This window comes from Streptomyces sp. NPDC019224 (assembly GCF_040632605.1).
Taxonomy (GTDB): Bacteria; Actinomycetota; Actinomycetes; order Streptomycetales; family Streptomycetaceae; genus Streptomyces.
Window position 1 is genome coordinate 1 of sequence record NZ_JBEYCF010000037.1, and the last position, 57,671, is coordinate 57,671.

The window sequence follows — 57,671 nt, forward strand, 5'->3', positions numbered from 1 at the left end:
TCCACAAAAATCCCCACCCGCCGGGGGGCCCCCCCCCCCGTGGGGGCCCCCCCCCCCCTCGCTGCGTGTAATACCGCCGCCGACCTAGTCGAGGTAGTCCCGCAGGACCTGCGAACGCGACGGGTGGCGCAGCTTCGACATGGTCTTGGACTCGATCTGACGGATGCGCTCGCGCGTCACGCCGTAGACCTTGCCGATCTCGTCCAGCGTCTTCGGCTGCCCGTCGGTGAGACCGAAGCGCATGGAGACCACGCCGGCCTCGCGCTCGGACAGCGTGTCCAGGACCGAGTGCAGCTGCTCCTGGAGGAGCGTGAAGCTCACCGCGTCGGCCGGGACGACCGCCTCGGAGTCCTCGATCAGGTCACCGAACTCGCTGTCCCCGTCCTCACCCAGCGGGGTGTGAAGGGAGATCGGCTCGCGGCCGTACTTCTGGACCTCGATGACCTTCTCGGGGGTCATGTCGAGCTCCTTGGCCAGCTCCTCCGGGGTGGGCTCACGGCCCAGGTCCTGGAGCATCTGGCGCTGGACGCGCGCGAGCTTGTTGATGACCTCGACCATGTGCACCGGGATACGGATGGTGCGGGCCTGGTCGGCCATGGCGCGGGTGATCGCCTGACGAATCCACCAGGTGGCGTACGTGGAGAACTTGTAGCCCTTGGTGTAGTCGAACTTCTCCACCGCGCGGATCAGACCGAGGTTGCCCTCCTGGATCAGGTCCAGGAAGAGCATGCCGCGCCCGGTGTAGCGCTTGGCCAGCGAGACCACGAGCCGGAGGTTGGCCTCCAGCAGGTGGTTCTTGGCGCGACGGCCGTCCTCGGCGATGATCTCCAGCTCGCGCTTGAGCTTGGGGGCGAGCTTGTCGGAATTCGCCAGCTTGTCCTCGGCGAACAGGCCCGCCTCGATGCGCTTGGCGAGCTCGACCTCCTGCTCGGCGTTGAGGAGCGGGACCTTGCCGATCTGCTTCAGGTAGTCCTTGACCGGGTCGGCCGTGGCACCGGCGACGGCGACCTGCTGCGCGGGCGCGTCGTCCTCGTCGTCGTCGGAGAGGACGAAGCCCTTGTTCTCGCCCTCGCCCTCCTCCTCCTCGCCCTTGCCGACCTTGACCTCCTCGACGACGTCGTCGCCGTCGAGGAGGTCGTCGTCCTGCTTGCCGGCCTTCTTCGAGGCCGTCTTCTTGGCAGCCGTCTTCTTCGCTGCGGTCTTCTTGGCGGCCGACTTCTTGACTGCGGCCTTCTTGGCGGGCGCGGCCTCGGAGGCACCCTCGACCGCCGGGTCCCCGGAGTCGGTGGACGACGGGGCGGCGGGCGCCGCGACAGTCCGCGTCACCGTCGTCTTGGCCGCGACGGTCTTGGTGGCGGTGCGCTTGGCCGGGCTCTTCGCTGCAACGCTCTTGCGGGCGCGTTTCGACGGCTCCGCGGCACTGACCATCAGCGTCACACCCTCTTCCTCGAGGATCTGGTTGAGGCTGCGCAGAACGTTCTTCCACTGGGTTGGCGGAATCTGGTCAGCCTCGAAGGCCCGACGCACGTCATCGCCGGCGATCTGCCCATCAGCCTTTCCCCGCTCAATGAGCGCCATCACAGATTCGGACTCGGCGATCTCCGGCGGGAGCGTACGGGATGTGCTGGCCGACACGAACAACCTCTCGGAACGATGGAAACGGCTTCCGGCCCGGCCCTGAGAGGGCTGGAACCGACGACCGCCGGGCGGGGAATGCACCGACGGCGCGGGCTAGGCCTCAGAACTGCACAGCGTCCTGAACGACTGCTGTATTCCTTCTGTGACGGTCACCTCTTAAGTCATCGCGCTGTTTCGAGGAGTGTTACGCCAGATCCGCGTGGCCCGAGTCACACCCCATTTTGCGATGAACACGACCAAGGCGACATCTCCCCGCCCCTGTGCCGCCGGACCGCCGGGTCCGACGACACATGGCGCGTGCACCCTGCCCGTGCCGGGTCAGTGTTCGCGCGGCGCCGGCACCACTCGTTCCGCCTCGTGGTGGCCCACCAGCAACTGGCGCATGGCCGCCTCGGCGCCCGCGGAGTCACCGGAGGCGAGGGCGTCGACGATGCGCGCATGCAGAGCGAGGGATGCCTCGCTGGGGCGGTCGCAGGCGGTGGCCGGGCCGCCGGAGACCTGCAGCGCGGCGGAGACGATTCCGGAAAGGTGCTCCAGCATCCGGTTGCCCGCGGCCTGGATGAGCAGGGAGTGGAACTCCGAGTCGGCACGGGCGCACGTGATCATGTCGCCTTGCCCAAGCGCGTGTCGCATGATCTCGACCATGTCGGCAAGGCGCTGCTGAAGGTCCTCGCGCCCGTGTCCCGCGGCGAGGCGGGCGGCGAGCGGCTCGATCGTCCACCTGAGATCACCCAGTTCACGGCGCTGGTCATCACGCTGCGGACCGAAGGCGCGCCATTCAATGATGTCCGGATCGAGCAGATTCCAGTCACTGACCGGCCGCACCCGCGTCCCGACATTGGGGCGGGCACTGACCAGCCCCTTCGCCTCCAGTACACGCAGCGATTCCCGCACTACGGTCCTGGAAACCTCGAAACGCTGGCCGATCTCTTCCGGCACCAGGGGGCGATCCGCGCCGAGGTCGCCGGAGACGATCATCTGCCCCAACTGCTGAACAAGTTGGCCGTGCAGCCCACGGCCACGGCTGGCCGATCCCCGTCGGCCCACACGGCCGAGCTCGGCATCGGAACCACCCCAGGGACGCGTGGCGGCGCGCTCGCCGGCCGGCGCCTCCGCATAGGGGTAACGGTCGAGTTCGCCCGGACCGGCGAGGCCGGAATCGGCGGAGCGGGCGGTGGTCATCATGGTGTGCGCAAGGGTACTCACGCATCCTTTGTCGGCGGCTCCCAGCCGCCCCTTGAGGTCTTTGCTGAAAAGCACACGAAAGGGTGATCGGCACTTGCCCCTCAATTGACGGCTTAATGGTATAAACCGGACGTTTCAAAGAGGTTGTGAGAGCCCGCCTCCCCAGCCCTGCCTCGCGATCACCAACGGACCCTGCCCCGAAGGCTGGTGAACAGAAACGCGCAGACGAGGGCCGACAGCGACAAGGTCAGGGCCGCACCCACGGGCTGCGCCACGATCCGTACCGCGGCCAGCAGCCACCGGTCCGCCTCCCCCGGCCACTGGAGCCAGGCCAGTTCCCGCAGCCGGCCGGGAAGCCCTGTCATCGAACGGGTGGTCGACGCCTTTGGCATCCGCTCGACGAGCGGCACCACCACTACGGGTACGGCGAGCACGGCAGCAATGCCCGCGGCCGTCACCCGGAAGACACCGGCGGCCAGCAGCCCGGCCCAGGCACAGCCGACGGTCAGGCCGGACCAGCTCACCGCCAGGGAGACCGCATTCGAGGGGACGTGGAGCAAGTCCCCTCCGTACACGATGCGAAGGGTCTCCGCCGAGGCCAGCGCGACCAGCAGTGCCAACAGGAGCGAGACACCCCCGGACACCACCAGCTTGGCGAGGAGCAGGCCCAGTCGGCGGGGCACCGTTCCCCGGCCGGCGGCGAGTGCCGGATAGCGGAACTCGTCGCCGAAGGAGAGCGCTCCGAGCAGCCCGGCCCCGAGCGCGGTGGGCGGGAGCGGCAACAACGAGGGCCAAGCAGCGATCACATGCACCAGCGGGGCGTCGCTGCCACGGGCCAGCAGCACGGACAGGCTGACGGAAGCAATCAGGACCACAGCCATGATCACGGTCGTGGACCTCACCCCGAACAAGCGACGCAGTTCGTAACGCACCGGCCACAGTGGCCCCCGCGCCGGGCGCCGCCTGATCGGCGGCGGGACCGCACCCCGCGCGACCGGGCGGGGAGCGGCGCCGGGGCTGTCGGCCGCGGCTTTGCGCAATGGTGTGTCGGAACCGGCGGTCCCGACTGGACGCGCCACCGTCCCGTGGGTCCCGCTTGCGGGGACGGCGGCATCGACCGTGCCCTCAGCACCGTGAACGGCCGGCGCCCCGGCAGCGCCGACGGGGCCCATGTCGCCCAGCTCGTCGGCGAGCTGGTGAACGGGGAGCCCATGCCGGAACGCCGCGTCACCGACTTCCGCACAGCTGCTGCCGTACACGGCGAGCCGGTTGCTGGCCGCCTCCGCGACGACCTCGACGGACCGCTGAGCGACTCGCGCTTCCCGGCTGATGATCGCGGCGAGGCGAGCGGCGTACGGGGAGCGGACGGCCACGCGGGGTCGTAGGCGGGTACGGGAGAAAGCCGCCCCGTCCTGATCGGCGACCAGGCGCCCGCCGTCGATGGTCACCACATGGCCGGCCGAGCGCGCGGCCTCCTTGGGGTCACTGGTGGCGAACAGGACGGTCCCGCCCCCCTCGGCGTGGGAGCGCAGCATGCCGTGCAACCAGGCAGCCTCCCTCGGGGACAGATCCTCCGCCGGGTCGTCCAGGATGAGCGTGTGCGGGTCGCCGAGCAACGCGCAGGCGAGCGCCAGCCGCCGGTCCATGCCACGGGAGAGCCGGCCGATGCGCTGGTCCCCCAGGCCGGCGAGGCCCACGAGGTCGAGCAGTTCGTCCGCCCTGGACGCGGGGACGCCCGCGACGGCGCAAAGCATGCGCAGTTGCCCGCGCACTGTGCGCGCGGGGTGCCCCGGCACGTCCCCCAGCACCACTCCCACCTCACCGGCCGGGCGCGGCACGCGGTGCAGCGGCCTGCCCCGGAAGTAGGTGATACCCCGGCCCGGCTCCAGCTCGAGCATCAACCTGAGGGCCGTGGTCTTACCGGAACCCGCCGCCCCCAGCAGCGCGGTGACACAGCCCGGTTCGGCATCGAAGGTGAGGTCGTCCACGGCGGGGGGCTGTCCACGGGAGCGGGTGCTGGTTAATCCGATGGCCTGGAGCATCGCTTCTCTCGCAGGAAAATGGGACGGCACAAGCGGGGCCGCCCGGCGGCGAGTGAGTACCGCAGCACGATAACCCGACATATCTGACTTTTTGCGCAAGTCGGAGCGCTCGGCGCTTTGAAGGCCCCTTCACGCCCGGCGGCCGGCCGACTTCGACCGAACCGCGAGGCTCCCGGCCCCGCTCCTCGCCGGCCACGACCGTCGGACAGGCGCGTCCCCAACCTCACAGGGCAGTACAGCCAGTGCTGCCGCAGCCAGGGTTCACCCGGAAGGAGCGGCGTCGGGTACATCCCCAAGTTCTCGGCTCCGCTCGAACAGGGGAGACCCCACTCCAAGTTCTCGGCTCCGCTCGAACAGGGGAGACCCCACTCCAAGTTCTCGGCTCCGCTCGAACAGGGGAGACCCCACTCCCCGGTGTGCCGGCCGGAAGCCCTCGTACTGGATGTACTCGGGGTTTCGGCCGGGGCGGCGAGAGTGCGTGCATGGCATCGCGACAGGGTGAACCCCGGCCACCGCAGTACTAGACCTCGGGGCGCAGCATCGGCGGGTTGAGCACCGTCGCCGTCCCCGAGCGGAACAGCTGGGCGGGCCTGCCTCCCTGGCGGGTGGTTGTTCCGCCGGTAGGCACCAGGAAGCCCGGCGTACCCGTCACCTTGCGGTGGAAGTTCCTCGGATCGAGCACCACGCCCCACACCGCCTCGTACACCCGGCGCAGCTCACCGACCGTGAAGGCGGGTGGGCAGAAGGCAGTGGCCAGCGAGGAGTATTCGATCTTGGAACGGGCTCGCTCGACTCCGTCGGCGAGGATCTTCGCATGGTCGAAGGCCAGCGGCGCCTGGCGCTCCCCGTCCGGGGCGTAGCCGCCCTCCGGGCCGAGCAGATCCTCGACAGGCGCCCATCGCGCGCTGTTAGCGTCACCACCCGCCCGGGGAGCGGGTAGATCGGGCGCCAGCGCGAGATGGGCGACGCTGACGACCCTCATCCTCGGATCGCGCGCCGGGTCCCCGTACGTGGCGAGCTGTTCCAGATGAGCGCCGTTACCAACGGCCGGGGCCGCCGGGTCCTGTGCGCACAGGCCGGTCTCCTCGACGAGCTCCCGCGCCGCCGCGGCCCCGAGATCCTCGTCGGCTTTGACGAAGCCGCCCGGCAGCGCCCACCTGCCTTGGAACGGAGCCTCCCCCCGGCGTACCACCAGCGCACACAGCGCATGCCGACGTACCGTGAGCACGACCAGGTCGACGGTGACGGCGAACGGCGGAAAGGTCGACGGGTCGTAGGGCGGCATGCCGCGATCATAGTCGTCTTCCTGACGATAAGCACACCCTTCCCCACTACTCTTCGCAATCTTCCGGAACCGGCTCCCAGGCGCCCCGAAAAGGCATGCGGTCCAGTCCCGCGTGCGGCGCCGGACCCCGGCGCCGCACGCGGCTCAACGGCTGGTTCCCGTCCGCCGGCGCCCCTGCGCCCCGGGACGGGCGGTTCGGCGCTTGCCCGCCGCAGCCGGCCCGGGCCGGGTGGAGCCGGAACGTGTCCTGGCACGCCCGGCCGGTCGCACGCGTGCGGGACGGGCCCCCGCGACCCGTTCCGCACATCGGTCGCGCCGGGCAGCCCGCGTGCTGCGCTCACCGCGGAGGCAGCGCCGCAGCGTCTCCGGGTCGAGGCCCTGGTTGCATGCCTCGTGCAGCAGCTGGGCGAAGGTGTAATGCGGATCGAGGCGCAGGGCGAGCCCCAGCGCGACGCGTGCGGCCGGTTCGTCACCCGTCGACCAGGAGACCCAGCCCGCCAGGGTGAGAGGGGCTGCGGCGTGTTCCTCGTACGGGGCGACGCAGCGGCGGGCCAGCGCGCGCCAGAGCCTCAACGCCGCATCCGCTTCCGCCCCTTCCATCCACTCGGCCGCCCGGTCCCGGGTCTCCCTGTCCTGGAGGCCGAGAATCACCGACGCAGCCTCCTCGTCGCTGATCAGCCGGTCGTCGTTGATGTCGGCCAGGGAAGGTGCCGCCGCGGGTGCCTGCCCGAGGCGGTCCATGAGCCGGCGAGCGAGCTTCAGCGTGGCGCCGCTGACCTCCTTGCGACGCTCCCGGTCGAACAGCAGGGGCACCATCGCGCTGCCTGCCGAGTCAAGGGCGCGCAGTTGGGCGTCGTCCGAAGTGCGAGTGAGCGGGGTGAGTCTCGCCTCCATCTCACGCAGCGAGCCCCGCACCTGGATGCCCGCGTAGGTGGCCGCCGCCGCCATGACCGAAGTGCCAGGCATGGCCATGGGGTTGCCCTCGGCCGGGCAGCAGCGGGCATCGGGGCAGACGTAGGACCAGAAGCGGTTGTCCGAGATGCACAGCGCTTCGAGAACGGGCACGTCCAGCGCTCCGCAGGCTGTACGCAGTCGCTGGGCGAACGGCCGCAGGCGCTCCATGGTCTGGTTGCCCGTCTCGCCGTCCGCCGGATCCTGGCAGAGGAAGACGACGATGGCGTCGGGTCGCGCGCCCCGTCGCTCGCTGCCCTTGATCAGGCACTCGGCGAGCTGCTCGGCGACCACGGGCCACTCCTGCGCGGACTGCGGGATCCCGAGCCTGAGCCGTCCTCCGAACCGGCCCCGGCCACCGTGCAGGGCGACCATGACCACGCTGTCGTTCGGATGGAAGCCCATGAGATACGGGAGCGCGTCGGCGAGCTCGGCCGGGCCCCGCAGGGTGATCTGCTGTTCTTCGGAAGGGCCGATGGGTTCGGGGTGCTTGTTCATGGCCCGACCGTCTCGCGGTTCACCAATCTCCGCTACCCCTGTGGATAACTTATCCACAAGGGGTAATCGGCTGTTCGCGGTTGTCGGACCCATCGGGTTGCATGGAGGCATGACCAACGCAGATCGCGCAGAGCTCAGGGCTTCGGCCGATTCCGTACTGGCCCGACTTGTCGGTGACGCCTCCGGTGCCGCCAGGCTGCGCGAGGACCAGTGGCGAGCCATCGAGGCACTCGTCGCGGACAAGCGGAGAGCGCTGGTCGTCCAGCGCACGGGTTGGGGGAAGTCCGCGGTGTATTTCGTCGCGACTTCCCTGCTGCGCGCCCGGGGCGGCGGGCCGACCGTCATCGTCTCGCCGCTGCTGGCGCTGATGCGCAACCAGGTCGCGGCGGCGGCCCGAGCCGGCATCAGCGCGCGCACGATCAACTCGTCCAACACGGAGGAGTGGGCCACCGTTCAGGCCGAAGTGGCCGCCGGTGAGGTCGATGTGCTGCTGGTCAGCCCCGAGCGGCTCAACAATCCCGATTTCCGCGACCAGGTGCTGCCCCAGCTTTCCGCGGCCACCGGGCTGCTCGTTGTCGACGAGGCGCACTGCATCTCCGACTGGGGCCACGACTTCCGGCCCGACTACCGGCGGCTGCGGACGATGCTCGCCGATCTCGCCACCGGTGTCCCGGTGCTCGCCACCACCGCGACCGCCAACGCCCGGGTCACCGCCGATGTGGCGGAGCAGCTGGGCACCGCCTCCGACACGGACGCGCTCGTCCTGCGGGGACCGCTGGACCGCGAGAGCCTGAGCCTCGGAGTACTGCGACTGCCCAGCGCGGCACACCGACTGGCATGGCTCGGGGACCACCTCAAGGAGCTCCCGGGTTCGGGGATCATCTACACCCTGACGGTCGCGGCTGCCGAGGAGGTCACTGCCTACCTCCGGCAGTGCGGGCACACCGTCGCTTCCTACACCGGCCGCACGGAGAACGCGGAGCGGCAGCAGGCGGAGGACGATCTGCTGGCCAACCGGGTCAAGGCACTGGTGGCGACCTCGGCTCTCGGCATGGGATTCGACAAGCCCGATCTCGGCTTCGTCGTACACCTGGGCTCGCCCTCCTCCCCCATCGCCTACTACCAGCAGGTGGGCCGCGCCGGACGCGGCGTCGAGCATGCCGAGGTATTGCTCCTGCCGGGAAAGGAGGACGAGGCCATCTGGCAGTACTTCGCGTCGGTCGCCTTCCCACCCGAGGAGCAGGTCCGTCGCACCATCGACGCGCTGGCGCAGGCCGGGCGGCCGCTCTCGCTGCCCGCCCTGGAACCGTTGGTCGACCTGCGGCGCACACGGCTGGAGACCATGCTCAAAGTGCTCGACGTCGACGGAGCGGTCCGGCGGGTGAAGGGTGGCTGGACAGCGACGGGAGAGCCCTGGGTCTACGACGCCGAGCGCTACGCCTGGGTGGCCCGTCAGCGAGCGGCCGAGCAGCAGGCGATGCGCGACTACGCCACGACGGACGGTTGCCGGATGGAGTTCCTGCGCCGTCAACTGGACGACGAGGAGGCGACCGCGTGCGGGCGTTGCGACAACTGTGCCGGTGCGCGGTTCGACGAGGGCGTGTCCGCCGCCGCGCTGGACACCGCGAAGGGTGAGCTCGGCCGGCCCGGCGTGGAGGTGGAGCCGCGCAAGATGTGGCCGACCGGCCTCGCGTCGGTCGGTGTCGATCTCAAGGGCCGGATCCCGGCGGCGGAGCTCTGCGGTACGGGCCGGGCACTGGGCCGACTCTCCGACATCGGATGGGGCAACAGGCTGCGCCCGATGCTGGCCACCCAGGCACCGGACGGTCCGGTGCCGGACGATGTAGCCGCTGCGGTGGTGTCGGTGCTGGCCGACTGGGCCAGGGGCCCCGGCGGCTGGGCACCGGGGGTCGTGGACGCCGTGCCCCGCCCGGTCGGTGTCGTCACCATCGCGTCGAACCACAGACCCCAGCTCATCGAATCCTTGGGCAGACGCATCGCCGAAGTGGGGCGGATGCCCCTGCTGGGGCGCGTGGCCCTTGGTCCGGGCACCGATGATGTCCGAATGTCGCAGACCAACAGCGCCCAGCGGGTCCGGGCCCTGCACGAGAGGCTGATCGTGGGTACCGAGCTCGCGGAGACCTTGATGACCGCGAGCGGACCCGTGCTGCTCGTGGACGATCTCTCGGACACCGGCTGGACCCTCGCCGTGGCGGCGCGGTTGCTGCGGCGAGCAGGAGCGGAGGCGGTGTTTCCGCTGGTCCTCGCTGTTCAGGCGTGACAGGGGGCGTCAGCCGGGGCAGGACTGGGCAGGGATATCCGTGTCATTCCGGCTGATTACCGTCAGCCGCGTCAATTGCTCGTTGCCGCCTGCCGATACGCCAGGAAGAATTGGGCTCGCTCCCCGCACGGTCCTTTCGCGGGCCCCAAAAGGGCTGTGCCGCGGCGCGCCCTCACCCGACCCTGCCCGCATCGTGGGCGCGTATGCGAAGGGAGGACCGTGACCTTCGGATTCGCTCCGTCCGCAGCCACTTCGATGTCGGCAGCCGCCGACTCCGCCAACCGCTTTGCCCGAATGCTCGAACCGGCCGAGTGGGCGGCGGCCGGCATACCACTGCTGCGCAGTCCGCGTGAGGTGGTCAGCGGGCTGCACGCCAGGCACCGGCCGACCCCCACGACCGCCGTGGTTGCCGTCCTGGACCACGAGGAGCGCCTGACGGCGAGCGCCTCGTTCGCCCGCCGCTCGGTGACGGCGGACGGCTGGGAATTCCGGAACTCGCTGCTGGCGCACCTACGCCGCGTCATCCCGCACGATCTGCGCCGCCGTACGCCCGTCCGCACCGCGGTACTGCTCTACTGCCGTGAGGGCGACGAGCGTTGGACGGAGGAGGACGGGGCATGGATGTGGGGACTGCGGGACGCCTGCACCCTGCACGGGCTGCGTTGCGGCGCCTACATCACACTGACCCGCGATGGCTGGCAGGTGCTGGGCGAGGGCCGGGGCGGCCGTCGCCCGAACTCCACGTCGCAGCCTTCCGCGCTCGCCGACACCTCGCTGGACCTGGATCAGGTGCCGTCGCGTACGGGTGGAGGCGCGGCGCAAGCACTGCACCGCTCCGCCGCTCGCTGAGCACGCTCGGACCCGGCCGCCCTCGCGGGCAGCCGGGTCGCCGAAGGCGCACGGGTCACCACGTGCCGGGGAACCCAGTCGCCGCAGAACGGCGTGCGCTGCGGCTCAGACGCTTGCGCCGAGCACGGCGTTGATGCGCTGCGGGTCGCCGCAGACGATCAGCAGCGCACCGGCGAACTCCCGGGCCTTGGTCAGCGCCCGCGTGGCCGCGTCGTCGGCCGGGCCGTTGACCGCGACGATCACCACGGGCCGGGGCTTGACCCGGCCGGCTGCTGCGGCCGCGGCGAAGAAGACGTCGTCGCCCGCTTCCTCGTGGGCCCAGTAGGCGGTCTCACCGAAGGAGAGCTCGTGGGTCGCCCACGGGTGCTCTCCGCCCGTGGTCAGCACCAGGATGTCGCCGGGTTGGCGGCCCGAGTCGAGCAGCAGGTCCACTGCCTCGTCGGCGGCGTCGAGTGCGCCGTCCGCCGATGCGGGAATGATCTGGAGCTGCGGCGCGGAACGATTCTCCGGCCGCGCCGCCTGGGGCCGACCGGAGGTGGAGTGCGGGCGCTGCGCCGGGGGCACAGGCCGCGGGCCGGGACCCGGACGACCGGGGCGCGGCGTGGCCGCTGAACGCGGACCGGGTACGGGACGAGGGGTCGACGCGGCACGGCCGGTGGCCGGGGTGACGCGGGGACCCTGGGCGCTCTCGTGAATCTGAGGCTCCTCGGGGATGAGAGGCATGGGTGGTTGTCTATCAAACGCCGACGCCTCGGGCATCAGCGGGTGGGCACATGTACGCGATCAGAAGTCGAAGCCGAGCTGGCCCCCGCTTTCCAGTGCGGCCGTCTCTGCGGAGAAACGGACCTTCTTCAGGTGCTGCCACCGGGGCAGCGCGTCGAGGTAGGACCACGAGAGACGGTGGTGGGCGGTGGGCCCACGCTCCTCCAGTGCGGCCCTGTGCACGGGGGACGGATAGCCGGCGTTGGCTTCGAACGCAAAGTCCGCATAGTCGCCGTTCTGTGCGCCGAGTTCGGCCATCATCGCGTCCCGGCGGACCTTTGCGATCACCGATGCCGCGGCCACCGCAATGCAGGACTGGTCGCCCTTGATGACGGTACGGACCTGCCAGGGGCTGCCCAGGTAGTCGTGTTTGCCGTCAAGGATCACAGCATCGGGGCGGACCGGCAGCGCTTCCAGGGCACGCACGGCGGCGAGCCGGAGTGCGGCGGTCATGCCGAGCTCGTCGATCTCCTGGGGCGAGGCGTCACCGAGGCCGTACGCGGTCACCCAGCTTTCCAGCACCGGAGCGAGTTCCGCGCGGCGCTTCGGGCTGATCAGCTTGGAGTCGGTGAGTCCGGCGGGGGGTTTGCGAAGACCGGTGATCGCGGCGCACACGGTGACGGGTCCCGCCCACGCTCCGCGTCCGACCTCGTCGACACCGGCGACGGTCTTGGCACCGGTGGTGGCGCGGAGTGAGCGCTCGACGGTGTGCGTGGGTGGTTCGTACGGCATGGCGTCTGTCAGCGTACGCCGAAGGAAACGCCAGGAACACCCCGGGGCGCCTCTCGGACCTCCACACCGGCGCCCGCAATCCTGGCGGGCCGCCCTCCGGCTCGTGAGGCGCGGCCCCGGGCCGGCTCTCAGTGTGGGCCGGAGCGGAAGAACGGCACCGCGACCTGATCGATCAACGCCTCGATCTCCGCGTCGCCCCACTCACTGCCGCACACCTTGGTGCGGTACATCATCATCGCGGGGATCACGTCGAAGGCCAGTTCGCTCATGGCGCAAGGGCGTACCTCACCTCGCTCGACCCCCCGGCTCACCACTTCTCTGATGAGCTCGGTCGACGGCCGGATCACTCCGTCGAGGATCACGGCCTGGAAGCGTTCCGCCGTTCCGGCATCGCATTCGTGAATGACCGAGCGCAAGGCAGAGCCGGAGGTGGAGAGCATCGCGTCGCGCATGCCCCGGCACAGCTGGTAGAGGTCGTCGCGGACGTTGCCCGAGTCCGGGGCCCGCCCCGGTGCCGGCATGGCGCTGCGCAGCGCCTCTGCGACCAGTTCCTCCTTCGAGGACCAGCGTCGGTAGAGGGCGGCCTTGCCCGTCTGGGCACCGGCGGCGACGCCTTCCATCGTCAGACCGTTCCAGCCGACCGTACTCAGCGCTTCCAGCGCCGCTTCGAGGATCGCGCGTTCCAGCACGGACCCCCGGCGACGCAGGGACACCACCGGCTGCCGAGCGGCGGCAGTCGATCGCGAAGTGACCATGAGCTTCTCTCCATCGAACAGATGTGATTCACCTCCGCGAACCTGCCGAGATCGGGAACCAGCAGACACGGAGACAGAGGGGGACAGCGCGGGGTCGAGCGACTCCCGGCCGGAGCCGATGACCCCGGACCCATCCGGCAACAAGAACACAGTGAACGCTTGCGTTCACTGGAAGGGACTCGGTAACGTCGGCCGGACAGTGAACGGAGTCGTTCACTAATTCTCTTGTGGGGGACCTTCAGTGACCACCTCTCAGTTAGATGCACGGAGCACGGCGGGCGCGGCGCGTCGGCCCGGCCGCCCGGGGATCGCCCTGGCCGTCATCGCCGCCTGTCAGTTGATGGTTGTGCTCGACTCCACAATCGTCAACATCGCGCTCCCGCACATCCAGGAAGCCCTGAGTTTCTCGACCACGGATCTGTCCTGGGTCCTCAGCGCCTACACGCTCACCTTCGGCGGCCTGCTGCTGCTCGGCGGCCGGGCCGGGGACGTCCTCGGCCGCCGCCGGGTGTTCATGGCCGGCATCCTCGTCTTCACCCTCGCCTCACTCCTGGGCGGGTTCGCCCAGGAGCCCTGGCAGTTGCTCACCGCTCGCGCGCTCCAGGGCATCGGCGGCGCCATCGCCTCACCGACCTCGCTCGCGCTGATCACCACGACGTTTCCCGAAGGGCCCGAGCGCAACCGTGCGTTCGGCGTGTTCGCCGCGGTGTCTGCGGGAGGCGGCGCGATCGGACTGCTGGCGGGCGGGATGCTCACCGAATGGCTGGACTGGCGCTGGGTCTTCTTCGTCAACGTGCCGATCGGTGTGCTGATCGCGGTCCTGGCTCCGATGTACATCAACGAGTCCGACCGGCACTCGGGCCGCTTCGACATCTCGGGGGCCCTGACCTCGACCCTCGGCATGGCATCGCTGGTATACGGGTTCATCCGGGCCTCCGAGGAAGGGTGGCAGGACTCGCTCACGCTGGCCTCCTTCGCTGCCGCGGTGGTTCTGCTCGCCGTCTTCGTGCTCGTGGAGATGAAGGCCAAGGAACCGATCACGCCCCTGCGGATGTTCGCCGACCGCAACCGTTCGGGCACATACGTGATCATGCTCAGCCTGGCCGCTGCCATGTTCGGCATGTTCTTCTTCATCGTGCTGTTCGTGCAGAACGTCCTGGCCTACAGCCCCATCGAATCCGGACTGGCCTTCCTGCCCGTAACCGTCTCGATCATCATCGGAGCGGGACTCTCGCAGCGATTCCTCCCCGTTCTAGGACCGAAACCGTTCATGATCACCGGTTCGGCACTCGCCGGTGCAGGCCTGTTCTGGCTCACGTTCATCTCCCCCGACAGCTCCTACCTGGCCGGAGTCCTCGGTCCGATGCTCGTGTTCAGCTTCGGCATGGGGCTGAACTTCGTGACGCTGACCCTGACCGCGGTATCCGGAGTCGCCCAGCACGAAGCCGGTGCGGCCTCCAGCCTGCTCAACGCGAGTCAGCAGGTGGGCGGTTCGCTGGGGCTGTCCATCCTGGTCACGGTCTTCGGCACCGCCAGTCGCAACGAGGCCGAGAGGCAGGTGCCGAAGTTCCTGGCGCAGGCGTCACCGGAGCAGAAAGCGCAGTTCGCCAAGACCCAGGAGCTGCCCGGGACCTGGGGCCACGCGGTGCTCACCGAGGGCATATCCACGGCGTTCCTGGCGGCGGTGGCCATGGCCGTTCTCGCCCTGCTGACCGCGTTGCTGGTCATCCGCGTGCGCAAGAGTGACCTGGACGCACTGAGCGGCAAGGTCGCTGCCGGGAGGCCGGTGGCGTAGCGCGCGGACGCGATGCCGGTTGCGAGCCGCCCGCGAGGGGACGGCCTGCACGATCGCCGTCGCCGGCACCGGAAGTCGGTGCCGGCGTGCGGGGCCCGGTTCCGCTCACACGGAACCGGGCCCCGGGATCAGTACGGATCGTACGGGTCATAGACGTCGTCCGTCCCGCTACCGCGCTCGTCGCCGTTGTCGCCCGAGCTCAGGCCCCGGCAGTCGAGGGTGCGGAAGCCGGGGTCCCAGTCGCCGAGGATCTCCCGGGCTCGCTTCTCTCCCCAACTCATGGCGTACCAGGGCTCGTCGGAGTCCAGCAGCGTCCGCTGAATGTCCTGCAGCGCACAGGAGCGCAAAGGTTCGGGCAGGGTGTCGAGCGCGGGTACCGCGTCGGCCGACAGGTCCTTGAGGTACTCGATGTCGATCGAGTGATCGTTGCGGTAGCGCTGGACGTTCTGCTCGGCGATCAGGCCATCGGGCGAGACGAGGCCGAAGGCCAGTACGCCGACGGCAGCACTCGCTGCGACGGCGCGCGGCAGCAGCCGGGGGCCGAAGACTCCGGACGCCATGATCAGGACGAGGACTACGCCGAGCCAGAGTTCCGCGGCGGCCACGGAGATCCTCAGCCGGGTCAGACCGTACGCGTCGACGTAGAGGTCCATGCGCCGAAGGGCCGAGGCGACCACGACGAGCGTGAGCAGGCACAGGGTGCCGAGCACGGCGCGGACGAGGGTGCGGTCGCGGGCGCCGCCGCGTGGCGCCCAGCGAAGTGCCAGGGCGATGACGCCGAGCGTGAGAACCGTGGCCCAGAGCAACTGCCAGAAGCCTTGGCGGGCGTACGCGGAGTAGCTGAGATCCGTCTCGGCCATCACCTTGTCGTATCCGCCGAGGAGCACCGTCAGCTGAATGGCGAGGAAGACAGCGAAGAGGAGGTTCAGAACGATCAGCGGGAGAGCCCATTCCAACCGCCCACGCGCCTTGCCCGGGCGTACGGTCACCCCGTCCCAGCGGACCGGGGCGGCGGCGGTGTAAGCGGCGGCGAGCGCACCGACGAGACCGAGGAGGCCCAGGAAGATCCGCCACGGGCTGTCACCGACCGACACATCAGGGGTCAGGCTGCCCAGCAGGTCCGCGAAGGCGGCGTCGGCACTCGCGAAGAGCGCACCGAACACGATGAGCAGGAGGGCGGCCACGGCCGCGGAGCGGAACAGCACACCGAACCGGCCCCGGGTCCCCGACATGCGGTCGCGCACACCCCGGGCGCCCCAGCCCAGCGACGCGAACACGGAGGTGAACAGGCCCAGGGAAGCGAGGAAGACACCGAGCCAGCTCCTGCTGCCGTGCAGCGCCAGCGAGCCGAGCGCCAGAGCGGACACCAGGGCGAGGAACGTAGGCCAGCCGGCGTCCCGGAGCGCCGGAACGGCCAGCAGCGCCAGTCCGCCGATCCCCCAGCCTGCGGTCCAGGGGCGCAGACTGCGGCCGGCCGCCCGCGCGGCGATGTACACACCGGCCGAGGCGGGCAGCGCCACGATCAGCAGGTTCAGCCCGATGCCGTCCCCCAGCAGCGCCATGCTGAGCAGTGCCGTCGCAAGGGCGGCCACGAGGGTGCCGGTGCGGACGGGCCCGGGCTTCATGGCCCGAAGCCGCGTGACCACCGAGGGAGGCGGCGTTCCCCGGGGGCTGGACGGCCTCGGCCCGCCGGGCCGCTGCGCCGCGTAAGCGGGGATCTTCGGCGGCTCGGGCGACGCGCCGCCTGCACTCTGGCCCGAGGTCGCGCCGACGGTGGCGTGTGCAGGCTCCGCCCCGGCTTCGGGCGCCACGGTCGGCGCGGGGATGCACCCGGCCGCCGGCCCGCCGCCGGCCCCGGAGTCCCGCCCGGGCGACGCGGCCTCCGAGGGCACGGCCCGGGGCCCCGCGCCCGGGGCCGGGCGGCCCGAAGCGCCCGCCGTCCCGGGCCAATGGTCCTCCGGGGACGCAGGTCTCGAGGTGTCCGGCGCGTTCCGGGGCGAGGCGGGTTCCTCCGGCGCGGGTTCGGGCCTGGATGAATCTGACGGTATTTCGGACACGGGACCCCTCCCCACCGGGGTCCGCTCACGCGTGCCCTGGGCAGCCCGCGCCCCCGGCGTCTCATTCGGTGCGCGCCCGTCGTCATGATCACCGAGGGCGGCGTGGCCGAAAGAGTAACCCCGTGTCACAGCCCTCAGCCGTGAGAGACCGTGCTGTGGCAGGACCGTGACAGTTGAGGCGGGGATTCGGCTACGACACCGCTCGGTCGGGCGGTGGTCCGGGACCCGAGTCGCCAGGTCGCGCGGCGCCGGCACCAACAGCCCCTGGCTGGGCGGCCCGGCTACCGCATCGCGGTCGCGCGGCGGCCCGGCTGCGGCGGCCCTGGACGGGGCCGGCAGCGGTACCTCCGGCTCATGCGGCGGCCGGCGCCGGGATCCGCCAGGCCGGGTCCGGCTATCGCGTCGTGCGGTCCGGCAGGGGCTCCGTGGGGGCCGTCCAGTCCGGCAGGGCTTCTGTCTGGGCCGTCCAGTGCGCGGGAGGCGCACCCCCGATGCCCGCCGCGATCACTCCGCCCACGATCGCGCAGGTCGTGTCGACGTCGCCGCCGGCCTGAGCGGTCACCCAGAAGGCCTGCTCGAAGTCGCCGAGACTCCGCGCCGCCGACCACAGGGCGAACGGAACGGTGTCGTGCGCGCTGGTGCGGCGCCCGTTGCCGAGGACCGCCGCGACGGTGCCCGCGTCCTCGTAGTCCAGCATGTCGCGGGCCCGGCGCAGGCCCGCACCGACGGCGCTGCGCGGGACGAGCGCGACGACCCCGTCCAGCAGGTCCGCCGGAGCGGGCGGCCCGGCCGGTGAGGCGACGAGCGCCGCAGCGGCCGCGACGGCCATCGCGCCGACGACGGCCTCCCGGTGCTGGTGTGTGGTGTACGAGGAGATCTCGGCCTGGTGTGTGGCCTGCTCGGGGTCGTCCGCGTACCAGGCGCCGAGCGGCGCGATACGCATCGAGGAACCGTTGCCCCAGCTGCCCTGTCCGTTGAACAGGGAGGAGGCGAGCTCACGCCAGTCGCCGCCCTCGCGGACCAGGCGGAGCATGCGGTTCACCGCGGGGCCGTACCCCCGGTCGAAGTCGTGATGGTGCGCGAACGAGTGGACGAGGGCGTCCTGGTCGATGCGGCCGTGCTCCCGGAGTACGGCCACGACGGAACAGGCCATCTCCGTGTCGTCGGTCCACTGCCACGGGCCGGGCGGGAGGGCGCGGTCCTTGAGGAGCGGGTAGTTGGCGGGCACGAAGAACTGGGAGCCCAGGGCGTCTCCCACGGACAGGCCGCGCAGGCTGGCAAGGGCGCGTTCGAGGCGCTGGTCGGAAGCGGATTCGGTCATCGCTTCCACTCTATCCGGTGATGCCGTACGGCTCAGGAGTACGCCAGCGCTCAAAGGGACGGTCGAGCGTGTACCTCCCGTCCTGGCCAAGGAGCAGCGTCCGCGATTCCCCGTTTCCGGGGTTGGAAAGCGATTCGAATTCGGCCACGGACCAGTGGAACCAGCGCATGCAGAAGAGCCGCATGGTCAGACCATGGGTGACCAGCAGGACGTTCGGCGGGTGGTCGGGCGCCTCGAAGCTGCGGTGCAGGCTCTCCAGGAAGGCGCCGACCCGGTCGTACACATCCGCCCCGGACTCGCCCTGCGCGAAGCGGTAGAAGAAGTGTCCGTAGGCGTCCCGGTAGGCCTTCTGCAGCCTGACGTCGTCGCGGTCCTGCCAGTTTCCCCAGTCCTGTTCGCGCAGCCTCGGCTCCTCGCGTACCCGTATGCGCCCGGCGTCCAGGCCGAAGGACGCGAATGTCTCGTGGGTGCGCCGGTAGGGGGAGACGTACACGCTGACCCGCTCCTCGCCGAACAGCCCGCGCAGCCGCACCCCCGTCTCGCGAGCCTGCCGCTGTCCCGCGGGGGTGAGTCTCAGTGCGTGGTCGGGCTCGCGCTCGTACACGGTGTCGTCGGCGTTGCCCTCCGACTCGCCGTGCCGGACAAGAACGATGCGTTGCGGTCGTGCCATACATCGACCCTAGATCGAGTCGCCGCCGTTCGAGCACCTGTCCGGAATTCGTCGGCACATAGGTCGGCGTACCCCGCTCTCCGGGCCGTCACACCGTCCAGGACGGTTCGAGCTGCACCACGTCGCCGGCGAGTGCGGCCACGTCCTCCTCGGTCCCCGCGCGCTGCGAAAGCCGGTCGACGCTTCCCGGACGGTACTTTCCGCGTTCCGCGCTGGACTGCCACATCGACAGGACCAGGAACTCGTGCCCGGGTGCCTCGCCGAAGACCCCCCGCAGCATGCCGGGCGATCCCGCCATCGCCGGGTTCCACACCCGCTGCTGCATCAGCGCGAAATGCTCGACCCGGTCCTCGCGGACCCGGCTGTGGGCCACTCTGAGCACGTCGGCGTCCGTGAAGCGGGGTTCGAATCCGGTCTTCACGTCGAAGCGGTACTCGAAGAGCTTGACCTGCAGATCCTTGTACGTACCGGCCTGTGCTGCGGCCAGGGCGTCGTGGCCGCGTGCCATGAAGGAGTCGTAGAAGACCCGGTTCTCCCAGAAGGCGAAGACATGCGCCACCTCGGGCCGGCCACGGCTCCAGCCGCCGCCCTGCCCCCTGAACCCCGGCTCACCCCGCAGCTCCGCCCACTTCCGCTGCCCCCGTTCGAAACCCCGACGGTCCGACACACTGCAGCGAATCCACTTGACCAGCACGGCGCCATGGTACGGCGGCCGGACGTGGCGTGGGTCACGCTCCCACGGAGTGCGCCGAAACCAGCCGTCTCGCACCCGATCCTGGCCCGTTTCAGCCGCTCGCCCCCAAGCCGGTTGGTTCGGGCAGGAGTTGCCGAGATGATCGGAGGAGGAACCAGGAGCGCCGGCCCCGCACGCAGGAGGGAAGTCCGATGAGCACGCCCAACAAGGATTTCGAGAAGGTCGAGGTGCGGGTCAAATGGGACCCCAGCGACCGGGGTGAGGCGCCCAACGACCTCGACATCATCGCGGCGACCTACCCGGCGGACGAGCCGTACGGCAGCCCCGCGTACCTCGTGCACTTCGACAGCCGGGCGCCCGACGGCACGATCACGCTCGAACGCGACAGCAGGACCGGTCAGGGGTTCGGCTACGACGAGGTGATGACGTTGGAGCTGAACCGGATCTCCGAGGCCTACGCGCGGGTCGTCGTCGGCGTCGCCATCCAGCAGCGCGACGGCCGCAAGACGTTCGGCGCCATACAGAACACCGGGGTCCAGGTCCGCGAGGGCTACACGACCCTGGCCGAGGACGACTTCTCCGCCGTGGGCACCGCCACGGCGGCCGTCGTGGCCGAATTCGTACGCGATGCCTCCGGCGTCTGGCACTTCCACGACGTCGTCCGGGGCTTCGACGGCGACCCGGACTCGTTCGCCGCCGCGATGGGCGGGCGCGAGTTCGGCGCGTAGCCGCGTGCGGCAGCACAGCCCGTACACGTACGAAACAGGAGTGCGGGCAGGTCTTCCGGGGAAGACCTGCCCGCACTCGCTGTCACCCGTGGTGTCTCACGACACCGGGTTCACCGTTCAGCTGCAGCCGCTGGTGGAGCCGCAGCCCTCACAGATGTAGCAGGAGCCCGCGCGCTGCATCTTCGTACCGCAGGAGAAGCAGAGCGGCGCGTCGGCGCTGATGCCGAGCTGCATCTCGACGAGCTCAGCCGAGGTGTGCGCCGTCCTCGGCTCGGCCTTCTCGGTCTCCTGGACCGGGGCGACCGCCTTCAGGGGCTCCGTCCGCACCGGGGCGGTCTGGGCCAGGGTCTCGGCCTCCAGCTGCTCCTCCTCGAACGTCGGCTCGTAGGAACCGGTGTCGAGGTGGCGCTGCCGCTCCTCGGCGGAGTGGATGCCGAGCGCCGAGCGGGTCTCGAAGGGCAGGAAGTCCAGCGCCAGGCGGCGGAAGATGTAGTCGACGATCGACTGCGCCATCCGCACGTCCGGGTCGTCCGTCATGCCGGCCGGCTCGAAGCGCATGTTGGTGAACTTCGAGACGTACGTCTCCAGCGGGACGCCGTACTGCAGGCCGACCGAGACCGCGATGGAGAAGGCGTCCATCATGCCCGCGAGGGTGGAGCCCTGCTTGGACATCTTCAGGAAGACCTCGCCCAGGCCGTCGTCCGGGTAGGAATTGGCGGTCATGTAGCCCTCGGCGCCACCCACCGTGAACGAGGTGGTGATGCCGGGCCGGCCCTTGGGCAGACGCTTGCGGACCGGGCGGTACTCGACGACCTTCTCGACCGCGGTGCGGATGGTGTCCTCGGCCTTGGCCGCGACGGCCTCCTTCTCCTTCTCCTTGGTCTTGGCGGAGAGGGGCTGGCCGACCTTGCAGTTGTCGCGGTAGATCGCGAGCGCCTTGACGCCCATCTTCCACGCCTCGAAGTAGACCTCCTCGACGTCCTCGACGGTGGCCGTCTCCGGCAGGTTCACCGTCTTGGAGAGCGCGCCGGAGATCCACGGCTGAATGGCCGCCATCATGCGCACGTGACCCATCGCGGAGATGGAACGCTCGCCCATCGCGCAGTCGAAGACCTCGTAGTGCTCGGTCTTCAGGCCGGGGGCGTCGATCACGTTGCCGTGCTCGGCGATGTGGGCGACGACCGCCTCGATCTGCTCCTCCTGGTAGCCCAGGCGGCGCAGGGCCTGCGGGACGGTGCCGTTGACGATCTGCATCGAGCCGCCGCCGACCAGCTTCTTGAACTTGACCAGGGCGAGGTCGGGCTCGAGGCCGGTGGTGTCGCAGGACATGGCGAGACCGATGGTGCCGGTGGGCGCGATGACCGAGGCCTGCGCGTTACGGAAACCGTTCTTCGCGCCGAGCCGGATCACGTCCTGCCAGGCCTCCGTCGCGGCGGCCCAGATGGGGTTGTCCAGGTCGTCGGCGTGGACGGCCACGGCGTTGGCGTCGGCATGCTGCTTCATGACGCGCTGGTGCGGCTCGGCGTTGCGGGCGTAGCCGTCGTACGGACCGACGACGGCGGCCAGTTCGGCGGAGCGCTTGTACGAGGTGCCGGTCATCAGCGAGGTGATGGCTCCCGCGAGCGCGCGGCCGCCGTCGCTGTCGTACGCGTGCCCGGTCGCCATCAGCAGGGCGCCGAGGTTGGCGTATCCGATGCCGAGCTGGCGGAAGGCGCGCGTGTTCTCGCCGATCTTCTCGGTCGGGAAGTCGGCGAAGCAGATGGAGATGTCCATCGCGGTGATGACCAGCTCGACGACCTTGGCGAAGCGCTCCGACTCGAAGGACTGGTTGCCCTTGCCGTCGTCCTTGAGGAACTTCATCAGGTTCAGCGAGGCGAGGTTGCACGAGGTGTTGTCCAGGTGCATGTACTCGCTGCACGGGTTCGAGCCGTTGATCCGGCCGGACTCGGGGCAGGTGTGCCAGTGGTTGATCGTGTCGTCGTACTGGATGCCCGGGTCGGCGCAGGCCCAGGCGGCCTCGGCCATCTTGCGGAAGAGGGCCTTGGCCTCGACCTCTTCGATGACCTCACCGGTCATCCGGGCACGCAGCCCGAACTTGCCGCCGGACTCGACGGCCTTCATGAACTCGTCGTTCACGCGGACCGAGTTGTTGGCGTTCTGGTACTGGACGGACGTGATGTCGTCCCCGCCCAGGTCCATGTCGAAGCCCGCGTCGCGCAGGGCGCGGATCTTCTCCTCCTCCTTCACCTTGGTCTCGATGAAGTTCTCGATGTCGGGGTGGTCGACATCGAGGATGACCATCTTGGCCGCACGGCGGGTGGCGCCACCGGACTTGATCGTTCCGGCGGAGGCGTCCGCGCCCCGCATGAAGGAGACGGGCCCGGAGGCGTTGCCCCCGGAGGAGAGGAGTTCCTTGGAGGAACGGATACGGGAGAGGTTCAGGCCGGCACCGGAGCCGCCCTTGAAGATCATGCCCTCTTCCTTGTACCAGTCGAGGATCGACTCCATGGAGTCGTCGACGGCCAGGATGAAGCAGGCGGAGACCTGCTGCGGCTGGGGCGTGCCGACGTTGAACCAGACCGGGGAGTTGAAGCTGAAGATCTGGTGCAGGAGGGCGTACGCCAGCTCGTGCTCGAAGATCTCCGCGTCGGCGGGGGAGGCGAAGTACTGGTAGTCCTCGCCGGCCTTCCGGTACGTCTTGACGATCCGGTCGATCAGCTGCCGCAGACCGGTCTCGCGCTGCGGGGTGCCGACGGCGCCCCGGAAGTACTTGCTGGTGACGATGTTGACCGCGTTCACCGACCAGAAGTCGGGGAACTCGACGCCACGCTGCTCGAAGTTGATCGAGCCGTCGCGCCAGTTGGTCATGACGACGTCACGGCGCTCCCAGGCCACCTCGTCGTACGGATGCACGCCGGGGGTGGTGTGGATGCGCTCGATACGCAGGCCCTGCTTGGACGCAGTCGACTTGGTCCCCTTGCTGCGGGAACCCCGTGCCGGGCCGCTCGCCGTCTCTGTCATGCCGCCTCCCATATGTGGGCAAAAACGCCCTGAAGTGCCGAGAACTTCCCCGGGCACAGTGTGTGTCTGATGCTTCGGCCGCCGCATTCGTCATACGCCGTCCGGAACAAGGTCCAGGTGCCGGCCCGCGCCCGATCCCCGGATCGGCGCGGCCGGCGGCTGCCGCTCAGTCGGCAGCGACGGCGGGAACGGGGACCGTCAGGGTCTCGCCGCTCCCGCTTCCTTCCACGGGGGGCCGCCGCTCACGGAGTTCCGTGATGGCGGCCTCGAAGTCTTCGAGGCTGTCGAACGCCCGGTACACGGACGCGAACCGCAGGTAGGCGACGAGGTCGAGTTCCTGCAGCGGGCCGAGGATGGCCAGGCCCACGTCGTGCGTGGTCAGCTCGGCGCTCCCAGTCGCGCGCACCGCCTCCTCGACCCGCTGGCCGAGCTTGGCGAGGGCGTCCTCGGTGACGGGCCGCCCCTGGCACGCCTTGCGCACACCCGAGATGACCTTGGTGCGACTGAAGGGCTCGGTCACTCCGCTGCGCTTGACCACCATGAGCGAACAGGTCTCCACCGTGGTGAAGCGGCGGGAGCAGTCGGGGCACTGGCGGCGCCGGCGGATCGAGGTCCCGTCGTCGGTGGTGCGACTGTCGACGACCCGGCTGTCGGGGTGCCTGCAGAAGGGGCAGTGCATGGCTCCCAACCCTCCTTCACAGCACGACTGAATAGCCTCTTCGGGCCCGTTCGGGGCCCTCGAAGCGGTCTCAAGCATAGGCGATGACCGCACCCCCGATGGACGGGGGAACCACAACTTCTGGGCGGCCGAAGCAATCCAACCACTAGATCTTGGGTTCGGCCGCGCATTGGGCCCTAGCGCGTGTCGCACCGGAGGGCGGCCGGAAGGCAGCGTACGGCCGACCAAGAGGGTACGGGAAGCGTCCGGGCGGCGGACGACCGGGCGGCCACCTCGCGCGCACCCCGCGAGTCCCCGGAGGCGGCAACGGAAGCCACCCGCCGAGGCTCGCCCGAGGGGCGGCGCAGCTCGCGGCGTCGCGCACCGTACACAGCCTCATACACCCCGCAGTGAAGCCTCGGCAGTCTTTTATTCGTTTTTCACTCGAACGTGTGTTTGGCGCAACCTTTCGAAAGCTACTACCGTTGTGCCAGCCAGGGAGACCATTCGAGAGGGGCCGCCGACGTGACCACCACCGCAGACAGTGCCATCATCACTGCCCAGGACCGCTCCCAGAGCCGACTCGAGCCGGTGCATGCCATGAATGACTCAGTCACGAACACGGAGGGGCCGGAGCCCGGGCGCCCAGCGCGCTCGCTCCCCGGACGACCTCCCGGGATCCGGGCGGACAGCTCGGGGCTCACGGACCGGCAGCGGCGGGTGATCGAAGTCATCCGGGATTCCGTGCAGCGGCGCGGCTATCCGCCGTCGATGCGGGAGATCGGTCAGGCAGTGGGCCTCTCCAGCACCTCCTCCGTCGCCCATCAGCTGATGGCTCTGGAGCGCAAGGGCTTCCTGCGCCGCGACCCGCACCGCCCCCGGGCATACGAGGTGCGCGGCTCCGACCAGCCGAGCATGCAGCCGACGGACACCACGGGCAAGCCCGCCGCCTCGTACGTGCCGCTGGTGGGCCGGATCGCCGCCGGCGGGCCGATCCTCGCCGAGGAGTCCGTCGAGGACGTCTTCCCGCTTCCCCGCCAGCTTGTCGGCGACGGCGAGCTCTTCGTGCTGAAGGTCGTCGGCGATTCGATGATCGAGGCGGCGATCTGTGACGGCGACTGGGTCACCGTGCGACGCCAGCCCGTCGCGGAGAACGGCGACATCGTGGCCGCCATGCTGGACGGCGAGGCCACCGTGAAGCGCTTCAAGCGCGAGGACGGCCACGTCTGGCTGCTCCCTCACAACGCCGCGTACCAGCCGATCCCCGGCGACGAGGCGACGATCCTCGGCAAGGTCGTCGCGGTGCTGCGCCGGGTCTGAGACCCGCGCTCCACGCTCTCTGGCAGGTAGGGGCCAGGGGGCCGACTTCGAGTCGGTCCCCTGGCCCCTCTCCGTGTACGCCCTTCCGGGAGGGTGTACCTCCCCGAGGGGGCTACCGTCCGTCGGCCTTGGCCGCCGCGTCGATCGCGGCGAGCGAGCGGCGTACCTGATTACGGTCGGTGGTGTACCAGAAACCGGGGAGCGAGGCCCGCAGATAGCTGCCGTACCGGGCGTTGGCCAGGCGCGGGTCGAGCACGGCGACGACACCCTTGTCCCCCGTGGCCCGTACGAGACGGCCGGCGCCCTGAGCCATCAGCAGAGCGGCATGGGTGGCCGCCACCGCCATGAAGCCGTTGCCTCCGGCCTCCTCGACCGCCTTCTGGCGCGCGCTCATCAGCGGGTCGTCGGGCCGGGGGAACGGAATGCGGTCCATGACCACCAGCTGACAACTCGGCCCTGGGACGTCGACGCCCTGCCAGAGCGACAGCGTGCCGAAGAGACAGGTCTCCGGGTCCGCGGCGAAGTTCTTGATCAGCTCGCCCAGGGTCTCCTCGCCCTGCAGCAGGATCGGCTTGTCCAGCCGGCCGCGCAGCTCCTCGGCCGCCGCCTTGGCCGCCCGCATGGACGAGAACAGCCCCAGCGTACGCCCGCCGGCCGCCTCGACCAGCTCGGACAGCTCGTCCAGCATGTCCGTGCGGGAGCCCTCCCGGCCGGGGGTCGCCAGATGCCGGGCGACGTACAGGATGCCCTGCTTCGGGTAGTCGAACGGTGAGCCGACGTCCAGGCCCTTCCACTGCGGGACGTCGTCGCCCGCGCTGCCCTCCGGGGCGAGCCCCAGGGAGGCGCCCACGCCGTTGAAGTCACCGCCGAGTTTGAGCGTGGCCGAGGTCAGGACGACGGAGCGCTCGGAGAACAGCTTCTCGCGCAGCAGCCCGGAGACGGAGAGCGGGGCGACACGGACCGAGGCGCCGAACCGGTCGTGGCGCTCGTACCAGACGACGTCGTACTCGGACCCCTGCGTGATGCGCTCCGCGACGGCGTGCACCGACTCGACCGAGGCCAGCGCCTGCTTGCGGACCACGTCCTCGTCCTGAACGGACTTGTCCCGGGTGGAGCCGATCGCGGAGATCACCGTGCGCGCGGCATCCCGCAGGGCCATCAACGCGTACCCCAGGTCCTCCGGCACCTCCTCCAGGCGGCCGGGGAGCGCCAGCTCCATCACCCGCTCGAAGCCCTCGGACGCGGTCTGCAGCGCGTCGGCCGCCTTCTCGTTGACCAGCTTCGCGGCGCGGCGCACCGCGCGGTTGACCTGGGCGGGGGTGAGCTCGCCGGTGGCCACACCGGTGACCCGGGAGACCAGCTCGTGGGCCTCGTCGACGATCAGCACCTCGTGCTGCGGGAGCACCGGGGCACCCTCGATGGCGTCGATCGCCAGGAGCGCGTGGTTGGTGACCACCACATCGGCCAGCTTGGCCCGCTCACGGGCCTGCTCCGCGAAGCACTCCGCGCCGTACGCGCATTTGCTCGCGCCCAGGCACTCCCGCGAGGAGACCGAGATCTGTGCCCAGGCCCGGTCCGAGACGCCGGGGGTGAGGTCGTCCCGGTCGCCCGTCTCGGTCTCGTCGGCCCAGTCCCGCATGCGCAGAAGGTCCTGACCGAGCTTGCTGGACGGAGCAGCCGCCTCGAACTGGTCGAACAGCCCCTCCTCCTCGTCCTGCGGCACGCCCTCGTGGAGCCGGTGCAGGCAGAGGTAGTTCGACCGGCCCTTGAGCATCGCGAACTGGGGGCGGCGGCGCAGCAGCGGATGCAGCGCGTCCACCGTGCGCGGCAGGTCGCGCTCCACGAGCTGGCGCTGAAGGGCCAGCGTCGCGGTGGCCACGACGACGCGCTCGCCGTGTGCCAGGGCCGGCACCAGGTAGCCGAGCGACTTGCCCGTCCCCGTGCCGGCCTGGACGAGCAGGTGGGATTGGTCGTCTACGGCCTCGGCGACGGCCTCGGCCATGGCGGCCTGGCCGGGCCTCTCCGTACCGCCGACGGCGGTCACGGCGGCGTGCAGGAGCTCGGGGAGAGATGGCTTCGTCATAGCCCGGCCAGCCTACGGGGCGCCACTGACATCGGCGGTCACTCCCGGCCTCACGCGGAGAGATGGAGCGGGTTGGCCACGCTCCCGTGGACCGCCGCGTGCGGGCGTACGGGCCGGTCGCGGTAGCCGTCCAGGTGCAGCCGGTTGCGGTTGAGACAGAGGCGCGCGATGCGCGGGGCCAGCATGTCGAACATCTCGAACCGCTCCTTCAGCTCGGGGAACCGGGCGTGGTGGCGCAGGATCTCCGTCCGGACGAGTGACCAGAATTCGCCCTCAGGGACGCCCAGCTGTTCCTCGCAGAGCGGGGAGAGGAAGCGGAAGACGCCGGTGAAGAGGCCGGAATGGATGAACTGGGTGAGGAAGGCCGGCTCCTCGGTCAGCAGGACGCGGCGCACCTCTTCCGGCATGGTGTCGTGCTCGGGGAGCGGCTGCGCGCTGACGTTGACATCGTCCACGAAGTCCTTGATCGCGAGCCGCACGGGCACGTCCTGCTCGTCGAAGACCACGATCGCGTTCTCGCCGTGCGGGGAGAAGACGGTGCCGTAGCGGTAGAGGAAGTGCAGCAGCGGCGGCAGCAGGGCGCCGAAGAGCCGGGTCAGCCAGACGGTGGGCTCCAGTCCGGAGCGGGCGACCAGCTCGGCGGTGAAGGCGCGCCCCCGCGGGTCGGTGTGCAGCAGGGAGGCGAGCGTACGGGCGCGCTCCCCCGGGGCCAGGCGCGGCAGCAGCGGCTCGCGCCAGATCGCCCCGAGGATCTCCTTGAACTGGTACGGCGCCTCGGGGAGGTGGTCGTACAGCGGGTGCTCGACGGTGACCGAGGCGACCTCGCCGAGCAGGATCACACCGCAGGTGTCGCGCAGGAACGGGTCGTTGTCGCGCAGCCCCTGCACCCAGCCGGTGACGGCGGGCGCGGCGACGGTGCGCTCGGTCGGCAGTCCGCGCCAGACCAGGGTGTTGAGGATCGACAGCGGGAGCTTGACCGTGTGCCGGTCGGGCCGCGCGATGTTGGCGAAGGTACGGATGGACTGCTGCGGCAGCCGTACGTCCGGATCGGCGGGCAGGGGCACGATGTCGCCGGCGGCGATGGCAGGAGCGAACAGCGGCACGATCCACTCGTCCCACTGCCAGGGGTGGACGGGCAGGAAGTGGTAGCCGTCCGGGTCGAGGCCGCGACCGCGCAGGACGTCGGCGAAGGAAGCGCGGACGCCCGGGTCGAGCTCCTGGGTGTAGAGCTGGTCCGGGGCGGCCAGGGCGGGCACGCCCCGGTACGCGGCGATCCGGTGGGAGACGGCGAGCCACGGCAGCCGGACCGGCTCACGGGCCTCGGGGGCGTAGCGGGAGGCGTCGGTGGCGGAGAAGCCCAGGCGGCCCTTGTTGGCGACGATCCAGGGGTGGCCGGTCTGATGGCCCTCCAGTTCCGCGTAGCCGAGGCCGGCCAGTTCGTCGGCGGTGAGCGCGGTGTGGTCGAGACGGGCGTCCGCGGTGAGCGTGGTGGTCAGCTCGCGGACGAGGTGGCCGAGCGTGGCGCCGTCGAGACCGAGGAGGCGGCGGGCCCGGGTCAGGAACAGCAGCGGATCGCGGAACGGGGCGCTGTCCCCGGCGGGGGCGTCGGTGTTCGCCGTGGCGGCCGCTTCGGCGTTCTCCGTGGCCGCACAGTCCGCCGCCCGGATCGATTCGGGATCCACCCGCCAGCTCCCGTACACGCCGCGCCGGGCGGTGAAGGTCAGGCTGCCGCCGTCGTCCAGCGGGAGTGTGTAGGTGCTGCCGCCGGCGGTTCGCGGAGTCGGCTCGATGACTTCCTCGTAGGCGAATTCACCGAGCATCTTCGCGAGCATCCGGGAGGCGGCCCGGTCCCAGGCGGCCCGGTTCAGTTCGGGGGTGCTGAGCAGTGCGGGCGGCTCCGTTGCGTCGTGGTGCGCAGGATATTTCGGCACGGGGACTCCTCGGGAGGGAACCGATGGGGTTCGAGCGGTGCGGACGGATGGGGGAAGCGTTCATGGCCGGGTGCGGTGGGGTCGGTCGCGGACCATCAGGGCGGCCCGCTTCTCCGGGAGTTCGATCTCGGCGGAGAAGCGGAATCCGGCGCCCAGGAACGCGGAGACGGAGGGGAGGTTGCGGAGGTCGGGCTCGGCCACGACCCGGGTGCAGAGGGGGACGTGGGCGAGCATGAGGTCGGAGACGGCTCGCAGCAGCGTCGTGCCGGTACCGCGGCCCCGATGGCGTCCCTCGCCGATGAGGAGGTGGACGCCCATGTCGTACGGCCGAGCCGGGTAGTGGCGGGCGAGCGGGTCGAGATCGGCGCGGTAGAGCTCCCAGTAGCTCATGGGCGTGCCCGACAGCACCCCGATGCACGGGGTGCTGTGGCTGTCGCCGTCGAGCTGGGGGGTGAGGTGCCGGGCCGTGACGGTCTCGTCGCCGGCCAGCTCCCAGAAGGCGGCGACGACGGGGTCGTTCATCCAGCGGCTGATCGTCGCGAGATCGCGCTCCGGGCGGACGGGGACGAGCTGGAACACCCCGGCCGGTGTGGCGACGGGGGCCCAGTCCGCTTGGGGGACGGAACCGGCGTGCGCGTCGGGGGGAGACACGGGTGGCGCTCCTCTCTCGGCTTTCGGCGGTCGGCTCTCGGCAGTCGGCCCCCGGCCCTCAGCCGTGAAGGGGGTTGGTGATGGTGACGTAGACGGACTGGGTGTCCACGGGGCCGACGAGTTCGTCGAGTCCGTGCAGACGGGTCAGCATGTTGGCCTTGCAACGCAGGCGCGGGTTTTCGAGCAGGTGGGCGGGGAACGGCGAGCCCAGTTCGCTCGCCGACTTCAGGAAGCGCCGGAACGCGTCGAGGAGCATCTGCTCGTCGGCGAGGAGCTGGGCGCCGAACGCGCCGATCAGTCCGAATACGTTGTTGATGCCGAGGTAGTAGGCGAAGCGTTCGTCGGTGACGGCGTCGGAGACGAAGGTGTCGCTGACCGTTCCGATGCCGGGGAGCCTGTGGTCGAGCGCTGCGCGGTGGGATTCGCGGAAGTAGTAGCCCTGGTTGTCACGGTAACGCCCACCGACGGGCCAGCCGTCGGCGTCGAGCAGGACCAGGGTGTTCTGCTGGTGGGCTTCGAGCGCGACACCGGCGTGGGCGTCGAGCCAGAGCACGGGGTGCACGACGCGTTCCAGGTAGCGCAGGAACCACTCGGCGGCGACCGCGGTCGTGGTCCGCCCGGTGGCCGCGGCGAGGCGGTGGACGATGTCGGCGAGACGGGAGTGCAGGCTCGTCCGGCCCGGCCAGGGGCGCGGGGCGGTAAGTCCGGCGATGCAGACCGCGTCGTCGTACCGTTCGAAGGGGTTGTGCCGCAGCATGACGTCCAGGCCGTGCACGGGCGTGCCGTCCGGGTTGTCGACGGCGAGCCAGGCGGGGTCGCGCACGATGTCGAAGCCGGGGTGCGCCGCGTGCCACTCGCGGGCGAGGCCGGTGCGGAGCAGCCGGTGGACCTCCACGCCCCGGTGGAGCTCCTTGCGGAGGTTCTCCCGGCGGGAGTTGGTGATACGGATGCCGAGGGAGAGCTTCAGCATCAGGTCGGCGCCCGGCCTGTGCACGGTGCGCACCGACGAAGTGGGGTGCCAGGAGGCGCCGTACGGACCGAGGTCGTGCAGGAGGCCGGAGCCGAGCAGGGCGGCGACCTCGGGCCTGCTCCGCAGCTCGCGGGCCTGCCAGGGGTGGAGGGGAATGAGCGCGGTGTGTTCGGGGAAGAGCAGGCCCGGGGCGTGCCGGGCGACGAGGTCGGCGGCCGGGACGGGACGGCCCTGGTCGGTCCACGCGGAGTCGGTCGCCAGTACGGAGCGGTCGGCGGCCATCCAGTGGAGCGGGAAGGAGCCGTGCAACTCGGGTGAGTAAAGCCGTGATTCGGCGTCGGTGAGCCCTTCCCTGCTCTTCGGTGAGGGATGCAGCGGGTGTCCGAGCAGGAGCGACTGTTCCGCGGTGAGGAAGAGATCCGCCTCGTCGGGGGCGTGGGGCCTGCGGCGCCGCTCCGCGATGAATGCGGCGGTACGCCGTACGGAGTCGGCGACCCGGCCGGCCATGTCGGCACCGTCGTCATGGTCGGCCTCCCGGCCGAGCAGGGCGGCCACGGTGACGGCGTCGGCGGTGGGTGCGGTGACGGGCGCCTGTTCCAGGGCGGGCGGCCCGAAGCGGTGCCAGCCCGTGGCGGACCAGTGGAGGACGGGAACGAGGAGCGCGGTGCCGCTCGCGGGGAGCGGGATGCGCAGGGTCTCCCCCGCCGGCCGGAGCAGGTCGCGCTCGCGGACCCAGCAGCGCAGCAGGTTCTCGGTGCCCGCCGCGTCGGCGGCGCGGAGCGGGTCGGGATGGTCGAGGGGGTCGGCGGAAGCGGCCGGGTGCACGGCCCCCGGGGCCGGGGAAGCGGACCTCGACGCGTGCCACAGCTCGTGCGGCGTCTCCTTCTGGCGCGGCACGGTCGTCGCCTCGACGGCGACTTGTCCGGGGGCGGCCTCGGGGAGGTGGTGGGGGGGAGGGCCGTCGCCCTCGGGCGCGGGGGTGGGGTTCACGGCGGTCTTCCTGTAATGGTGTCCGGGGTCAGCGGATCGATCCGGTCGGCAGGCGGCGGTGCGGTGAGCGCTCCGCGGCTGCCAGGGCGTCGGCGAGGCGGTCGACGACCGCTGTCGCCTGTTCGTCGGTGAGCGTGAGGGGCGGGAGCAGGCGTACGACGGTGGAGTGGCGGCCGCCGAGTTCGACGATGAGCCCCCGGCTCAGGCACTCCTGCTGGACGGCGACGGCGAGGAGCGGGTCGGGCGGCGGCTCGGTGCCCGTGCCCAGCGGTCGGGCTTCGGGGTCGACGACCTCCACGCCGATCATCAGGCCCCTCCCCCGGACGTCGCCGATGCACGGGTGGTCGGCGGCGAGCGATCTGAGGCTCGTCAGCATGCGGTCGCCGAGGACCCCGGCCCGTTCGGCGAGGCCGTTCTCCCTGACGTACGCGAGGGTGGCCGTGCCGGCGGCCATGGCGAGCTGGTTGCCGCGGAAGGTGCCGGCGTGGGCACCGGGCTGCCAGGTGTCGAGCTCGGAGCGGTAGACGATCACGGCGAGCGGGAGGGAGCCGCCGATGGCCTTGGACAGCACCATCACATCGGGCACGATCCCGCTGTGCTCCACGGCCCAGAAGGCACCGGTCCGGCCGACGCCGGTCTGGACCTCGTCGGCGATCAGCGGGATGGACCGGGTCTCGGTGATCTCCCGCATCCGGCGCATCCAGCCGTCTGGCGCGGGGTTGACCCCGCCCTCGCCCTGGACCGGCTCGAGGATCATTCCGGCGGGTGCGGGCGTCCCGCTCTTGGGGTCGTCCAGCAGGCTCTCGGTCCAGCGGGCCGCGGTCCGCGCACCGGCTTCGCCGCCGATACCGAAGGGGCAGCGGTAGTCCTGCGGGAAGGGCAGCCTGGTCACCCGTACGTCCTCGGCACCGCCGGAAGCGGCGAGGGCGCCCGCCGTCATGCCGTGGTAGGCGCCGGTGAAGGCCAGCAGGCCGCTGCGACCGGTGGCGGCGCGGACGAGTTTGAACGCCGCCTCGACCGCGTCCGTCCCGGCGGGTCCGCAGAACTGGATGCGGGCGTCGTCGGCGAACTGCCGCGGCAGGGTGGCGAACAGCTCCGAGGTGAAGGCGTCCTTGACCGGGGTCGCGAGGTCCAGCACATGCAGCGGGGCACCCGAGTCGATGACCTTCTTGATCGCCTCCAGGACGACCGGGTGGTTGTGGCCGAGCGCCAACGTCCCCGCCCCGGAAAGGCAGTCGAGATAGCGTCGCCCGTCCGCGCCCTCGATGGTCAGCCCCCGGGCCCGCACCGGCACGATCGGCAGCGACCTGGCGTAGGTGCGGGCGGCCGATTCACGCAGCGCCTGGCGGCGCAGAATGCCCTCGTGGGCGGCGAGGGGTGGCGCCGGAGCTGGTTCGGTCACGGCCACGGCTCTTGATCCTCCCGCTGTAACAGTTGCGTTGCACGTCAGTACGATTTCGCAAGGACGGCCTGCGAGGGTGAACGCTGTCTCCGTGCCCCCGCACGTACCAACGACCGAGGGGGCAAAGGATCACGGGTAAATCCGAAGATCCTTGCGGAGCGCAACCCTGCCGCACGCCGCCGTCGGCGGCACCGGCATAGTGGGGGGCCGCGCCGGGCTCGGGCACCCCCCGAAGGCCGCGGCGCACCCTGCCCGTTCGGGGCACCACTCGGTGCGCCGCGCACAAGTGCAGTACAGAAGCGTTGAGTTACGAAGTCCCAGGGGGATCAGCAGATGCGTCTTGTTCGACCAGGAATCACCGCACGCCGCCGGGGAAGTGCGCGTCGCGCCTCCTCCCCCGTGCTCGCCACCGCCGCGTTCGCCGCCGTCCTCGCACTCACGGCCACCGCCTGCGGGCCGACCGAGGACGACGCGAGCACCGCGCCGAGCAGCAACAGCTCCGCAGGTGCGACGTCGGACGGCAAGATCTCCGTCCCGGACGATCTGAAGGACCGGCTCAAGGAACACGGGATCGACATCGACAAGTGGAAGAACGGCGAGTGGAAGAACTGGGACAAGGACAAGTGGCTGCGTGAGGCCAAGGACTACATCAATCCGATCATCGCGGGCCTCTGGGACCCGGACCGCATGCAGGACGCCGACAAGACGCCCGAGAACCCAGTCGACAACGACATCTCGGGCGACGAGGGCGTGACGGACCCGACGCCCGCCCCGGTCCGGGCCGTGGGCGTGAAGACGCCGTACCACGACAACGCCGCGGAGTCGGGCAAGCTGTTCTTCGACGGTCCCGAGGGCTCGATGGTCTGCTCGGCGACCGTGGTGAAGGACCCGGCGCACCCCGGCAAGTCCAACATGGTGTGGACGGCCGGCCACTGTGTGCACGCGGGCAAGAAGGGTGGCTGGTACCGCAACATCGCCTTCGTCCCCTCGTACAACAACAGCGGTCTGTCGACGGCCGAGCTGCGCAACAACCCGCCCAAGGAGAAGGTCGCCCCCTACGGCATCTGGTGGGGCACCTGGGCGCAGACCTCGCAGCAGTGGATCGCCGAGGGCGCGTCGGTCGGCGGCCTGGGCGCCCCGTACGACTTCGCCGTGCTGCACGTGACGCCCGAGGAGGGCGCCGGCGGCAAGTCCCTGGAGGAGACGGTCGGTTCGGCCCTGCCGGTTGAGTTCAACGCCCCGGCCGTGCCCAAGATCTCCGGCATGACGGCCACCGGCTTCCCGGCGGCGGCCCCGTACGACGGCCAGAAGATGTTCCAGTGCCAGGACAAGCCGGGTCGCCTCTCGCTCGCCCAGGGCGACCCGACGATGTACCGCATCGGCTGCTCGATGACCGGTGGTTCCTCCGGCGGCGGCTGGGTCGCCACCGGCCAGGACGGCAAGCCCGCGCTGGTCTCGAACACCTCCATCGGCCCGGTGAGGGCGGGGTGGCTCGCCGGACCGCGCCTCGGCGAGGAGGCCAAGGGCGTCTACGACGAGGTCAGCAAGAAGTACGCGGACAAGTGACAACGGGTCCGCGCCCGCAAGGGCGCGGACGAGCAGCGGTCAGGGGCCTTCGGAGCGGCGCGGTCCGCTTCGGGGGCCCCTGGCGCTCAGCTCAGCGCGATGAGCGCGTGGGCAACCCGGTGGCTCCGCCCGGCGGTCTGATCAGGCACGAGCGAAAAGCCTGGTCAGGCACAAGCGAAAAGCAGGGCGCCCGGCAGGGGGCCTCGGCACGACGGCCGGAGGCCCGTTCCCTCGCGGGGAACGGGCCTCCGGTTGTTCCGGTGCGGTGGGGTTCAGTGCACGGCGGGGACGAACTCGGCCAGCTCCGAGGCCAGCTCCTCGTTCACCCGCGCCTTGATCAGCGTGCCCTCCGACGTGTGCTCCTCGGAGACCACCTCGCCCTCGGCGTGCACCCGGGAGACGAGTCCGCCCTGGGTGTACGGCACGAGCGCCTCGATCGAGACCGACGGACGGGGCAGCTCGCTGTCGATCAGCGCGAGCAGCTCGTCGATCCCCGCACCGGTGCGCGCGGAGACCGCGATGGCGTGCTTCTCGTTGCGCAGAAGGCGCTGGAGGACCAGCGGGTCCGCCGCGTCCGCCTTGTTGACCACGACGATCTCGGGCACGTCCGTCGCCCCGACCTCGCGGATCACCTGGCGCACCGCGGCGAGCTGCTCCTCCGGCACCGGGTGCGCACCGTCCACCACGTGCAGGATGAGATCGGACTCGCCGACCTCCTCCATGGTGGAGCGGAACGCCTCGACCAGGTGGTGCGGCAGATGCCGTACGAACCCGACGGTGTCGGCGAGCGTGTAGACCCGGCCGCTCGGCGTCTCGGCCCGGCGCACGGTCGGGTCGAGGGTGGCGAACAGGGCGTTCTCCACGAGCACGCCCGCCCCGGTGAGGCGGTTGAGCAGCGAGGACTTGCCCGCGTTGGTGTAGCCGGCGATGGCGACCGACGGCACCTTGTGGCGTCGGCGCTCCTGGCGCTTGAGGTCACGGCCGGTCTTCATCTCCGCGATCTCCCGGCGCATCTTCGCCATCTTCTCGCGGATCCGGCGCCGGTCGGTCTCGATCTTGGTCTCACCGGGACCGCGGGTCGCCATGCCCCCGCCGCCGCTGGTGCCGCCACCGCCCATCTGACGGGACAGCGACTGTCCCCAGCCACGCAGCCTGGGCAGCATGTACTGCATCTGCGCCAGGGAGACCTGCGCCTTGCCCTCGCGGGACTTGGCGTGCTGGGCGAAGATGTCGAGGATCAGGGCGGTCCGGTCGACCACCTTGACCTTGACGACGTCTTCGAGGTGGATCAGCTGGCCGGGGCTGAGCTCACCGTCGCAGACGACGGTGTCGGCCCCGGTCTCGACGACGACGTCACGCAGTTCGAGCGCCTTGCCGGAACCGATGTACGTGGCCGGGTCGGGCTTGTCACGGCGCTGGAAGACGGCGTCGAGCACCTGGGCTCCCGCCGTCTCGGCGAGCGCCGCCAGCTCGGCGAGCGAATTCTCCGCGTCCTGCACGGTGCCCGAGGTCCAGACACCGACGAGCACCACACGCTCCAGGCGCAGCTGCCGGTACTCGACCTCGGTGACGTCCTCGAGCTCGGTGGAGAGACCGGCCACGCGTCGCAGCGCGGCACGCTCCGAACGGTCCAGCTGGTCGCCGTCCCGCTCTCCGTCGATCTCGAAGCTCCAGGCGACGTCCTCTTCCATCAGGGCGTCGGCCCGCCGGCCCTCGGTGAGGCTCTCGGTCGCGTTCTCCGTGGCACTCTGCGCGTCGCGCGCGTCCTGGGGAAGGGAAGAAGAGGAGGTCATTGGATCCTTACGTCGATAGAAGTGCTTGCATCAGTCGCAACGCGTGACCTGTCCGGATGATTCCCGTCCCGGAAATCCCCCGCTCCGGCCGCCGTGGCGACCCGTCGATAGTGGCACGGTCCGTGCGGGGCGTCACCCGGGTTTACGAGAGCCCGCCTCACCCGGCCGGCGCGGTGCTGTGCCAGTCGGGGTGTCCCGGCATGGGCGGCGTCTTCGCCCCGTACAGCCAGCCGTCGAAGAACGCGGTCAGGTCGCGTCCGGACACCTGCGAGGCGAGCCGGACGAAGTCGGCCGTGGCGGCGTTGGAGTCGCGGTGCTTGCGCACCCAGAGCCGTTCCAGCCGGTCGAAGGCGTCGCGCCCGATCTCCTGGCGCAGCGCGTACAGGACGAGGGCGCTGCCGTCGTAGACGACCGGCCTGAACAGGCTGATCTTCTCGCCGGCCTCCGGGGCCGCGGGCCGGGCAGGCGGTCCTCCGGCCACGCGCCAGGTGTCCGACCGGGTGTAGGCGTTCCGCATGCGTGCCTCCAGTGGTGCGCCGCTGTGGTCCTCGGTGTACCGCGCCTCGTACCAGGTGGCGTGCCCCTCGTTCAGCCAGAGGTCGGACCAGGTCCGCGGGGAGACGCTGTCGCCGAACCACTGGTGGGCCAGTTCGTGGACCATGACCGACTCGACGTACCACTCGGGGAAGCGCGAGTCGGTGAACAGGCGCTTCTCGAAGAGGGAGAGGGTCTGGGTCTCCAGCTCGAACCCGGTCTCGGTGTCGGCGACGAGGACCCCGTAGTTCTCGAACGGGTACCGGCCGACCTGCCGCTCCATCCACTCCAGCTGGCCGGGGGTCTTCTTCAGCCAGGGTTCCAGGCGGTCCCGGTCGGCCGCCGGTACGACGTCGCGCAGCGGCAGTCCGTGCGGCCCGGTCCGCCGCACCACGGCCGAGCCGCCGATGCTGACCTGGGCCAGTTCGGTGGCCATGGGGTGTTCGGTGCGGTAGGTCCAGGTGGTGCTGTCGCCGTGCCTGGTGCGGCCGGTGGGCAGGCCGTTGGCCACCACGGTCAGGTCGTTCGGCGCGGTGACGCGGAAGGTGAAGTACGCCTTGTCGGCGGGGTGGTCGTTGCTCGGGAAGACCCGGTGTCCGGCGTCGGCCTGGTTGGCCATGGCGAGCCCGTCGGCGGTGCGCACCCAGCCGCCGCTGTCCCGCTGACCGGTGGGGTCGCTCGTGTGGCGGACGGTGATGCGCAGAGGGATTCCGGCCGGGATGGGGCCCGTCGGCCTGACGATGAGGTCCTCGCCCCGGGTCTCGAAGCCGGCGCCCAGCCCGTTGACGGCTACGGAGCGGACGGTGCCACGGGTGAAGTCGAGGTTGATCCGGTCCAGCGGCTCGGTCGTCCGTGCCTCGATGGTGGTGACGGCGTCCAGCGGCTCGTCGTTGCGGCCCTTGTAGGTGAGGCCGATGTCGTAGGCGAGTACGTCGTACCCGGGGTTGCCGAGGTGCGGGAAGAGCGGGTCTCCGATGCCGAGGGGCACCGGGGCGGCGGGCAGGGTGGCGGCGACGAGCGCGGCCGACGCGGCGGCCAGCAGGGCGGCCCGCGAGCGGCGGGAGAGGAACGGCATGGACTACGGCTATCAGCGTCGTCCCGCCGGACGGGCGCGGCGCGCGCCGCGCCACCCGAACGAGAACGCGGCTTACGGCTCCGGGCCTCGCCACAGCGGCCCGGCACGGTGCCCGGCCGCGGCTCGTCGTGGGCGCCCTCAGAGCGCCTCGGCCGGGTGCTGGGCGCGGCTCACGTCGTAGACGCCGGGCACCTCGCGCATGGCGCGCATCAGCGCGGGCAGACCGGCCGCGTCCGGCAGCCGCAGCGTGTAGGTGTGCCGTACGCGCTGTTGGCTCGGGGGCTCCACGGTGGCGGAGATGACCGCCGCGTCCGCCCCGGCGATCGCCTCGGTGAGGTCGGCGAGCAGCCGGGGCCGGCCGAACGATTCCGCGACCAGCGTCACCCGGCACGCCTGCTCCTCGCCCCAGCTCACCGCGACCGGCGCCCGGCCGGCGGCCTCCATGCGGGCCACCGCCGGACACTCCAGGCGGTGCACGGTGACGGCGGCGCCGCCGCGCACGGGGAAGCCGGTGACCTCGTCGGGGGGGACGGGCGTGCAGCAGCCGGCGAGCCGTACCGCGGTGTCCGGCCGTTCGGCCATGGCGGTCGCGGTACGGGCCCTGGCGGTCTCGGGCACGGCGGACGGGACCGGTTGCGGATCGTGGTCCGCCGCCACGCCCGGCTGCCCGGCCTCCGCCGCTTGCGGGTGGGTGTCGAGCCAGCCGGTGATGGCGATGCGGGCGGCGGGCGTGCGCGCGTGGTCGAGCCAGTCCGGCGAGGGGCCGGACGCGGCGTCCTCGGCCAGCAGCGGCTGCACGGTGTCGCCGTCCTTCAGCACGGTGCTGAGCGTGGCAAGCCGGCCGTTCACCCGCGCTCCGATACAGGCGTGGGCCGCGTCTCCGTGCTGGGCGTAGGCCGCGTCGACACAGCTGGCGCCGGCGGGGAGGCCGAGCGTGCCGCCGTCGGTGCGGAAGACGGTGATCTCGCGGTCCTGGGCGAGGTCGGCGCGCAGGGTGGTCCAGAAGGTGTCGGGGTCGGGCGCGGACTGCTGCCACTGGAGGAGGCGGGAGAGCCAGCCGGGGCGGGTGGGGTCGGCGCGTTCGCCGTCGGACGGCTCGGCGGTCTGGGGGGTGCCCTCGGAGGCGTACGGATTGCCGAGGGCGACGACGCCGGCCTCGGCGACCTTGTGCATCCGGTGGGTGCGGATGAGGACCTCGGCGACCTCGGCGTCCGGGCCCACCACCGCGGTGTGCAGCGACTGGTACAGGTTGAACTTGGGGGCGGCGATGAAGTCCTTGAACTCGGAGATCACCGGTGTGAAGCAGGTGTGCAGCTCGCCGAGGACGGCATAGCAGTCGGCGTCCTCACCGACGAGCACCAGGACCCGCCCGAAGTCGCTGCCGCGCAGTTCGCCGCGTTTGATCCGGACGCGGTGGACGGAGACGGTGTGCCGGGGCCTGACCATGACCTCCGCGGAGATGCCCGCCTCCCGCAGGACCGCGGCCACGTTCCCCGCCATGGCGCCGAGGGGGTCGGGCCCGTCCGCCGCCGCGGCGATCAACGCGCTGGTGCGGGCGTACTCCTCGGGGTGGAGGATGGCGAAGACCAGGTCCTCCAGCTCGGTCTTGAGCGCCTGGACACCGAGCCGTTCCGCGAGCGGGATCAGCACATCGCGGGTGACCTTGGCGATCCTGGCCTGTTTCTCGGGGCGCATCACTCCGAGGGTGCGCATGTTGTGCAGCCGGTCGGCGAGCTTGATCGACATGACGCGGACGTCGTCCCCGGTGGCGACCAGCATCTTCCGGAAGGTCTCGGGTTCGGCGGCGGCCCCGTAGTCGACCTTCTCGAGTTTGGTGACGCCGTCGACGAGGTAGCAGACCTCTTCGCCGAACTGTTCCCGCACCTGGTCGAGGGTCACCTCGGTGTCCTCGACCGTGTCGTGGAGCAGGGACGCGGTCAGCGTGGTCGTCTCGGCGCCCAGTTCGGCGAGGATGAGGGTGACGGCGAGCGGATGGGTGATGTAGGGCTCGCCGCTCTTGCGCATCTGGCCCCGGTGCGAGGTCTCGGCGAGCCGGTAGGCGCGGTGCAGGACGGCTGCGTCGGCGTCCGGGTGGTGGGCCCGGTGTGCCTCGACGACGTGTGCGATGGCGTCGGACAGCCGGTCACGGGAGACCGGGCCGAACAGTGCGGCCCTGCCGAGCCTGCGGAGGTCGATCCTGGGACGGCCCCGCCTGCGGATGGGAGCACCTGGGTTGGTGGCCTCTGCACTCATGGGGGCACCTCCGGCGACGTCGACCGGCGGTGGGGAGGTGCGGCGCGCCTCCGGGCCGGTGCTTGATGCTACCGAGCCCACCACGTGGCGGAGTCACGCTCTCGCTCAGCGTGAAACGGATCACCCATTCGAGCGAAGCGTTACCCGTTCAGCGTTTCGAGCCATGCCGGATCGATCTTGCCCTCGGCCACGATGACGGCCGGTCCGGTCATCTCGATCTCGCCGTCGGGGCGCTCGGTGATGACGAGGCTGCCGCCCGGCAGGTCGACGGTGTACGTGACCGGCTCGCCGGTCCTCGCCGGGTCGGCCTGGTCGCGGCGGGCCGCCGCGACGGCCACCGCGCAGGCTCCGGTGCCGCAGGAGCGGGTCTCGCCGGAGCCTCGCTCGTGGACCCTCATGGCGACGTGGCGGGGGCCGCGGTCCACGACGAACTCGATGTTGACGCCCTCGGGGTAGACGGCGGCCGGGGCGAAGGACGGCTCGGTGAACAGATCACCGGCGTGGGCCAGGTCCTCGACGAACGCGACCGCGTGCGGGTTGCCCATGTTGACGTTGCGGGCTTCCCAGGCGCGGCCGCCGACGGTGACGGTGACCCCGGCGACGGGAAGCAGGGCACGTCCCATGGAGACGGTGACGTCGCCGTTCTTGGCCAGGTGGACCTTCTTCACGCCCCCCCGGGTGGCGACCGCGAGGTCACCCTCCTCGACGAGGCCGGCGCGCTGGAGGTAGCGCGCGAAGACCCGCACCCCGTTGCCGCACATCTCGGCGACGGAGCCGTCGGAGTTGCGGTAGTCCATGAACCACTCGGCGTCCTGCGCCATGGCCTTCGCCTCGGGGTGCGCGGCGGAGCGCACGACGTGCAGCAGGCCGTCGCCGCCGATACCCGCGCGGCGGTCGCAGAGCCGGGCGACGACGGAGGCGGGCAGGTCGACGGCGTTGTCCGGGTCCGGAACGATCACGAAGTCGTTCTCGGTACCGTGGCCCTTGAGGAAGGCGAGCTGCGAGGTGGTCACGGGACAACTGTACGAGGCGGCGCCGGCAGGCGATGAAACCGGCCCGCCGCGCCGACGGTCGTCCGGCCGCGGAAACCCCGCCGCGTCAGCGCAGTCGCGCCACGCGCCAGACGGCGAGCGCGACGAGCACGGCGCAGACCACGGCGTAGAGCGCGACCACGCGCCAGTCGGGGCGCTGGGACGAGCCCCTGGACGGCAGTCCGGGCCAGGTGTGGCCGACGCGGCGGGCGGCCATCATGGACCAGCCCGCGGCGCAGCAGCTGATCAGCAGGCCCAGCATGGCCACGACCGCGCCGCCGTCGCCGAACTCGAAGGCGAGGGGGAAGGCGAACATCAGCGAACCCACCGCGGCGAGCGTGACGATCGGCGCGAGCTGCCAGATGCGCAGCCGGCGGGCGGGACGCAGCTCGACCTCGACCTCGGGGGTCACGTCGAGTTCGTCGGGCCCGTCCGGGCTGAGACTTCCCGCCTCGCGCCCGGTTTCCGGTGCGCCGTGTCCTGGTACGTCGTGTCCCGGTACGTCGTGTCCCGGTACGTCGTGTCCCGGTACGTCATGTTCCGGTACGTCATGTTCCGTGTCGCGAGGGCCGGCCTCCATCGCCACGCGCCCTCCCAACTCGGACTCCAGTCGATCGATGCTCGATGATGGCACGGCGGGGCTCACCGAAATGACGGGCGGAGCGTCCCGATGCCATCACGTGATCAGGCTGTAACCGCCCGTTCGACCAACGCCAGCGCCTGGCCCGGCAGTTCCCCCCGGTGCTCCACGGCACCGCTCAGCCACCGGACGCGCGGGTCGCGGCGGAACCAGGAGTCCTGGCGGCGCGCGAAGCGTTTGGTGGCGCGCACGGTCTCGGCGCGCGCCTGGTCCTCGGTGCACTCGCCGGCGAGCGCGGAGAGCACCTGCTGGTAGCCGAGCGCGCGGGAGGCGGTGCGCCCCTCGCGCAGCCCCTGCGCCTCCAGGGCACGCACCTCGTCCACGAGTCCCGCCTCCCACATCCGGTCGACGCGCAGGGTGATGCGCTCGTCGAGTTCGGGACGGTCCACGTCGACGCCGATCTGCACCGCGTCGTAGACCGCGTCGTCGCCGGGGAGGTTGGCGGTGAAGGGCTTGCCGGTGATCTCGATGACCTCCAGGGCCCGGACGATGCGCCGGCCGTTGCTCGGCAGGATCGCGCGGCCGGCCTCCGGGTCGGCGGCGGCGAGCCGCGCATGCAGTGCCCCGGAGCCGTGCTCCTCCAGCTCCGCCTCCAGCGCGGCCCGGACTCCGGGGTCCGTGCCGGGGAACTCCAGGGCGTCGATCGCGCCCTTCACGTACAGCCCGGAGCCGCCGACCAGGATCGGGGTGCGGCCCTCGGCGAGCAGCCGGTCGATCTCGGCGCGGGCGCGGCGCTGGTACTCGGCGACGCTGGCGGTCTCGGTGACGTCCCAGATGTCCAGCAGCAGGTGCGGGACGGCCGCGCGCTCGGCGAGCGTCAGCTTGGCGGTGCCGATGTCCATCCCCCGGTAGAGCTGCATGGAGTCGGCGTTGATCACCTCGCCGTCGAGCTGCTGGGCTAGGTACACCCCCAGGTCGGACTTTCCTGCTGCGGTGGGGCCGACGACGGTGATGACCCGAGGTGCGGGAACTGTGCTTGTCACCGGCCCAGTCTCCCCCAAACCGGCGGCCGGCATCCCGAATGAGGGAAGCCCGGACGGGGAAGGTGACGCGACAGTGCGGTCTTCCCCGTACAGTAGTTGTACATATGGGTTATTTCTCACAGTTTCCGAGCGGAGAAGGTGCCCGATGGGCTTCATGGACAGTGTGAAGGCGAAGCTGGCCCCGGCGAAGGAGAAGGTCAGCGACCTCGCGCAGCAGCACGGCGACAAGATCGACCAAGGGCTCGAGAAGGCCGCCCGGACGGTGGACGAGAAGACCAAGGGCAAATACAGCGACAAGATCGTGACCGGTCGGCAGAAAGCCAAGGACGCGGTGGACAAGCTGGCGCACAAGGACGGCGGCACGACGCCGCCCCCCGCTGCCTGACAGCCGGAGACGCACGGGACCCCGGCGCGATGCCGCTCCGGGGTCCCGAGGCGTCCGCCCGGTCCTCGGTCAGGACCAGGTGGCGACCAGGTAACCCACCCCGTAGGGCGCGTCCTCGTACAGCAGCCGGCCCGCCAGTCCGGCCCCCCCGGCCGCCCCCGCCAGCACCTGCCAGGGGGCACGCCCCGCGGCATTGAGTTCGTACGCGAGCGCCTCGTCGAGCCCGGTCAGCGCCTCCGGGTCGGCTGCGCCCAGGGCGCGCGCAGCCGCCGCGTCGAACGCCGCGGCACGCTCGTCCAGGTAGCCCGGGGCCTTCACGGTGCGGCAGGCGCTGCCGTCGCCCATCACCAGCAGCGCGACCCGGTCCGCCCGGCGCGCCAGCTCCCGCCCGGTCTCCGTGCAGCGAGCGGTCTCCCACGGTTCGCCCACGCCCAAGCCCTCGACGGGGGCGTCCGCCCAGCCCGTACGGGCCAGCAGCCAGGCGCCCACCGCGAGCGAGGGCGGGAGCGGGAGGCCGGCCCGCGTTCCCCGGTCCTGGCCGAGCCGAACCTCCAGATCGACGCCGAACTCCCGGAAGTCGCCGACGGCCCCTTCGGGGTGGGTGCCGCGCCCGGGCGCCTCGGCCGGGCCGATCACCACGAGCAGGTCGGGCCGGGAGGCCGCGAGGACACCCAGGGCATCGGTGCACGCCGTCCTGGCGGCATCCAGTTCGGGCGCTGCACCGGCGGCCACGTCGGGAACGAGCAGAGGGGGGCAGGGGCAGACTGCAGCGGCGACAAGCATGATCGGCAGCGTACTGCGGACCCTCCCGCCCGCGTGCGCGACCGTCCGCGATCGGCTCCGGCGCGGCCCGCCCGCGTACACAACGACTCCGCGCGGCCCGCCCCGTACACAACGACTCCGCGCGGCCCGCCCGCGTACGCGACCCGGCGCCCGCCGGCGGCCCGCGTGCCTACGCGTCCGGCCGCGACCCGCCGCAGGTGTACCCCGGCCCGCCCCCTCCGTACCTCAGTCGCAGCCGCAGCCCGGGGCCGCCGTCGCCGGCAGGGGCGCGGGGGCGCCGATTCCGGGCAGGCCGAGCATGACGCCGGCGGGCTTGGCGGCCGCGGCCGCGTTGCGCTTCTCCCAGGCGTCGCCCGAGCGGGTCCGGCGCACCGCGATCGGGGCACCCTCGGCCAGCAGGTGGTGCGGGGCGGCGTAGCTGACCTCGACGGTCACCACGTCACCGGGGCGCACGTCCTGGTCCGGCTTGGTGAAGTGGACCAGGCGGTTGTCGGGGGCGCGGCCGGACAGCCGGTGGGTGGCGCCGTCCTTGCGGCCCTCGCCCTCGGCGACCATGACCTCCAGGGTGCGGCCGACCTGCTTCTTGTTCTCCTCCCAGGAAATCTCCTCCTGGAGGGCGGACAGGCGCATGTAGCGCTCCTGGACGACCTCCTTGGGGATCTGCCCCTCCATGTCGGCGGCGGGTGTGCCGGGCCGCTTGGAGTACTGGAAGGTGAAGGCGTTCGCGAAGCGCGCCTCGCGGACCGCGTGCATGGTCTGCTCGAAGTCCTCCTCGGTCTCCCCGGGGAAGCCGACGATGATGTCGGTGGAGATCGCCGCGTCGGGCATCGCGGCGCGCACCTTCTCGATGATGCCGAGGAAGCGTTCCTGCCGGTACGAGCGGCGCATCGCCTTGAGGACCTTGTCCGAACCGGACTGCATCGGCATGTGCAGCTGCGGCATCACGTTCGGTGTCTCGGCCATGGCGGCGATGACGTCGTCGGTGAAGTCGCGCGGGTGCGGCGAGGTGAAGCGGACGCGCTCCAGGCCCTCGATCTTCCCGCAGGCGCGCAGCAGCTTGGAGAAGGCCTCCCGGTCGCCGATGTCGGAACCGTACGCGTTGACGTTCTGGCCGAGCAGGGTGATCTCGGAGACGCCTTCGGCGACCAGGGCCTCGATCTCGGCGAGGATGTCGCCGGTGCGGCGGTCCTTCTCCTTCCCACGCAGGGCCGGGACGATGCAGAAGGTGCAGGTGTTGTTGCAGCCCACGGAGATGGAGACCCACGCCGCGTACGCGGACTCGCGGCGAGTGGGCAGCGTGGAGGGGAACGCCTCCAGGGATTCGGCGATCTCGACCTGCGCCTCCTCCTGGATCCGGGCGCGCTCCAGCAGCACCGGCAGCTTGCCGATGTTGTGCGTACCGAAGACGACGTCGACCCAGGGCGCCCGCTGCACGATGGTGTCGCGGTCCTTCTGGGCGAGGCAGCCGCCGACCGCGATCTGCATGCCGGGTCGCTTGGTCTTCATCGGGGCGAGCCGGCCGAGGTTGCCGTAGAGCTTGTTGTCGGCGTTCTCGCGGACCGCGCAGGTGTTGAAGACCACGACGTCGGCGTCGCCGTCGGAGCCCTCGGGCGCCCGGACGTAACCGGCGTCCTCCAGGAGCCCCGACAAGCGCTCGGAGTCGTGGACGTTCATCTGGCACCCGTAGGTGCGCACCTCATAGCTTTTTCTGACGTCCACTGCTTCGCTCCGGTTGCCGCTGCTCATGCGACAAGGGTAGGCGCTGCCCGGACCCCCTCTGTCTCGGGCGGCACCCGGCACCCGCATCGGACGGGCGATCCAGCAGCGCCCCTGGCCACGGCCGGGAATCACCTGGCAGGATCGCCGCCATGCTCCCGGCCCTGTCCCGAACCGGCCGGCGTCGCTCTCTGCGGGCGGGCGCCGCCCTCGCCGTCGTGCTCGGGATGCTGCTCTGGTGGCTGCTCCCGCTCGGCGACCCGGCGCCCACCGGCACCCTCTCGTTCAGTACGGGGGTGCGCAGCGGCGTCTACCAAAAGTACGGGGAGCGGCTTAAGGGCGCCCTGGCCAAGGACCTTCCTCTTGTGTCGATAAAGCTCCAGACGAGCGAGGGCTCTCAGCAGAACCTCGCCAGGGTCGCCGCGGGCGAGGCGGACTTCACCATCGCCACCACCGACGCCGTGGCCACCTATCTGCGCGCCCGCAAGCCCGGCTACCAGCGGCTGCGCGGCTGTGTCCGGCTCTACGACGACTACATACAGCTGATCGTGAAGCGGGACTCGGACATCCGGAGCGTGGCGGACCTGCGGGGCAGGAGGGTCGCGGTGGGGCAGCCGGGGTCCGGCGTGAAGCTGGTCGCCGACCGGCTGATGACGGCCGCCGGTCTCGACCCGGTCAACGACGTGACGCCGCTGCCGGTGGGCATCGACACGATGCCGAAGCTGCTGGAGGAGGGCAGGCTCGACGCGTTCTTCTGGTCGGGCGGGCTGCCCACGACGGCGGTGGCCGATCTGTCGGACCGGCTCTCGATCCGGCTGGTCCCGCTGGAGGAGCCGCTCATCAAGCGACTGCAGGCGGCGGGCGGCCCCACGCGCTACTACCGCTCGGCCCTGATACCCGCCGACGCCTACCACAGCGCGCAGCAGGGGCAGGCCGTCCCCACGGTGGCGGTCGCCAATGTGCTGGTCACCACGGACCGCACGGACGCGGAGATGACCGAGGCGTTCACCCGTACCGTGATCGACAGCCGTGACCGCATCGGGCGCGAGGTGCACGCGGCGCAGCTGGTGGACCTGCGGACGGCCATCTACACCGATCCGCTCCGGCTGCACGAAGGGGCGAAGCGCTACTACCGCTCGGTCAAGCCGTAGCGGCCTTCCCGGCCGCGCGGGACGGCTACGGGGGTGCGGACGCGCTCCTCAGCCCTTCGGGTCGTGGCGCGGTACGGAGACCGTCACGCTCAGCCCGTACGGCTCCTTGCGGGCGTACGAGAGCGAGCCACCGCCCGCCGCCAGGAGCGCCTGGGAGATGGAGAGGCCGAGACCCGAGCCCTGGATGTTCTGGTGCTGGGAGCTGCGCCAGAAGCGGTCGCCGACCCGTTCGAGCTCCTGGTCGGTGAGGCCGGGCCCGCCGTCCGCGACGACCACCGTGACGTCCTGGCTGCCGGAGGCGACCGTGACGCGGACCTCCTCGTCGGCGGGCGTGAACTTGAGGGCGTTGTCGATGATGGCGTCGAGCGCGCTGGACAGGGCGATGGGGTCCGCCCAGGCGGTGACGGCGGGCGTCCCCTCGGCTCGGAGCCGTACGCCCTTCTCCTCGGCCACCGGCCGCCAGGAGGCGACCCGTTCGGCGGTGAGCGCACCGATGTCGGTGAGCCGGAGGTCGCTCTCGGCGTGCTCGGCGAGCGCGAGGTCGAGGAGGTCGTCGAGAACCTGGCCGAGGCGGCGGCCCTCGGTACGCACGGAGGCGATCTCCTCGTTGCCCTCGGGGAGTTCGAGGGCGAGGAGCTCGATGCGCAGCAGCAGGGCGGCCAGCGGGTTGCGCAACTGGTGGGAGGCGTCGGCGACGAAGGCGCGCTGCTGTTCCAGCACGTCCTCGACGTTGTCGGCCATCTCGTTGAACGAGCGGGCCAGCCGCCTGAGTTCCGGGGGCCCGCCGGACGCCGCGACGCGGGAGCGCATCCGGCCGCTGGCGATGTCGTGGGCGGCGGCGTCCAGGGTCTTGACGGGCAGCAGGACCCAGCCGGTGAGGCGGATCGCGGCGCCGACGGCGACCAGCATCGCGACCGCCTCGCCCGCCGCGATCAGCAGCCAGCCGCGGATCGTGTCGCCGCGCATCTGGCCGGTGGGCGAGTCGATGACGACGACGGCGATGACGTCACCGTCGCGTACGACGGGTGAGGCGACGACCACACGGCCGTCCTGCCAGGGCCAGACCTGGGGCGGGTCGTGGCTGCGGCGGCCGAGCAGCGCCTCCTTGAACGCGGCGCGTCCCTCGCCCTCGACGGGCAGCCGCCAGGTGTCCGGGGCCTTCGCCATGGCGGAGTCGTCGCGATAGAAGACACCGGCCCGGATCCCGTACACCGAGTTGTACGTTTCCAGCTCGGTCTGGAGGGTACGGCGCCGTTCGTCGTAGCCGCGGGTGCGTTCGGTGATGAACTGGGCGAGCGCGGCGAAGCGTGCCGTGTCGTCGATGCGGTCGATCACGACGCGCTGCTGTTCGGCGGCGGCCACGCTGACGGCGAGCGGGAAGCCGAGCGCGAGCAGAACGCTCGCCATCAGGACGATGAGCAGCGGGAGCAGCCGGGTACGCACCGGGGACGTACACCTCTACGCGGACGGGGCGACGAGGCGGTAGCCGACCCCGCGCACCGTCTCGATCAGGGCGGGCAGCCGCAGCTTGGAACGGAGCGAGGCGACGTGCACCTCCAGCGTGCGGCCCGTTCCCTCCCAGCTGGTGCGCCACACCTCGCTGATGATCTGTTCGCGACGGAAGACCACGCCGGGCCGTTGGGCGAGCAGGGCGAGCAGATCGAACTCCTTGCGGGTGAGCTGCACTTCGGTCCCGTCGACGCTGACCCGGCGGGTCGGCAGCTCGATGTGGACGTGCCCGAGGCGCAGGGCCGCGGCGGGTGTGGACACGGTGTCCTCGGCGCTCGCCTTGCGCCGGCTGACGGCGTGGATACGGGCCAGCAGCTCGCCGGTGTCGTACGGCTTGGTCACGTAGTCGTCGGCGCCGAGGTTGAGTCCGTGGATGCGGGAGCGCACGTCGGCCCGGGCGGTCACCATGATCACCGGTACGGAACTGCGCTTGCGGATCTTGCCGCACACCTCGTAACCGTCCTGGTCGGGCAGCCCGAGGTCGAGGAGCACGACGCCGAAGGGCTCGGCGTCGGCGGGCAGGAGCGCCTGCAGGGCCTCGTCGCCGCTCCGGGCATGGACCACCTGGAAGCCGTGCCGGGCGAGGATCGCGGACAGGGCGGCGGCGACGTGGTTGTCGTCCTCGACGAGCAGCAGTCTCATGGCCCCCCTCTGGCAGTGGCGTGTGTCGGCGGTCGGTCCGTACGGTCGTGTACGCCCCCGGTCACTTCCCCGTTCCGGGGTGTTTCACGTAGGGGTGTACCAGGGAATCCACGCCGATCAGGGGTGGACAGTCAAGGGCCTGTCCGATGTATCCGGGTTTCCGTTATGCACCCGGTACGCCCGGCGCGACCGGCGTGACGTCCCGTTCACGCGGAGTGTCCGGTTGCCGCCGGATCGTTATGCTCAATTTCCGCTCAGATGTAATGACGTTGGTAGCACTGCGTCACTAGGGTCCTTCCCAACCGAGGAGGACGGAGCAAGAAGCCGATGAGCGGAGTTTCAGTGACCAAGGGCGCCGAGGACGCTGCACCCGCGCCCGCCGGCGATCTGGTTGTGCTGAGCAACGTCAACAAGCACTTCGGCGCGCTGCATGTGCTCCAGGACATCGACCTGACGATCGCCCGCGGCGAGGTCGTGGTCGTCATCGGGCCGTCCGGGTCCGGTAAGTCCACGCTGTGCCGCACGATCAACCGCTTGGAGACGATCGACACGGGCGCGATCACGATCGACGGGAAGCCGCTGCCCGCGGAGGGCAAGGAGCTGGCGCGGCTGCGTGCCGACGTCGGCATGGTCTTCCAGTCGTTCAACCTGTTCGCCCACAAGACGGTCCTGGAGAACGTGACGCTCGGCCAGCTGAAGGTCCGCAAGACGGACAAGAAGGCGGCCGAGGACAAGGCGCGTTCGCTGCTCGACCGGGTGGGCGTCGGGACCCAGGCCGACAAGTACCCTTCCCAGCTCTCCGGCGGCCAGCAGCAGCGTGTCGCGATCGCCCGGGCCCTGGCGATGGACCCGAAGGTCATGCTCTTCGACGAGCCGACCTCCGCACTCGACCCGGAGATGATCAACGAGGTCCTCGAGGTCATGCAGCAGCTCGCTCGCGAGGGCATGACCATGGTCGTCGTCACCCACGAGATGGGCTTCGCGCGCTCCGCGGCGAACCGGGTCGTCTTCATGGCGGACGGCAAGATCGTCGAAGAGGCCGCGCCCGACCAGTTCTTCAGCAACCCGCGCAGTGACCGGGCCAAGGACTTCCTGTCGAAGATCCTTCACCACTGACGGTGCCTCAGCCCCGGCTCCCGTATCTGCTGATCACTCACTTCGCGTCAACTCTAGGGAATCTCACCATGCAGCTTCGTAAGGTCACCGCCGCCTCGGCCGCCGTGCTCGCCCTCGCCCTCACCGCCACCGCCTGTGGTTCCGACGACAAGGACGACTCGGCTTCGGGCGGCGGCAAGAAGATCACCATCGGCATCAAGATCGACCAGCCCGGTATCGGCCTGAAGACCCCGGACGGCAAGTACACCGGCTTCGACGTCGACGTCGCCACGTACGTCGCCAAGGAACTCGGCTACGACGCCAAGGACATCGAGTTCAAGGAGACGAAGAGCGCCGACCGCGAGACGGCGATCTCGCGCGGCGACGTGAAGTTCATCGCCGCCTCCTACTCGATCAACGACGAGCGCCTGCAGAAGGTCGACTTCGCCGGCCCGTATCTCCTCGCCCACCAGGACATCCTGGTCCGCGCGGACGACAACTCGATCAAGAAGCCCGAGGACCTGAACAACAAGAACCTCTGCTCGGTCGCCGGTTCGACCTCGGCGCAGAACGTCCACGACAAGCTCGCCCCGAAGGCGCAGCTGCAGGAATACGGCGGCTACTCCGAGTGCCTCACCGGCCTCGAGAACAAGGCCGTCGACGCGCTGACCACGGACGACAGCATCCTGGCCGGCTACGCCTCGCAGGACGCCAACAAGGGCAAGTTCAAGCTCGCCGGCTTCAAGATGACCAACGAGAACTACGGCATCGGTCTGAAGAAGGGCGACGCCGACCTCAAGAAGAAGATCAACGACGCGCTGACCAAGATGGTCTCGGACGGCTCGTGGCAGAAGGCCGTGGACGCGAACTTCGGTCCCGCCGGTTACAAGAACGAGCCCGCCCCGAAGATCGGCAACGTCGTCAAGTGAAGCAGGGCTGACCGGGTGCGCCGCCGCTGAACGGCGGCGCGCCGCGCCCTCCTACACGCGGAAGCACGGGAGATCGTGTTCGACTTTCTTGATGGTTACGACTTGCTGGGGGCTTTCTGGGTGACGGTGAAGCTCACCGTCTTCTCAGCCCTCGGCTCCCTCATATGGGGAACGCTGCTGGCCGGCATGAGGGTCAGCCCGGTCCCCCTGATGCGCGGTTTCGCGACCGCCTACGTGAACGTGGTCCGGAACATTCCGCTGACCGTGATCATCGTCTTCGCCTCGCTGGGCCTCTTCCAGACCCTTCAGGTCACGCTCGGGGGCGGCGGTGACTTCAAGGTCATCAACTTCCGGCTCGCGGTGCTCGCCTTCACCGTCTACACCGCGTCGTTCGTGTGCGAGGCCCTGCGCTCGGGCATCAACACGGTGCCGGTCGGCCAGGCGGAGGCGGCCCGGGCACTCGGGCTCAGCTTCACCCAGGTACTGCGGCTGATCGTGCTCCCGCAGGCGTTCCGGTCGGTGGTCAACCCGCTGTCCAACGTGCTCATCGCGCTGACGAAGAACACGACCGTCGCAGCGGCGATCGGGGTCGCGGAAGCCTCGTATCTGATGAAGGAAATGATCGAGAACGAGGCCCAGCTGCTGCTGATCTCCGGTGTGTTCGTCCTCGGCTTCATCATCCTGACCCTCCCGACCGGTCTCATCCTCGGCTGGGTCGCCAAGAAGGTGGCGGTGAAGCGATGAGCTCCGTCCTCTACGACGCGCAGGGGCCCCGCGCCAAACGGCGCAACATCCTGTACACCGTGCTCTTCGTGCTGGCCGCCGCGGCGGTGCTGTGGTGGGTGTACGACGGCCTCGCCGAGAAGCACCAGCTCGACTGGGTCAAATGGAAGCCGTTCTTCGCCGGCACCCAGGCGTGGGAGACATACATCTGGCCGGGCTTCCAGAACACGATCAAGGCAGCGTTCTACGCACTGATCATCGCCCTGCCGCTGGGCGCGCTCTTCGGGATCGGACGGCTCTCGGACCACCGCTGGGTGCGCGTTCCGGGCGGGGTGGTCGTGGAGTTCTTCCGCGCCATCCCCGTGCTGCTCCTGATGATCATCGCCAACGCCGCGTACTCCGAGTACACCGACCTCGAACCGGACACGCGCCTGCTGTACGCCGTCGTGACGGGTCTGGTGCTCTACAACGCCTCGGTGCTCGCCGAGATCGTGCGGGCCGGCATCCTGACGCTGCCGCGCGGGCAGACGGACGCCGCCAAGGCGATCGGCATGCGCAAGGGCCAGACGATGGTCTTCGTGCTGCTGCCGCAGGCGGTCACCGCCATGCTGCCGGCCATCGTCAGTCAGCTCGTGGTGATCGTGAAGGACACCGCACTCGGCGGCGCCGTGCTCAGCTACCCGGAGCTGCTGGCCTCCGTCCGTCCGATGGCCGCGAACTACGGGTCGAACACCATCGCGTGCTTCACGATCATCGCGGTGATCTACCTCGCTCTGAACTTCGCCCTGACGTCCTTCGCGAGCTGGCTGGAGCGGTGGCTCAGGCGCGGGAAGAAGAGCACGGGCGCGGTCGTGGGCACCGGGCCCGGGGGCGAACTGGAGACGATCGGTGCGCCGTCGCTCAAGGTGGACGACGGAAGCGCCGCCTGACGGCTCGTCGTACGACGCCCGCGAGGGGCGGTGGCACACCTGCCACCGCCCCTCGCCGCGTTCCGGCGTCGCTTGACGCAAGCACCGGCAGTAGGTTGCATACGTTCTGTGATCGCGCACCGAGTCCCCGACGCCGCAGCACCCCCTTCGACGCCCGCGCACCTTCCGTTCCGATTCACCGGACCGTCATGTTTCGCTGCGCTTCCGACGGGGGACGCGCCGTGGACCCGGTGATCGTCGTCGGTGCCGGGCCGGTCGGCCTGGCGCTGTCGCTCGCCCTCGCCGCTCAGGGCGTGCCGTCCGTGCTGCTCGACGAGGACCCCGCCAAGGACGAGACACGCCCCGCCCGCACGGTCGTCCTGCGCGAGGACACCGCGGCCTTCCTGGAGCGGCTGGGCTGCAAGGCGCTGCGGGACGAGGGGCTGCGCTGGTCCGGCTGGCGGTCGGTGCGGCGCAGGCAGCTGGTGCGCGAGCTGCAGCTCGGCGAGGATCCCGTCCCGGGCAGCGGTGTGCCCGCCGCCCCCGTGCACGTACCGCAGCACGCGCTCGTACGGGGTCTGCGCGACGCGGTGGCCGCCCAGGAACTGGTGCAGACCGCCGGGCCGAGCAGGATCGACACGCTGGAGCAGGACCCGGCCGGGGTCACCGTGCACACCAGGGAGCCCGGTTCGACCTGGTGGCGCGGGAGTTACCTGGTCGGCTGCGACGGGGCCCGGTCCACCGTGCGCAAACTCCTCGACATCAGGTTTCCCGGGCGTACGGCGGTGGAACGGCACGCCGTGGCCGCACTGCGCGCCGAGCTGCCCCGGCCCGGTGAGGCCGTGCTGCACCGGTCGCCGCCCTGGCGCACCGGGGGCGCCGAGGTCACGGCGCGCCCGCTGCCCGACGACGTGTGGCGGCTGGACTGGCTGTTGCCCGCGCGCGGCGAACTGGTCACGCCGGACGCGCTGGTCACGCGGGTCCGGGACACCCTGGCCGGCTGGTGCGGCGAGACACCGCCGTACGAGCTGCTGGACACCGGGGTCTACACACTGCACCACCGGCTGGCCCGGCGCTGGCGGGTGAAGCATGCCTTCCTTGCCGGGGACGCCGCCCATCTGCTGGGCGCCCTGGGCACCCAGGGGCTCGACGAGGGGCTGCGTGACGCGGAGAACCTGGCCTGGAAGCTGGCCCTGGCCTGGCATCACGGGGCGTCCGACGCTCTCCTCGACAGCTACCAGGCCGAACGCCGGGCCGCCGTCGCCTCGCGGCTGCGCGCCGCCGACCAGTCGCTGCCGATACTGCGCGGCGGCGGGGGTCTGCGGACGCTCGTACCGGGGAGCGCACGGGGGCACGACTCGCTGCTCATGGACGCGCATCTGGGCTGCGGCCCGCTCGGTGCGCCCCCTTCCTACGCCCTGTCCCCCCTTGCGCCCCCGCGCGCCGAGGCGCACACCTCTGTGGGTACGCCCCCCGGTGCGCCGGTGGCCGATGTACGGGTCACGGCGCCCGACGGGACCGCGGTGCGGCTGCGGGAGCGGCTGGGTCAGGGGCAGCTGCTGGTGGTGCTCGTGGCGCCGGGAACCGGAGTGTGGGACCGGCGCCACTGGATGCGCGCCGGAGTGATGCCCCGTCTGGCGGAGGCGGTCGCCACGCTGCCGGTGAAGGCCGAGCTGCTGGTGGCCGAGAGCTATCCGGGGGCCTCCGCGCACACGGTTCTGCTGGTCAGGCCGGACGGGCACCTCGTCGAGGCGTTCGGCGGGGTGCGGCCGGCGGAGCTGTTCACGGCTGCGGACGCGGCGCGCGGCGGCGACGCCCGGACGTCGGCGCCTGCCGACAGGACCGTAGAGGTCAATTGACCGTCGCGGGCGCGCATGGTCTACTCCCGGTCATGACCGACACCGATGTGCGCCTGTGGCGGAGGGTCCATATGGATCTGCTCCGCTATGCGGGCTGCGTGTGTCGCCCGTCCTGCTGAATCGCCTTCACCTGTCCTCGCCGTGTGCTGTGCCGTACGGCGGGGCGTCCGCGCGAACTCTCAGGACGGTCTCCGTGTCTGCCTCCTCCTTCCCCGTGCCCACGCACACCTCCGCCGCGGCCCCGACCGTCGCGGAACTGCTCGACTTCGTCCGTTGCACTGCCGAGGACACCGCACTCATCTCTTCCCTCCCCCTCGACCCCGAGGGGCGGACCTGGATCCGGCTCGACGGTCCCGGCGGCAGCGAGGCATGGCTGATCGGCTGGCCGCCGGGCACCGGCACCGGCTGGCACGACCACGCCGATTCGATCGGGGCCTTCCTCACCGCGGCCGGCACGCTCAGGGAGCACTCCCTCGCCGCCCGGCTGCCCACCGACGGCTGGAAGACCCTGGAGCTGACCGAGGACATCGACCGGACCCGGGAACTGACGCCCGGCCGGGGCAGGGCCTTCGGCCGCCACCACGTCCACGAGGTGCTGAACGAGTCCGCCACGGAGCACGCCGTCTCCGTCCACGCGTACTACCCGCCGCTGCCGCGCATCCGGCGCTACAGCCGCACCGGCGCGGTACTCCGCCTGGAGCAGACCGAGGGGCCGGAGGACTGGCAGTGAGCCACGGACCGCACGAGGGCGACGGCGCTCCGCCCGGGATCGACGAGCTGCTGGAACGGGTCAGGGCGGGTTATGTACGGCTCGGCCCGCAGGAGGCGTGGGCGGCGGCCGCCGAGGGTGCTCTGCTCGTGGACATCCGCTACGCGGAACTGCGCGAGCGGGACGGGCTGATCCCGGGGGCGCTGGTCATCGAGCGCAACGAGCTGGAATGGCGGCTGGATCCGCGGGGAAGCCACCGGGTCCCGGAGGCGGTGGACCACGACCTCCGGGTGGTGGTGATCTGCAACGAGGGGTACGCGTCGAGCCTGGCCGCCGATTCCCTGCACCGGCTCGGACTGCGCCGGGCGACGGATCTGGCGGGCGGCTTCCAGGCCTGGCGCGCGGCGGGTCTCCCGGTCCAGCTATGAGGTGAGGGGCGCGGCTTCCACCGTCCCCTGGGAACGAGAGGCCGAGGTCCCGTCACTGCTTCCCCTTCACCGGCTGATGGCGACCTCCACCGGCCGGGTGCGCAGCGCGAACCGGCCGGGCAGCGCCGTGGGCTGTTCCACAGGGCTGCTCTGGCATGCGTCACACACTGCTCTGTGTGCGGGCGCCTGCGCACAGGTGTCTGTCCGCAGGCGCCCGCGCACAGACACCTGTGCACTGGAGCGTTCCAGCGTCTCCCTACGGGGTTCGCCCCCGCACGCCTCCGTATACCGCCGACGACGAGCGTCCCCTCGACCTGAATGCGTCACGACACACCCGTATGGCGCCGCTCCGGTGGAGCGATCCCGTCACCGGACGGACATTCGCCTCACGGCGAGCACGGACGCTCACGGCGAACCCGGCCCGCCCACCGTGACGCCGTAGCGCCATTAGGGCGCCGGACCACCGCTACGACGGGGAGCACGCACCGATGCCGACCACCACCCTCACCCCCGACGAACTCGACGCCCAGGCCGCGCGCCTCCATGACACGGATGCCTGGCAGCAGATCGTCACGGGCTGGGACCTGACCGCCCCGGCCCCCGTACCCGAAGACTCCCCTGCCGCCCCCCGCCCGGTCGCCCCGGTCGAGACGCAGCCCACCACACCGGCCGACGCGCACCCCGCCCCCGCCCCCGCCGTCGCGCAAGCGGCACCGGACGCTGCTGCCAACTGGCGCGCCCTGCTCTCCGTGCCGGTGGATCAGCTGATCGCCGACACGGTCCGCGCGCTACCCCCCGCCGCACCGCACGAGCGTCCGCTTCCCGGGCGCATCGGTGCGATGCTGCCCGACCGGCTTCACGCGTGGCGTCGCATCGGGCGGCCCGAGGTGCGGCCGTCCGTCCATCTCGCCCATGCCCGGCAGATCCTGACCACGTGGGGGTGGCAGAACACGCCGTACCGGCTCCGCAACATCCGAGGCGCGCGCTGCATCTGCGGCGCCATGCTCACCGCGCACCGCCTGGGCTACGGCTCGGCGGAGACGGTCGACCGGGCCGGCGCCTGGCTGATCGCCGAACTGCGCTCCCAGGGCTGGACCGGGCTGATCGGGCCGTGGAACCGCTGTCCGGGACGCACCGCGGCGGACGCCCTCGCCCTGATCGACGCCACCATCAGCCGCGCGGCCCGCGCCGGCCAGTAACGGTCGGCGTCTCCCCCGACGGACCGCCGGGCGGACCACCGCCCGGTGGTCAGAACGGCTCGTCCAGACCCTCCGTGTCCTCCCCCTCTTCCTCCAGCGCCCGGCGCACCACGCGCAGGGCCATGCCCTCGCCGTACCCCTTGCGGGCGAGCATGCCCGCAAGGCGGCGCAGCCGTTTGTCGCGCTCCAGGCCCCGGGTGGACCGGAGCTTGCGGGCGACGAGCTCCCGGGCGGTCTCCTCCTCCTGCTCGGAGTCGAGCTGCCCGACGGCTTCGTCGATCACCGCCGCGTCCACGCCCTTGGTCCGCAGCTCACGGACCAGCGCGCGGCGGGCGAGCCCGCGGCCGTGGTGCCGGGACTCCACCCATGCCTCGGCGAACGCGGCGTCGTCGATCAGTCCGACGTCCTCGAAGCGGGACAGCACCTCCTCGGCCGCCTCGTCCGGGATCTCCCGCTTGCGCAGGGCGTCCGCGAGCTGCTTGCGGGTGCGC

47 protein-coding genes (1 of these 47 running past the window's edge) are annotated in these 57,671 nt (G+C 71.0%); 17 read left to right on the plus strand and 30 right to left on the minus strand.

Annotation, left to right across the window (positions count from 1 at the left end):
* Positions 1-84: 84 nt before the first annotated feature.
* The 5 genes from ABZ564_RS22300 to ABZ564_RS22320 all read right to left on the minus strand — a co-directional run bounded on the left by ABZ564_RS22300 (position 85) and on the right by ABZ564_RS22320 (position 7,599).
* Entirely contained in the window at positions 85-1,635 is a 1,551-nt protein-coding gene (locus tag ABZ564_RS22300) for an RNA polymerase sigma factor (protein WP_360859145.1), read from the minus strand.
* 321 nt (positions 1,636-1,956) lie between these two features.
* Entirely contained in the window at positions 1,957-2,823 is an 867-nt protein-coding gene (locus ABZ564_RS22305) for a FadR/GntR family transcriptional regulator (RefSeq protein ID WP_360859148.1), read from the minus strand.
* Positions 2,824-3,002: 179 nt separating this feature from the next.
* Positions 3,003-4,865, minus strand: coding sequence for an ATP-binding cassette domain-containing protein (locus ABZ564_RS22310; protein WP_360859151.1), 1,863 nt, complete (start codon positions 4,863-4,865; stop codon positions 3,003-3,005).
* Positions 4,866-5,385: 520 nt separating this feature from the next.
* On the minus strand, positions 5,386-6,150 hold the full coding sequence (locus ABZ564_RS22315; RefSeq protein WP_360859153.1) for an NUDIX hydrolase: 765 nt from the start codon (positions 6,148-6,150) through the stop codon (positions 5,386-5,388).
* 144 nt (positions 6,151-6,294) lie between these two features.
* On the minus strand, positions 6,295-7,599 hold the full coding sequence (locus ABZ564_RS22320) for a DUF4192 domain-containing protein (RefSeq protein WP_360859156.1): 1,305 nt from the start codon (positions 7,597-7,599) through the stop codon (positions 6,295-6,297).
* A 109-nt stretch (positions 7,600-7,708) separates the two neighbouring features.
* On the opposite strand from ABZ564_RS22320, the gene ABZ564_RS22325 reads away from it, so the two are divergent.
* Positions 7,709-9,880, plus strand: a complete 2,172-nt coding sequence (locus tag ABZ564_RS22325) for a RecQ family ATP-dependent DNA helicase (protein ID WP_360859159.1) — start codon at positions 7,709-7,711, stop codon at positions 9,878-9,880.
* Positions 9,881-10,099: 219 nt separating this feature from the next.
* Positions 10,100-10,729, plus strand: a complete 630-nt coding sequence (locus ABZ564_RS22330; RefSeq protein WP_360859162.1) for a hypothetical protein — start codon at positions 10,100-10,102, stop codon at positions 10,727-10,729.
* Between the two features lie 105 nt (positions 10,730-10,834).
* On the opposite strand, the gene ABZ564_RS22335 is transcribed toward ABZ564_RS22330, so the two are convergent.
* The 3 genes from ABZ564_RS22335 to ABZ564_RS22345 form a co-directional block, all read right to left on the minus strand.
* On the minus strand, positions 10,835-11,452 hold the full coding sequence (locus tag ABZ564_RS22335) for a hypothetical protein (RefSeq protein ID WP_360859165.1): 618 nt from the start codon (positions 11,450-11,452) through the stop codon (positions 10,835-10,837).
* 60 nt (positions 11,453-11,512) lie between these two features.
* Positions 11,513-12,223, minus strand: coding sequence for a ribonuclease HII (locus ABZ564_RS22340; RefSeq protein ID WP_360859168.1), 711 nt, complete (start codon positions 12,221-12,223; stop codon positions 11,513-11,515).
* A 128-nt stretch (positions 12,224-12,351) separates the two neighbouring features.
* The gene (locus ABZ564_RS22345) at positions 12,352-12,978 is read right to left on the minus strand and encodes a TetR/AcrR family transcriptional regulator (RefSeq protein WP_360859171.1); all 627 of its coding nucleotides are present in this window, start codon (positions 12,976-12,978) and stop codon (positions 12,352-12,354) included.
* A 241-nt stretch (positions 12,979-13,219) separates the two neighbouring features.
* On the opposite strand from ABZ564_RS22345, the gene ABZ564_RS22350 reads away from it, so the two are divergent.
* Positions 13,220-14,773 carry an MFS transporter gene (locus ABZ564_RS22350; protein ID WP_360859174.1) on the plus strand — a complete coding sequence of 518 codons (1,554 nt, stop codon included), beginning with the start codon at positions 13,220-13,222 and terminating at the stop codon, positions 14,771-14,773.
* Between the two features lie 128 nt (positions 14,774-14,901).
* On the opposite strand, the gene ABZ564_RS22355 is transcribed toward ABZ564_RS22350, so the two are convergent.
* The 4 genes from ABZ564_RS22355 to ABZ564_RS22370 form a co-directional block, all read right to left on the minus strand.
* On the minus strand, positions 14,902-16,398 hold the full coding sequence (locus ABZ564_RS22355; protein WP_360859177.1) for a DUF4173 domain-containing protein: 1,497 nt from the start codon (positions 16,396-16,398) through the stop codon (positions 14,902-14,904).
* A gap of 826 nt (positions 16,399-17,224) precedes the next feature.
* Entirely contained in the window at positions 17,225-18,151 is a 927-nt protein-coding gene (locus ABZ564_RS22360; protein WP_360859180.1) for an ADP-ribosylglycohydrolase family protein, read from the minus strand.
* A gap of 10 nt (positions 18,152-18,161) precedes the next feature.
* On the minus strand, positions 18,162-18,821 hold the full coding sequence (locus ABZ564_RS22365; protein ID WP_360859183.1) for a histidine phosphatase family protein: 660 nt from the start codon (positions 18,819-18,821) through the stop codon (positions 18,162-18,164).
* An 88-nt stretch (positions 18,822-18,909) separates the two neighbouring features.
* A complete protein-coding gene (locus ABZ564_RS22370; protein ID WP_360859186.1) occupies positions 18,910-19,515 on the minus strand; it encodes a YdbC family protein in 606 nt (201 codons plus the stop codon).
* Positions 19,516-19,706: 191 nt separating this feature from the next.
* On the opposite strand from ABZ564_RS22370, the gene ABZ564_RS22375 reads away from it, so the two are divergent.
* On the plus strand, positions 19,707-20,243 hold the full coding sequence (locus tag ABZ564_RS22375; protein WP_360859189.1) for a TerD family protein: 537 nt from the start codon (positions 19,707-19,709) through the stop codon (positions 20,241-20,243).
* Between the two features lie 117 nt (positions 20,244-20,360).
* On the opposite strand, the gene ABZ564_RS22380 is transcribed toward ABZ564_RS22375, so the two are convergent.
* Together ABZ564_RS22380 and nrdR are read right to left on the minus strand one after the other, a co-directional pair.
* On the minus strand, positions 20,361-23,264 hold the full coding sequence (locus tag ABZ564_RS22380; RefSeq protein WP_360859192.1) for a vitamin B12-dependent ribonucleotide reductase: 2,904 nt from the start codon (positions 23,262-23,264) through the stop codon (positions 20,361-20,363).
* Between the two features lie 166 nt (positions 23,265-23,430).
* Positions 23,431-23,943 carry a transcriptional regulator NrdR gene (nrdR, locus tag ABZ564_RS22385; protein ID WP_360859195.1) on the minus strand — a complete coding sequence of 171 codons (513 nt, stop codon included), beginning with the start codon at positions 23,941-23,943 and terminating at the stop codon, positions 23,431-23,433.
* Between the two features lie 504 nt (positions 23,944-24,447).
* Between nrdR and lexA the strand changes: the two genes are divergently transcribed.
* Positions 24,448-25,242: a transcriptional repressor LexA gene (gene lexA / locus ABZ564_RS22390; protein WP_360859198.1), complete on the plus strand. Its 795-nt coding sequence runs from the start codon at positions 24,448-24,450 to the stop codon at positions 25,240-25,242.
* A gap of 112 nt (positions 25,243-25,354) precedes the next feature.
* On the opposite strand, the gene ABZ564_RS22395 is transcribed toward lexA, so the two are convergent.
* Genes ABZ564_RS22395 through ABZ564_RS22415 form a run of 5 tightly spaced genes read right to left on the minus strand, consistent with a single transcriptional unit; the run spans position 25,355 to position 33,275 of the window.
* Positions 25,355-27,325, minus strand: coding sequence for an ATP-dependent DNA helicase (locus ABZ564_RS22395; RefSeq protein WP_360859202.1), 1,971 nt, complete (start codon positions 27,323-27,325; stop codon positions 25,355-25,357).
* A 50-nt stretch (positions 27,326-27,375) separates the two neighbouring features.
* Positions 27,376-29,256 carry an IucA/IucC family siderophore biosynthesis protein gene (locus ABZ564_RS22400; RefSeq protein ID WP_360859205.1) on the minus strand — a complete coding sequence of 627 codons (1,881 nt, stop codon included), beginning with the start codon at positions 29,254-29,256 and terminating at the stop codon, positions 27,376-27,378.
* A 60-nt stretch (positions 29,257-29,316) separates the two neighbouring features.
* Complete coding sequence (locus ABZ564_RS22405) at positions 29,317-29,907, minus strand: GNAT family N-acetyltransferase (RefSeq protein WP_360859208.1); 591 nt, start codon at positions 29,905-29,907, stop codon at positions 29,317-29,319.
* A 58-nt stretch (positions 29,908-29,965) separates the two neighbouring features.
* Complete coding sequence (locus ABZ564_RS22410) at positions 29,966-31,867, minus strand: IucA/IucC family protein (RefSeq protein WP_360859211.1); 1,902 nt, start codon at positions 31,865-31,867, stop codon at positions 29,966-29,968.
* A gap of 28 nt (positions 31,868-31,895) precedes the next feature.
* Positions 31,896-33,275 carry a diaminobutyrate--2-oxoglutarate transaminase family protein gene (locus ABZ564_RS22415; protein ID WP_360859214.1) on the minus strand — a complete coding sequence of 460 codons (1,380 nt, stop codon included), beginning with the start codon at positions 33,273-33,275 and terminating at the stop codon, positions 31,896-31,898.
* A 327-nt stretch (positions 33,276-33,602) separates the two neighbouring features.
* Here ABZ564_RS22415 and ABZ564_RS22420 point away from each other — a divergent pair, with 327 nt between their 5' ends.
* A complete protein-coding gene (locus ABZ564_RS22420) occupies positions 33,603-34,835 on the plus strand; it encodes a hypothetical protein (RefSeq protein WP_360859216.1) in 1,233 nt (410 codons plus the stop codon).
* Between the two features lie 272 nt (positions 34,836-35,107).
* Here the strand turns inward: ABZ564_RS22420 and hflX are convergent, their stop codons facing one another.
* The 6 genes from hflX to miaA all read right to left on the minus strand — a co-directional run bounded on the left by hflX (position 35,108) and on the right by miaA (position 43,144).
* Positions 35,108-36,628, minus strand: a complete 1,521-nt coding sequence (hflX, locus tag ABZ564_RS22425; protein WP_360859218.1) for a GTPase HflX — start codon at positions 36,626-36,628, stop codon at positions 35,108-35,110.
* A gap of 157 nt (positions 36,629-36,785) precedes the next feature.
* On the minus strand, positions 36,786-38,237 hold the full coding sequence (locus tag ABZ564_RS22430) for a M1 family metallopeptidase (RefSeq protein WP_360859221.1): 1,452 nt from the start codon (positions 38,235-38,237) through the stop codon (positions 36,786-36,788).
* Between the two features lie 138 nt (positions 38,238-38,375).
* Positions 38,376-40,490 carry an HD domain-containing protein gene (locus ABZ564_RS22435; RefSeq protein WP_360859224.1) on the minus strand — a complete coding sequence of 705 codons (2,115 nt, stop codon included), beginning with the start codon at positions 40,488-40,490 and terminating at the stop codon, positions 38,376-38,378.
* Between the two features lie 140 nt (positions 40,491-40,630).
* On the minus strand, positions 40,631-41,503 hold the full coding sequence (gene dapF / locus ABZ564_RS22440; RefSeq protein WP_360859227.1) for a diaminopimelate epimerase: 873 nt from the start codon (positions 41,501-41,503) through the stop codon (positions 40,631-40,633).
* A gap of 85 nt (positions 41,504-41,588) precedes the next feature.
* Positions 41,589-42,101, minus strand: a complete 513-nt coding sequence (locus ABZ564_RS22445) for a hypothetical protein (protein WP_360859308.1) — start codon at positions 42,099-42,101, stop codon at positions 41,589-41,591.
* Positions 42,102-42,205: 104 nt separating this feature from the next.
* Positions 42,206-43,144, minus strand: a complete 939-nt coding sequence (gene miaA / locus ABZ564_RS22450; protein WP_360859230.1) for a tRNA (adenosine(37)-N6)-dimethylallyltransferase MiaA — start codon at positions 43,142-43,144, stop codon at positions 42,206-42,208.
* Positions 43,145-43,289: 145 nt separating this feature from the next.
* On the opposite strand from miaA, the gene ABZ564_RS22455 reads away from it, so the two are divergent.
* Positions 43,290-43,529, plus strand: a complete 240-nt coding sequence (locus tag ABZ564_RS22455; protein ID WP_360859232.1) for an antitoxin — start codon at positions 43,290-43,292, stop codon at positions 43,527-43,529.
* 69 nt (positions 43,530-43,598) lie between these two features.
* Here the strand turns inward: ABZ564_RS22455 and ABZ564_RS22460 are convergent, their stop codons facing one another.
* Complete coding sequence (locus ABZ564_RS22460) at positions 43,599-44,312, minus strand: class III extradiol dioxygenase subunit B-like domain-containing protein (RefSeq protein ID WP_360859235.1); 714 nt, start codon at positions 44,310-44,312, stop codon at positions 43,599-43,601.
* 225 nt (positions 44,313-44,537) lie between these two features.
* Positions 44,538-46,058 (minus strand): tRNA (N6-isopentenyl adenosine(37)-C2)-methylthiotransferase MiaB, encoded by a 1,521-nt coding sequence (gene miaB / locus ABZ564_RS22465; RefSeq protein ID WP_360859238.1) that lies wholly within the window; start codon positions 46,056-46,058, stop codon positions 44,538-44,540.
* A 122-nt stretch (positions 46,059-46,180) separates the two neighbouring features.
* Between miaB and ABZ564_RS22470 the strand changes: the two genes are divergently transcribed.
* Positions 46,181-47,179 carry a TAXI family TRAP transporter solute-binding subunit gene (locus ABZ564_RS22470; RefSeq protein ID WP_360859241.1) on the plus strand — a complete coding sequence of 333 codons (999 nt, stop codon included), beginning with the start codon at positions 46,181-46,183 and terminating at the stop codon, positions 47,177-47,179.
* Positions 47,180-47,227: 48 nt separating this feature from the next.
* On the opposite strand, the gene ABZ564_RS22475 is transcribed toward ABZ564_RS22470, so the two are convergent.
* Both ABZ564_RS22475 and ABZ564_RS22480 read right to left on the minus strand, forming a co-directional pair.
* The gene (locus tag ABZ564_RS22475; protein ID WP_360859244.1) at positions 47,228-48,622 is read right to left on the minus strand and encodes a HAMP domain-containing sensor histidine kinase; all 1,395 of its coding nucleotides are present in this window, start codon (positions 48,620-48,622) and stop codon (positions 47,228-47,230) included.
* Between the two features lie 15 nt (positions 48,623-48,637).
* A complete protein-coding gene (locus tag ABZ564_RS22480) occupies positions 48,638-49,330 on the minus strand; it encodes a response regulator transcription factor (RefSeq protein WP_360859246.1) in 693 nt (230 codons plus the stop codon).
* A gap of 327 nt (positions 49,331-49,657) precedes the next feature.
* On the opposite strand from ABZ564_RS22480, the gene ABZ564_RS22485 reads away from it, so the two are divergent.
* The 9 genes from ABZ564_RS22485 (at position 49,658) to ABZ564_RS22525 (ending at position 57,180) form a co-directional block, all read left to right on the plus strand.
* On the plus strand, positions 49,658-50,446 hold the full coding sequence (locus ABZ564_RS22485; RefSeq protein WP_360859248.1) for an amino acid ABC transporter ATP-binding protein: 789 nt from the start codon (positions 49,658-49,660) through the stop codon (positions 50,444-50,446).
* Positions 50,447-50,514: 68 nt separating this feature from the next.
* Positions 50,515-51,354, plus strand: a complete 840-nt coding sequence (locus ABZ564_RS22490) for a glutamate ABC transporter substrate-binding protein (protein WP_360859251.1) — start codon at positions 50,515-50,517, stop codon at positions 51,352-51,354.
* A 75-nt stretch (positions 51,355-51,429) separates the two neighbouring features.
* Positions 51,430-52,098: an amino acid ABC transporter permease gene (locus ABZ564_RS22495; protein ID WP_360859254.1), complete on the plus strand. Its 669-nt coding sequence runs from the start codon at positions 51,430-51,432 to the stop codon at positions 52,096-52,098.
* Positions 52,095-53,006, plus strand: coding sequence for an amino acid ABC transporter permease (locus ABZ564_RS22500; protein ID WP_360859257.1), 912 nt, complete (start codon positions 52,095-52,097; stop codon positions 53,004-53,006). The genes ABZ564_RS22495 and ABZ564_RS22500 overlap by 4 nt, the downstream gene beginning before the upstream one ends.
* A 221-nt stretch (positions 53,007-53,227) precedes the next feature.
* On the plus strand, positions 53,228-54,844 hold the full coding sequence (locus ABZ564_RS22505; protein ID WP_360859260.1) for an FAD-dependent monooxygenase: 1,617 nt from the start codon (positions 53,228-53,230) through the stop codon (positions 54,842-54,844).
* 32 nt (positions 54,845-54,876) lie between these two features.
* Positions 54,877-54,963, plus strand: coding sequence for a putative leader peptide (locus ABZ564_RS22510; RefSeq protein ID WP_311307652.1), 87 nt, complete (start codon positions 54,877-54,879; stop codon positions 54,961-54,963).
* A gap of 95 nt (positions 54,964-55,058) precedes the next feature.
* Entirely contained in the window at positions 55,059-55,574 is a 516-nt protein-coding gene (locus ABZ564_RS22515) for a cysteine dioxygenase (protein WP_360859311.1), read from the plus strand.
* Entirely contained in the window at positions 55,571-55,981 is a 411-nt protein-coding gene (locus ABZ564_RS22520) for a rhodanese-like domain-containing protein (protein WP_360859262.1), read from the plus strand. Before ABZ564_RS22515 ends, ABZ564_RS22520 begins: the two co-directional genes overlap by 4 nt.
* Before the next feature lie 488 nt (positions 55,982-56,469).
* The gene (locus tag ABZ564_RS22525) at positions 56,470-57,180 is read left to right on the plus strand and encodes a hypothetical protein (RefSeq protein WP_360859265.1); all 711 of its coding nucleotides are present in this window, start codon (positions 56,470-56,472) and stop codon (positions 57,178-57,180) included.
* A 49-nt stretch (positions 57,181-57,229) separates the two neighbouring features.
* On the opposite strand, the gene recX is transcribed toward ABZ564_RS22525, so the two are convergent.
* Positions 57,230-57,671: the 3' portion of a recombination regulator RecX gene (recX, locus tag ABZ564_RS22530; RefSeq protein WP_360859268.1), read on the minus strand. 200 nt of this gene lie beyond the right edge of the window; the window shows 442 of its 642 coding nt (coding positions 201-642); its start codon lies off the right edge, out of view — the gene reads right to left on this strand; the stop codon is at positions 57,230-57,232.

What these genes read in the sequence shown, in the direction of transcription:
- ABZ564_RS22305 (WP_360859148.1), bottom strand. Translation starts at nt 2,823, where the DNA reads ATGATGACCACCGCCCGCTCCGCCGATTCCGGCCTCGCCGGTCCGGGC.
- ABZ564_RS22310 (WP_360859151.1), bottom strand. Translation starts at nt 4,865, where the DNA reads ATGCTCCAGGCCATCGGATTAACCAGCACCCGCTCCCGTGGACAGCCC.
- ABZ564_RS22315 (WP_360859153.1), bottom strand. Translation starts at nt 6,150, where the DNA reads ATGCCGCCCTACGACCCGTCGACCTTTCCGCCGTTCGCCGTCACCGTC.
- ABZ564_RS22320 (WP_360859156.1), bottom strand. Translation starts at nt 7,599, where the DNA reads ATGAACAAGCACCCCGAACCCATCGGCCCTTCCGAAGAACAGCAGATC.
- ABZ564_RS22325 (WP_360859159.1), top strand. Translation starts at nt 7,709, where the DNA reads ATGACCAACGCAGATCGCGCAGAGCTCAGGGCTTCGGCCGATTCCGTA.
- ABZ564_RS22335 (WP_360859165.1), bottom strand. Translation starts at nt 11,452, where the DNA reads ATGCCTCTCATCCCCGAGGAGCCTCAGATTCACGAGAGCGCCCAGGGT.
- ABZ564_RS22340 (WP_360859168.1), bottom strand. Translation starts at nt 12,223, where the DNA reads ATGCCGTACGAACCACCCACGCACACCGTCGAGCGCTCACTCCGCGCC.
- ABZ564_RS22345 (WP_360859171.1), bottom strand. Translation starts at nt 12,978, where the DNA reads ATGGTCACTTCGCGATCGACTGCCGCCGCTCGGCAGCCGGTGGTGTCC.
- ABZ564_RS22355 (WP_360859177.1), bottom strand. Translation starts at nt 16,398, where the DNA reads ATGAAGCCCGGGCCCGTCCGCACCGGCACCCTCGTGGCCGCCCTTGCG.
- ABZ564_RS22360 (WP_360859180.1), bottom strand. Translation starts at nt 18,151, where the DNA reads ATGACCGAATCCGCTTCCGACCAGCGCCTCGAACGCGCCCTTGCCAGC.
- ABZ564_RS22365 (WP_360859183.1), bottom strand. Translation starts at nt 18,821, where the DNA reads ATGGCACGACCGCAACGCATCGTTCTTGTCCGGCACGGCGAGTCGGAG.
- ABZ564_RS22375 (WP_360859189.1), top strand. Translation starts at nt 19,707, where the DNA reads ATGAGCACGCCCAACAAGGATTTCGAGAAGGTCGAGGTGCGGGTCAAA.
- ABZ564_RS22380 (WP_360859192.1), bottom strand. Translation starts at nt 23,264, where the DNA reads ATGACAGAGACGGCGAGCGGCCCGGCACGGGGTTCCCGCAGCAAGGGG.
- nrdR (WP_360859195.1), bottom strand. Translation starts at nt 23,943, where the DNA reads ATGCACTGCCCCTTCTGCAGGCACCCCGACAGCCGGGTCGTCGACAGT.
- ABZ564_RS22395 (WP_360859202.1), bottom strand. Translation starts at nt 27,325, where the DNA reads ATGACGAAGCCATCTCTCCCCGAGCTCCTGCACGCCGCCGTGACCGCC.
- ABZ564_RS22420 (WP_360859216.1), top strand. Translation starts at nt 33,603, where the DNA reads ATGCGTCTTGTTCGACCAGGAATCACCGCACGCCGCCGGGGAAGTGCG.
- hflX (WP_360859218.1), bottom strand. Translation starts at nt 36,628, where the DNA reads ATGACCTCCTCTTCTTCCCTTCCCCAGGACGCGCGCGACGCGCAGAGT.
- ABZ564_RS22430 (WP_360859221.1), bottom strand. Translation starts at nt 38,237, where the DNA reads ATGCCGTTCCTCTCCCGCCGCTCGCGGGCCGCCCTGCTGGCCGCCGCG.
- ABZ564_RS22435 (WP_360859224.1), bottom strand. Translation starts at nt 40,490, where the DNA reads ATGAGTGCAGAGGCCACCAACCCAGGTGCTCCCATCCGCAGGCGGGGC.
- ABZ564_RS22445 (WP_360859308.1), bottom strand. Translation starts at nt 42,101, where the DNA reads ATGGAGGCCGGCCCTCGCGACACGGAACATGACGTACCGGAACATGAC.
- ABZ564_RS22455 (WP_360859232.1), top strand. Translation starts at nt 43,290, where the DNA reads ATGGGCTTCATGGACAGTGTGAAGGCGAAGCTGGCCCCGGCGAAGGAG.
- ABZ564_RS22460 (WP_360859235.1), bottom strand. Translation starts at nt 44,312, where the DNA reads ATGCTTGTCGCCGCTGCAGTCTGCCCCTGCCCCCCTCTGCTCGTTCCC.
- miaB (WP_360859238.1), bottom strand. Translation starts at nt 46,058, where the DNA reads ATGAGCAGCGGCAACCGGAGCGAAGCAGTGGACGTCAGAAAAAGCTAT.
- ABZ564_RS22470 (WP_360859241.1), top strand. Translation starts at nt 46,181, where the DNA reads ATGCTCCCGGCCCTGTCCCGAACCGGCCGGCGTCGCTCTCTGCGGGCG.
- ABZ564_RS22480 (WP_360859246.1), bottom strand. Translation starts at nt 49,330, where the DNA reads ATGAGACTGCTGCTCGTCGAGGACGACAACCACGTCGCCGCCGCCCTG.
- ABZ564_RS22485 (WP_360859248.1), top strand. Translation starts at nt 49,658, where the DNA reads ATGAGCGGAGTTTCAGTGACCAAGGGCGCCGAGGACGCTGCACCCGCG.
- ABZ564_RS22490 (WP_360859251.1), top strand. Translation starts at nt 50,515, where the DNA reads ATGCAGCTTCGTAAGGTCACCGCCGCCTCGGCCGCCGTGCTCGCCCTC.
- ABZ564_RS22500 (WP_360859257.1), top strand. Translation starts at nt 52,095, where the DNA reads ATGAGCTCCGTCCTCTACGACGCGCAGGGGCCCCGCGCCAAACGGCGC.
- ABZ564_RS22510 (WP_311307652.1), top strand. Translation starts at nt 54,877, where the DNA reads ATGACCGACACCGATGTGCGCCTGTGGCGGAGGGTCCATATGGATCTG.
- ABZ564_RS22525 (WP_360859265.1), top strand. Translation starts at nt 56,470, where the DNA reads ATGCCGACCACCACCCTCACCCCCGACGAACTCGACGCCCAGGCCGCG.